The following is a 57671-nucleotide window of genomic DNA, read 5'->3' as shown; positions in this document are numbered from 1 at the left end:
AAGAACCTTAGCTGTAATGCAAGTAAGCGGAGGTTCTCAGTCTTTCAATGCCGTTAATACGCTGCGAATTCTGGGGCGCTGGATGCGGATGTTCACCATACCTAACCAGTCCTCTGTTGCTAAAGCTTACCAAGAGTTTAATGAAGATGGCACGATGAAGAATTCACCTTATCGAGATCGTCTCATTGATGTCATGGAGGAGCTTTACAAATTTACAATGTTGCTGCGTGATCAAGTTAATTACCTAACAGATCGCTACAGCGAACGTAAGGAGAAAGCAGCGCAGCAGACGCTTGCGATAGCCAATGGTGCCCTTGAAATTAACTCTGGTAAGAACACTTAGGGGTTAACCGGCAAGTGTTACTTGGATTGGCATTTATTGCAAGACGATTACTATTATTTTGGCAAAGCTACCCTGTGGTGACTTGTTGAAACTCTGAACTAAAGGGTAGAATGCCGGCGCTTGAGATTGAGAGGCAGAGTGGGAAAAAACATACACCAATTTTAAGGCGCTTGGATTAAATTTGGATTAAATAGCGAATAAGATGTGCCTTAGCTTCTCTTTTGCCGCAGAATTGGCTGATCAGAAGGATTTGTGAACAGTCTGTTAATGATCATTTAAAAAATTTATTGCCAAGATCAGCCAGGGTTAATATTTTATTGTATGAATGGGGTGGAACTAAAAACAACGCTCCCTAATTATGTTCTCTATAGACTCCATGAAAAGCCCATCGATGCCAGATATAGGGCAAACAGGCCGAGTTTTGGTTGTTGAAGATGAAGACTTGATCCGCGATATGGTGGTTTTAGCGTTAGAAGGAGAAGGCTACGCAGTCACCAGCGCGATAGATGGGCGGACGGCCATGTCTTTGCTTTACGAGCTTGAGCCAAGAGCAGGAGAATTGCCCTTTGACTTAATTGTTCTAGATTTAATGTTGCCCCAGGTCAATGGTCTCGATCTGTGCCGGTTGTTACGTCATCAAGGTTATGCCGTACCGATTTTAATATTGAGCGCCAAGGGCAGCGAAACGGATCGCGTTTTAGGGCTAGAAGTGGGAGCGGATGATTACCTAACCAAACCCTTTAGTATGCGCGAACTCATTGCCCGGTGTCGGGCGTTGTTGCGCCGGCAGCGCTTAAACTACTTACCCCAGCCGTCGGTGTTGCAATTTGGGGACATCAGCCTTTATCCCCAAGAGTGCCGTGTCATCGTGCGGGGCGAAGAACTCACCCTCTCGCCCAAAGAATACCGGCTGCTGGAATTATTCATGAGTTATCCCCGCCGGGTTTGGTCCCGCGATCAGTTGCTCGACCAAGTTTGGGGGCAAGATTTTATTGGCGATAGCAAAACCGTAGACGTTCACATTCGCTGGTTACGCGAGAAAGTCGAACGAGATCCCAGCCAGCCAGAGTACATCATTACAGTCCGAGGCTTTGGCTATCGGTTAGGTTAGTTGTTAATTGTTAGTTGTTAGTTGTCTTTTGCGGAACTAACTCCTAACCGCTGATCACTCACCCCTAACCACCAAAATGGCTCTAGTCGCATTTTTCTTGGGTTTAGCTCTAGGGCTTGGAGTGTTCCTGTCTCAACGGCTGTTGCTTAACCGGCAACTTCAACGACTGCTTGCAATATTGCCAGATGATGACATCGGAGATTCCTTGCCAAGCCTGGTTCGCTTGCGGCGATCAATCGTCCAAGCAAACATGGAGCGGCAACAGCTAGAAGTGCAACTGCAATTATGGCGGCAACTTCTCCAAGTTGCACCGATAGGCTATCTACAAGTTGATGAAGAAAATCAACTGCTTTGGTGTAACGAGCAAACGCGACAGCTATTCAATATTCAAAATAGGGAGTCAGAACGGTCGCGTTTGCTCCTTAAAGTTGTGCGTTCCTTTGAACTAGACGAACTCATCGAGCAAACTCGCCACCAGCAGCAGCCGTGTCAGTGCGAGTGGGTGTTTCATCCCGCCATTTCCGATGCTGAAGGCATGAGCCGGCAGCGATCTACAACCCTGCGGGGGTACAGTTGGCCGCTGCCAGATGGCCAAGTGGGAGTGTTTTTAGAAAACCGGCAGGACTTGGTAACGCTCGCTCACAGTCGCAACCGCTGGGTGACAGACTTAACCCACGAACTCAGAACCCCCCTGACTTCTATTCGTTTAGTTGCAGAAGCCTTACAGCAACGCTTAGAACCGCCAATGCAGACTTGGGCGGAGCGGTTACTTTTGGAAACGAACCGGCTGATTAAGCTGGTACAAGACTGGCTAGATTTAATTCAGATTGAAGCAGATCCCAGTAAAAGCCTCACGTCTAGACCCTTAGAACTGCCGGTTTTAATTCAATCAGCATGGCTGACTCTAGAGCCGCTTGCTAAGCAGAAACAACTAGATTTTGTCTATTCTGGCCCTGACCGGCTGGCCCTCAGCGCAGACGAGTCCCGTCTCACCCAAGTCTTTCTCAACTTATTCGACAACAGTATTCGTTACAGTCCGCCCCAAAGTACCATTCAAGCGAAGATTGCCCTGCTGCCTTCCGAGAGCGCTCCAACCTCTCTGCAAATCGATATCTTTGATTCCGGCCAAGGTTTTCCAGAAGCAGATTTACCCCATGTTTTTGAGCGATTGTATCGCGGGGAGCCATCACGTTCACGCAGTGTTTCTGACTACCAAAAAGACACCGCAAATCCTGCCGGCACAGCATCAGATAGAAAGTTTCAACAGCCCTCATCCAGCAATACCCAAACAGCAGCAACCTCAGTGAGTGCCGGCAGTGGACTCGGTTTAGCGATTGTTCGGCAAATCGTCCTCGCTCATGGCGGCTCCATTACTGCCCACAACCATCCGGAAACCGGCGGCGCTTGGCTACAAATCCATTTACCCTATGAAGAAGTAACGGCTGGAAGGAGTTAAGACTACTTTGCAGTTTTTGTAGCGCAAACTACCATTTATTACAGGCCGGTAGCAGAAGATTAGGAGATTTCCGACTGTCTATGCGTTTAAGGAAAAACCCTCATAACCAAGTTCTTCCGTTGTCTAATTGCTTTTTCTATCTTTAGTTTAATTCTATCTTTGTGAATTTCAGTTATTATTATAGTTTGCAACGCATTGAGGCTATAAATTTGCTGAAAGTTATTCCCCTTTGCTTGCATCTGAGCTACTGAGCGGGTCAGGCTTTGAACCCTAATCAGGCGCTCGCTGTACTTGAAAATGCCCTCTCTAAAAGAGTGGAGTTACGCTGCATATAGTCGTTCTTTTTATAGTTTTTTAAAGTAACTGGCGTGAATTCAGCATCTTCTAATCAGAATTGTGAGAGAACCCATTTTGAGCGCCAGATTAAGCGTTTAGAACGGGATGTTTTGCGGATGGGTGCTTTGGTAGAAAATACATTTCGCCTCAGTCATGAAGCTCTGTTTAGTCGAGATTTGTGTGCAGCAAAGGAAATTCCTTTACTAGATAAGCAAATCGATCAATTTTACCGGCAGATAGAATCAGATTGCGTTCTGATGATGACCCTTCAAGCACCGGCAGCACAGGATTCCCGCTTGTTAGGCGCGTTTATGCAGCTTGTGCGAGATTTAGAACGCATCGGTGATTATGCAAAAGATTTGGCAGAAATCGCGATTAAACTGTTTCCTTATCCCACCCAACCCTGTATGCCGCAAGTGGCAGAAATGTCCCAACACGCACAAGCCATGCTGGCAATGAGCTTAGTAGCTTTAGCCGATTTAGATGCTGAGGCGGGAAGGCAGCTAAAAGAGCAAGATACTACCGTCGATGATGCGTACGAAAGCCTTTATGACACTTTAGCCCACCAGCGAGATATTAAAGGGGTGGTTGAACCGATTGTGTTACTGACGCTGGTCATCCGTCATTTGGAACGCATGGGCGATCATGCGACCAATATTGGTCAGCGAGTGGCTTATATTGTTACAGGACATCGTTAACCTCGGCATTACCAAAAGATTAATTCCGCCTACACAGGAAGTTTTAAAATAGAGGTTGTTTTTTGCGTTCATATCGCCTGAACGCTATTTTGTGTCGCGCCGCATTTGGGCAGCCGTCTCCCTCTGTTAAAACTCTATCAATTTTGCGGATAATTAATAGTGATGTAAAAATCTGCCGTCTCACTTCTAAAACTGCTTCAGATTAAAAACTGCACCAGCTATCTGCTCATCTAAAATTTCAAATCAATATGAGTGTTAATCGTCGGGATTTTTTATTGTTTCTGGGAAGTGCTGCCGGCGCAGTTGCCTTGAATTCCCTGCAATCGTGTGGGCCAAATTCAACCACACAGACTTCCTCTCAAAACGCTCTGAAACGGCTATTTCTGCCAGTTAAAGGGCCGATGCCGCTGCTCACAGATGGAGTTGAGCCGGCCCAGCAACCGCAAGCTTACAGCACCTATGAAGTGGCGGATGACCTTGTTTTGCCAGATGGTTTTACCTATCAAGTGATTGCCGCTTGGGGCGATAAAGTTGGGGATTCCCGTTTCGGTTACAACAATGACTATTTATCCTTTGTGCAAACCGGCCCCGATGAAGGTTATCTAACAATTAACTTTGAATATATTAGCGAACGCCCTTGGCTACAAAGCTTTCAACAAATCATTGGCAAAACCCTACCGTTTGAGGAAGTAGACGCCGCTGTTAAAAAAGCCGGTAAAGATGGGCTAAATGCCTTCGCACTGCCGGATAGTGACCCGATCAAAGTTAAAATTCGGGAAATTTGCAAAGAAGCCTTGATCGATCAGGGACTAGGGGTGATTTCACTACGCCGGCAACCAGACGGCAGTTGGGAAAGAACCAATTCCGCAGCAGATCGGCGAATCACCGGCATCTCAGGATTAGAAGATGGGCGTTATCTAAAAGCAACCGGCCCAGCAGTAGCGGTTTTTAAGAAACAGCAAGGACAAGGCTATATTGATAAATTAGGTGCTCAAATTATCGGCACTTTTGCCAACTGTGCCGGTGGGACAACGCCGTGGGGAACGGTTTTAAGTGGGGAAGAAAACTTTCAATCCCAAGTCCCCGAACCTGTCTATGCTGATGGCACCTCTTATCCGCCGGCAGAACTGCCTTTCAACACCGCAAGTCTCGACGCCCAAGGCAATGTATTTGGACTTACCGGCAATAAATATGGTTGGATCGTAGAAATCGACCCAGCCAACCCGAAAGACTACGGCACGAAACATACCTGGTTAGGACGCTACCGGCATGAAGCAGTTGGGGTTCGCGTAGAAGCCGGTAAACCCCTTGCCTTTTATTCCGGCTGCGATCGCCAAGGTGGACACGTCTATAAATTCGTTAGCAAGGATGCTGTTAGCAACCCCACCGACAAAGCTAACTCCAAATTACTAGGAACCGGCCAACTTTACGCCGCTAAATTCAACTCAGATGGCACCGGCAGTTGGATTCCCTTAAAAGCAGATACTTCAGTTAATCCCGATCTCCCTAACAATATCATCGGAAATAACCTCTTGCTACCTTATCGGGAACCGGGAAACGTGACAGTCGGTAAACAGAGAAACGAGAACGAATCCCAACCCCCAAAATCCGCTAATCCCGGCAAAAATCCCTATATTCAAGTTGAAAATAACGAACAAGTTACCCAATTTAAACAGCAATTTAAAACTTTGGGAGATTTGTACACCGGCAACCCGGAAGAGAAACAAGGGGCAATTTTAATTGATGCTCATTATGCCGGCAACGCTGCCGGTGCCACCTGCACAGCCCGTCCGGAAGACACTGAAATTGCCCCCGATGGGTCACTGTACATTACCTTTACTGCCGGCCTTTCCGGGAAAGAAGGCGGGCCAGATCAGCGCATTTTTAAAGGCCCGCAAGGCGAAACGCCCTATCCTTATGGTTGGATCATGCGCTTAGAGGAAGAAAACAATGATCCTGCCGCCTCAAATTTTCGGTGGAAAATGGCAGCAACCGGCGGTGAACCGGCTGGCGGCGGCATGGGATTTTCCAACCCAGATAATCTGTTAATTGATCCGAAAGGCAATATTTGGGTAGTGACAGATATTGGCACCGGCGCACATAATCAAGCCGTTCCCAATCGCGTAGAAGCCGGTAAACCTGTAGAAACTTCTAAAATGCTTGGTTTATTTGGGAACAACTCAATTTGGTATATGCCAACTTCTGGGGAAGATGCCGGTAAAGCATTTTTGTTCGGCTGTGGGCCAATGGATTGCGAAACCACAGGGCCATTCTTCACAAACGATCAACAGACATTATTTTTAGCTGTGCAGCATCCAGGGGAAGCAAAGGGCATTCGCCAAAACATGGCAGCGGAAACACGAGAATTTGCTCTGCTAACGACTGATGGCAACCCATTCATACAAAAGCGTCAAGTGCCGGTGGGTTCCAACTGGCCCGGTAAAGGTGCTAACGATCCACCTAAACCAGCCGTCGTGGCTATTCGTCGCACAAATTCTCAACCGATTATCTGAATTATCTCGAATTAGCTTATCCGTGAGGATGGGAGTTTTTAGTTTGCGCCGGTTATGCAGTTGTTAATATCGGTGATGGAAGCAGGATAGTGCTTTTTTAGTCACATTACTGTGGCAAGGGGACATGAGTCCTCTTCCCCTAACCGATCTTTTTCCTCTTGCCTAATCGGAAGGGTAATAATAAACTCTGAGCCTTTTCCCAATTGTGACTTAACATCTAGCTTCCCGCCATGCTTTTCGACGACAATTTGATTGGCAATTGATAATCCAAGCCCAGTTCCTTGACCTACGGCTTTTGTCGTAAACAGATGTTGAAATACTTGACTTTGAACTTCGTCCGACATTCCTATCCCATTGTCTTGAATCCGAATTAAGACCTGTTCACCATTATCTGAACACTCTGTCTGGATCATAATTCGATTAGGATGATCCTTAATTTCCGCAAAAGTGCGTCCCCAGTTGCTCTCTTCCAAAGCATCGATAGCATTTGCGATCAGATTCATAAAGACCTGATTGAGTTTTCCAGGGAAGCATTCAATTTTAGATAAATTTCCGTAGTTTTTTTCAATAACAATAGCAGGACGAGTGTTATTTTCTTTTAATCGATATTTCAAAATCATGAGTGTGCTATCAAGGCCCTCATGGATATTAAATGAAATCGGACGATCACTATCTGATCGGGAAAACGTGCGTAAACTGGTGCTGATATTACGAATCCGATCAATGCCTTCCTTCATTGATAAAATTAACTTTGGAAAATCTTCCTTTAAATAATCTAATTCAAGGCAGTCGAGTGCCTCTTGAATTTCAACAACTGGGTTGGGATAGTGTTGTTGATAAAGTTCAACTAAAGATAATAACTCTGTAACATATTGTTCAGCATAGTCAAGATTTCCGCTAACAAAGCCAACTGGATTATTGATTTCGTGAGCCACGCCGGCTACTAATTGTCCGAGTGTAGACAATTTTTCTTTTTGCACAAGCTGCAATTGAGATTTTTGTAAGTCTTCTAGTGCCAAGGAAAGTTCGGCGGTTCTTAAAGAGACTTTTTCTTCTAAGTTTTTGGTTAAAGAGTGAAGCTTGAGATGAAGTTTGACTCGCGCTAAAACTTCAATTTCTTGAAAGGGTTTTGTAATGTAATCAACTGCGCCGGCATTAAACCCTTTAACTTTATTTTCTATGTCAGAAAGCGCCGTCATAAAAATTATGGGAATCTCAAACGTTTCAGGATTTTCTTTTAACCGCTTGCAAGTTTCAAAGCCATCGATTCCTGGCATCATCACATCTAGCAAGATCAGATCGGGAAAACTATGTTGAATTTGTTTGAGCGCTCGTTCTCCATCAATCGCGATGGCAACTTCATAACCGGCATCGCTCAAGACTTCAGACATGACTTCTAAATTGGCAGGCGTATCATCGACGACTAAGATTAAGGCGGGTTCAGACATGGGTAGTATCTCACATCAGTTTATAAGAGTTAGGGAGTTAATATTTTCGCAGTCAATCATTAATTTGCAAAAATCTTTGAAGTTTTTTGCCGGCTCTCTCTTTTTCTTTTAGCTTCAAAATTTGAAAATTTCAAGGTTTTTAAGGAATAATTCTCAATTTTGTTGCATTTCTATACATCTTTTAATTAAAATTTCAATTTTCTCTCCTTGAAATTTTTGTGATAAAAGCAAAACTTCTTGAACAAACCGCGCATATTTTATATCCAGTTTTTCAATCTCTTTCGCTTCTTCTATTACTTTTTTCAGCCGCCCTTGCTGAACAAATACCAGCATCTTATTTAAAGAATCTAGAGGGGGAGCCGTAATTTCTATTTCTTTAGTTTTGAGTGCTGTTGTTGAAGATGTTAAACCAGAAAAAAGTTCTGTGGCTGATGTCTCATATTTCCACCTAATCGCCAAATGTTTTTCTAATACGTGAAACAGCTCATCTACCTGGAGGGGCTTAGCCAGAAACTCATCTCCTCCCGCTTCCAGACTTTTTTGCCGCTCAGTCTCTGAAACAGAGGCAGATAAGAAGATCACCCGTATAGCTTTGAGCAGCTCTGAATCCCGCAAATGCTGCAACATCTCATATCCACTCATAACCGGCATGAGAACATCCAAGATGATTAAATTAGGGAGCGATTCGAGGGCTTTTTCTAACCCTTCTTGCCCATTCTCTGCCTCTATGACTTCAAAGCCCAGCGGTTCCAACAAATTCACCAATACGGAACGATTTTCCCACTTATCGTCTACCACTAAAATGATTTGACGATCTCCATAATAGCCAGCAATTTTTTTTGCATCTATTGCTAGTGTATCTTGTCTCCACCCATAGGCTAGGGGCAGATCAACCTCAAAGGAAAAAGTGCTGCCGGCACCTACTTGGCTTTGCACCTGAATTTGGCTACCCATGAGGTTAACAATACTATGGCTAATTGCCAATCCTAATCCTGTTCCTTCGGCGCGGCGCTTTCGATCTCCCACCTGTTCAAAAGGCATAAAGATTTTGTCTACTTCTTCGGGACTGATGCCAACGCCGGTATCCTCAATTTGGAAGCGGATTTTATATAAATTTTGAATAAATTCAATTTCTTGACTCTCGAACGATTGAAGTGCCAACCTGCTCGCTTCTACTTTAAACTTAACGCTCCCCTTTTCCGTGAATTTAATCGCATTGCCCAAGAGATTAATCAACACTTGACGTAGCCGCTTTTCATCCGCATGGATAGCTTCTGGTAGGTTAGGTGCCGGCAAAAAATTGAAATCGATTCCTTTCTGTTGGGCTTTAATTGAGCAAATTTCTTCAACACATTGAAGGAAGGAAGGAAAATGAAAATCACTCGTTTCCAGTTCCATTCGCCGTGCTTCAATTTTCGACAAGTCTAAAATGTCATTAATTAAAGTCAGCAAGTGTGAACCACACTGGTAGATAATCTCCAAGCCATCCTGTTGCTTTGAGGTCAGGGTTTTACTGCGCTGGAGAATTTGAGCGTAACCCAAAATGCCGTTGAGAGGGGTACGCAGTTCATGACTCATATTAGCGAGGAATTCACTTTTGGCTTGGTTAGCAGCATCTGCTGCTTTTTTAGCCGCCTCCGCAGTGATCTTTGATTTTTTGAGTTGGGACTGCTCAAAAGATTGTATCTGCCACAAAACTACAATCATTGTGCCGGTTAGTCCTAGCACCACGACTGCGATTAAGTCGAGGGGACGAAGTTGCGCTTCAATATTTTGCCGAGGAATCACTAAAGCAACCGACCAATTGGCTTGGTAAAGCGGCATATAGGCGACATATTGCTGCTTACCATCAATCAAAATTAGCTCAATGCCCTTTTTCCGATCTACCATATTTTGGGCGATCATCGCCAAACTTGAATCGGGCAGCTTTAGGAAACTAGGGGCGGGTTTTTCTAAGGTAGACATCAATGCAGGATTGGGATGAACAATGGCTTCTCCATTGGAATTGAGCGCAAAGGCATAGCTGCTTTTTCCATAACGCAAATCATTCACCACCTCAACAACTTTGTTAATATTAATCACGCCATTGATGGCACCCATCACCTTTCCCAAAGGCTTTCCAGGCGCTGCAATGCCCGACCAAACAGGGACTGCATAGGCGACGATTTTCTCTCCTGCAGGGACGCGGGCAATTAATGGATTAGACAAACTACTCATGCCTGCCATTGCACCCTGAACGTGCTTACGATCTTTGAGGTTGATGCTTCCTTGAGGCTGATCCTTCAGGGTGGTGTACAGGAAACCTTCCGCATCAATCATCCCAAAATACATAAATTCAGGCAGACGCTGCTGTTCCGAAAGCAGATACGGCTCTATTTTTTCCCAATCCATCGTTCGGAATATTGGGTTGTTAGCACTGGACTCTAATGCAGCCTTGTATTTCTCAATCCAACTGTCAATTTCTTGCGTCCCTTCCTTGACGCCTAAAAATGCTTTTTCCTTTAAGTTCTCTAGCAGCAGGTTTCGCACAACCTGATAGCTATAATAAGCACATAAGCTTACAATTAAAGTCGTCCCGCCAATAATCAACCGCATCACCAAGTTTTGGGACATAGGCGCTGTCTCTTCACGAGGGTTTCTTTCTTGCCGATCTCGCGGTTGCCACCCGTGATTAAGCTTCTGCCTATTTGTCAGTTGCTGGAGTTGCCGTAGGACAGTCATAGCTAATTAATTCGCAGATGACAGTGAATGGTTCTATTCTTCCCCGTCACTCTGCTTAAATCCACAAGTGCGGTGGAGCAATCATTAGGAAAAGGTCTAAGGCATTTACAGGTACAACAGACTTAGCGTAAGTACAGCCTGCAAAACTGTGGATTTTAGAGCCTCTCTTCGAGTGGGCGATTAGGCCAGTGGGTTAAGAAATACAGAAGGCAGGAAAAAAGCAGCTTTAGTAAGTTTATATTATACAGAAGAACCCGTTTGTGTTTACAGAATAGAAAATGATTTTAAGCTTCAGCCTGGACTGAGTGCAGACATCTCGCCTTTCCCGCCTCAAATGATTACTTAAATTCTGTGACTGGAATCTTTGCTGTTGAAGCCTGAGCCATAAGAAAAAGTTGTTTTTAAAGAGGACTAAATCCTAAAAACGCCTTTCTCAAGCCAATTGCTATTCTGCCCTTCTCAAACTGGAAAGAATTCTTAACGTTAGCAGCTAGCAGTTTAGGGGCAAACTGATCGGTATCATGATTTGAACTCAAAAGGAGTTGATCAAATGAAAAGTATTAGCCGAGTTAAGCCAATTCTGCTAGTTCTCGGAATTGTGGCAACATTGCTGGCTTTCGTGTGGCGAGTCGATGCAGCGGAAATTGTACGTCACCGGCTTGACCCTAGCTCACCTTATGTCAATCAGTTTTTAGAATCTGTTGCGGTTCCTGGTAACAAAAGCTTACTATTTCTAAGCGGTATGGTGCCGCCGACGATTAATCAAGCTGCCAATCCGAATACGCCTCAAGCCTATGGAGACACGAAGACTCAAACCAGAAATATTCTCACCAACATTCAAGCAATTCTTCAGAAGCGCGGATACTCGATGGGTGACGTGATCAAGGTACATGGATACTTGGTGGGTGATCCAGCGCTCAACGGAAAAGCCGACTTTGGCGCGTTTCAGGAAGCTTACGCTGAGTTTTTCGGCAACAGTCAACAGCCTAAAATACCCGTACGAACGCGCACACAAGTGACCCAATTAGTGCAGCCTGGATGGTTGGTTGAAATCGAAGTGACAGCAGCTAAGTAATTGGCGAAGTTAAGATTTGAGCTTCACCGGCTTTATTTTATAGCTGTTCTCAACGCGTGGTGGTATTGCCAATACCGGCACCTCTCCAGCACGCTTAAAAAAATCAACAAATTGCCATTTAGGCAACCAGCCGGCACATAGATTTAGTTAAATTATTGAGCATCACCCACACACTGCCGGGATGGGGAATTTCTTGTCTCTTAATGCCCAAATCCCGGCAACCAAAATCCCCTTCTGGAAAGTTTCAACAATGGAAACGCTCTATCTGAAAGTCAAAGGCATGGGTTGTGCTGCTTGCGCCGGCAGAATCGAGCGAGTTATCCACTCGGTGAGTGGTGTTGCTGAATGCAATGTCAGCTTTGGTGCCGAACAAGCCACCGTCCAATACAATCCCACCCAAACAAATTTAGAGCAAATTCAGCAAGCCGTGACAGATGCGGGATATGGCGTGCAGCCGGTTCAGGAAATGAGCGGCGAAACCCTGGATGCCGAACGAGAAGAACGAGAAGCCGAACAAGCGGATCTGTTGCGCCAAGTGGTAATCGCCGGCTTGATCAGCTTCATGCTAACGGCAGCGACGGTGCAGTTACTCACAAAGTGGCCGCTGCCGGTGCCGGCATGGCTGCACAGCCCTTGGAGTGGCCTGATGCTGGCAACGCCGGTGATGGTCTTTTGCGGTCAAATTTTCTTTCAACGGGGCTGGAAAGCGGCTAGAAGTGGGGCTGCGGATATGAACACATTGATTGCCACCGGCACCGGCGCGGCGTTTTTATATTCAGTGTTTGCCACGTTTTTTCCGCAATTTTTTGCTAAGCCGATGAGCAATGGCACTGTGCCAGTATTGTCATGCGGCGATCTTTACTATGATTGCGTCACCGTCATTATTACCATGATTCTTTTAGGCCGGCTGCTAGAAAGTCGGGCGAAATCTCAAACTTCGCAAGCGATGCACAAACTCATGGGGTTGCAGGCGAAGACAGCGCGAGTGATTCGTGAGGGAAGGGAGATGGATATTCCCGTTGCCGCCGTTACCGTGGGCGAAGTGATTTTAGTGCGTCCCGGCGAGAAAATTCCCGTGGATGGCGAAGTCATCGAGGGAAACTCGATGGTAGATGAGGCAATGGTGACGGGGGAAAGTATGCCGGTGAAAAAGCAATCTTCCGATGAAGTTATTGGGGGAACGATTAACAAAACCGGCAGTTTTAAATTTCGAGCAACGCGAGTTGGACAGGATACATTTCTGGCTCAAATTGTGCAGATGGTGCAACAAGCGCAAGGATCAAAAGCGCCGGTGCAACACTTGGCAGATCGGGTAACGGGAGTGTTTGTGCCGGCAGTGATGGTTGTCGCGCTTTTAACGTTTGTGGTGTGGATTAGTGCCACTGCCGACTTAAAAATGACCGTCAGTGCAACGGTTGGTGTTTTAATTATCGCCTGCCCTTGTGCCCTAGGTTTGGCAACTCCCACATCTGTGATGGTGGGAACCGGCAAAGGTGCAGAAAATGGCATTTTGATCCAAGACGCTGAAAGTTTAGAACTTGCCCATAAAATTCAGACCATTGTGTTAGATAAAACCGGCACTTTGACTGAAGGAAAACCAACCGTTACGCATTATGTGACGGTTCAAGGGACAGCCGAGGGCAACGAAATTAAACTTTTGCGGTTAGCGGCAGCAGTTGAGCGAAATTCTGAGCATCCGCTAGCAGAGGCAATTGTTCAATATGCCAAGGTTCAAGGGGTCGAGTTTCCCTTACCGGCAGCAGAAAAATTTGAGGCAATTGCCGGTGCCGGTGTCCAGGGTTTTGTTGCAGGGCAATTTGTACAAATTGGCACTTCTCGCTGGATGAATGATTTAGGAATTGCAACGCAAAAGCTGCCAACTCATCAAGATAAATGGGAGGCTGCCGGTAAAACCACAGCTTGGATTGCAATTGACGGGGAAATTGAGGGATTAGTGGGAATTGCCGATGCACTTAAACCCTCTTCTGCTGCCGCTGTCAGGGCGTTAAAAAGTATGAATTTAGAAGTTGTAATGCTCACCGGCGACAACCGGCAGACAGCAGAAGCCATTGCCCAGGAAGTTGGCATCAGTCGCATTTTTTCAGAAGTCCGCCCGGATCGAAAAACCGAAATTATCAAATCGCTTCAGATGGAAAAGCAAGGAATTGAAAATCGAATTGTGGCGATGGTAGGAGATGGGATTAATGATGCGCCGGCTTTAGCGCAAGCTGATGTGGGAATCGCCATCGGAACGGGGACAGATGTGGCAATTGCAGCGAGTGATATTACTTTAATTTCTGGGGACTTAGCCGGCATTGTCACAGCAATTCAACTCAGTCGCGCCACAATGACGAATATTCGACAAAATTTGTTTTTTGCCTTTGTTTATAATACTGCGGGAATTCCCATTGCTGCCGGGGTGCTTTATCCATTCACAGGTTGGTTGCTAAATCCAATTCTTGCCGGTGCAGCAATGGCTTTTAGTTCGGTTTCTGTTGTAACAAATGCCCTGCGATTGCGGAATTTTAAGCCGCGAATTAGTTAAAACTGTTCCTATCAAAACTTGAGAAAAAAGTAGAATGTGACTCTCAAGACAAAGGTTGCCGGTTTAAAGCAATATCTACCTGTTTCAGCAGGTTTTCCAAAGAGGATGAGTTATCTAAAACGACATCAGCGCGAGCGCATTTTTCCTCAATGGGCATTTGACTATTAATTCGGGCTTGCGCTTGTTCTAAAGTTAAGTGATCGCGCTGCATCAGTCGCTCTAGCTGATGTGCCGGCGCACAGGAAACCACCCAAATTTCTGTAACCAAATCTGTCATATTCGATTCAAACAGTAAAGGCACAACCAAAACAATGGGAGATTTTGAATTTTCCCCTTGACAAATATCCATTTTAGATGAATGAATTAAGCGATCACGCACATAAGGATGAATTTGTGCCTCTAACCAGTGGCGATCATTAGGGTTATTAAAGATAATTTGTCCAAGTTTTTTGCGATCAAGATTACCATCAGATAGCAAAATATCGTCACCGTAACGCTCGCTAATTTGTCTCAAAATTGGAGAGCCTAAATTTACGGCTTCACGGGCGTAAATATCAGCATCAAATACCGGCAATTTGTGGGTATTGGCAAGATAGTTAGAAACAGTTGTTTTGCCCGTGCTAATGCTGCCGGTTAAACCGATGATGCGCCTACTGAGCGTTGAGTTTTGAGTGCTGAGTTTGGAGTGGCTCATAATTTGCTGGCATAAATTCGCTCGGATGATTACTGGATTGTTTTAATGGCATCTGCAACCTCTTGGTATTTTTCAGTATTGCCCAGTTTCTGATAAAGTTCTGCGGCTTTGCTTAAATCCTGGAGTGCCCTTTGCTTATCTTTCAAAGCAGATCGTGCCATTCCTCGGTTATAGTAAGCACCGGCATCATCAGAATTCATCTTGATTGCCTGATTGTAATCTTCAATCGCTGCCTGAAAATTGCCGAGTTTAGAGCGAGCATTTCCTCGATTGGTGTACACATCCGCGAGGCTAGTGTTTCCCCAATTACTATCGGCTTGAATCGCAAGATCATAGGAAGAAAGTGCGTTTTCATATCCTCCCAAATCCATAAAAGTATTGCCCCGATGGAACCAAGCCAAAGAGTAATTGCGATTTTGCTGCAATGCTTGATCATAATCGGCAATCGCGCCTTGCTTGTCTCCCAAGGCAAAACGAGAACGTCCCCGACTAATGTAAGCACCGGCATCACTGGGATTAATCTGAATCGCTTGGGTGTAATCTGTTAGCGCCGCCTGATGATCTCCTTGCAAAGCGCGAACAACTGCCCGGTTTTGGTAAGCAAGAGCGTTATTCGGCTGTAGCTGAATCGCTTTGCTATAATCTGCAATCGCCCCTTCATTGTTTCCCAGCCGGCGATGCGCCACACCCCGCCCGTAGAAAGCTTCCGCGAGTTCTGGATTGAGCTGCACTGCCCGATTATAATCCTCAATCGCGCCCTCATAGTCTCCCACCTGAGCACGGACATTTCCCCGGTTATAATAGGTGCCGGCAAAGTTCGGTTGAAGCTGAATCGCTTTCGTGTAATCCTCAATTGAGCCAGGGAAATCGCCCACTTGCCGGCGGGTGACTCCTCGGTTAACGTACACTTCCGCTAAATTGGGATTCATCTCAATTGCTTGGGTAAAGTCCTCAATGGCTGCTTGATAATTTCCCTGCTGATAACGACTTACACCGCGTTCGTTATAAATTCTCGCTTCACTGGAGTTGCCGATCTGAGCCAAAAAAACGCTATCTGACTGAGCCAAGCTGGGTGCCGGTGGCATGAGCGCCAAAACGAATCCTGCTGCAATACCGGCACCTAGGCAATACCATTTTCGATGAATTTTAGCGATATTTGGAAGCATTGCTAGAGTTCGCAACTGATAAAATATCATAAGAAATCAGTATATTTTTTGAAAGTTGAATAATCAGGTTTCAAACGCTTTCAGCGACTGGAAACAAAACATAAAGCCCACAAACAAATACCTGCTCTAGCGATTTGTAAGTTAGCAAAACACCCCTATACAGCAATCTTAAATCATTCGTAAGATTTTCCGGGAGTGCGTTCGCGTAGGCAACGCGTTGGTTCGCTCTCAAGATGCCCCCACTCCGAATTTTTACTCAAATAGGATTGCTATAGTATGAGCGGGTTTGATAGAGACTTTGTTCCTTTAAAAACAGCTCTCCTTCCCTCAACCCGCCCCTACAGTTTGCCTATCCCTTCGCTACCTGAAAACCGCTATACACTTCAGCACTGTCTCCTCTTTTTCACTCGCTACTATTGCAGCTTTTGAAGTTGAGCCTGTGCCCTTTGGTAAGCATCCCTATTGCCTTGTTGTTTGTAGATATCTACAGCTTTCCGCAGATCCTCAATCGCTGTCGGATTTTTCCCTAATTTGCTGTGCGCCATACCCCTGTAATAGTAAGCATCCGGATTATTCGCTTCTATCTGAATCGCTTTAGTACAATCTACAATCGTTCCTTCGTAGTCTGCAATCACAAAGCGGGCTACACTTCGCCCCATATAAGCACCGGCATCGTTGGAGTTATTCTGGATCGCTTTAGAAAAATCCCCTATTGCGCCTTGATAATCCTTGGTTGCGTAACGGGCGTGCCCTCGCTGGCGGTAAGCGGCGGCTTCTTTGGGATTGCGCCCAATCACCTCGGTATAATCAGCGAGTGCCGCTTTGTAGTCTTGTAGGGCGTAGTAGGCATTACCTCGCTGTTGGTAAGCACCCACTTCATCGGGATTTCTCTTAATAACCTCGCTGTAATCAAGAATGGCTGTTTTGTAGTCTTGTAGGGCGTAGTAGGCATTACCCCGGCGCTGGTAAGTTTCGGCTTTTTCCGGGTTACGCTCAATCGCTGTGGTGTAATCAGCAAGCGCCGCCTGATAATTTTTGAGGGCGTAGTAGGCGTTTCCTCTGCGCTGGTAAGTATCAGCTTCCTTGGGATCTGTTTTGATCGCCGCACTATAATCTGCAATTGCCGCCTGATAGTCTTTGAGGGCGTAGCGGGCGTTGCCGCGCCTTTGGTAGACATCTGCTTCGTTGAAATTTCTTTTAAGCGTTTCAGTATAATCAGCAATTGCAGCTTTGTAGTCTTTGAGGGCGTAGTAGCTATTTGCGCGTTGGTAATATGCGCCGGCATCATTAGGATTTGCCCGCAAGGCTTGGGTAAAGGCTTTAACTGCTGCCTTATAATTTCCTTGCTTCAGCAGTTCGATGCCGCGATCATAGTTAGGATTGGTGCTGGGAGTTGCGGGTGTTTCCGCTGGGTTCGGCACAGTTGGCGTCGCGGCTGGTGCCGGCTGAGTGATCGCTGCTGCCGGCTGCGTTAGGGCAAGTGTGCCGACAACGACAGCCATTCCTGCCAACCAGTAGAAAAATGTATTAAACCGGGAAAATTCCCCTTTCATGTGTTGCGGCATAGCATATTTGATAAGCGATTGTTGCTTTTATCGGGTAAGGGTGATTAATACGGGTTCTAGGATATTGTCTATCAAAGACATTGCCGCCGGCATCGTTTTTAGCGTCCTCTGAGACTGCGTGGGGGCGTTTTCCTCACTCGTCCATAACAGGGCTAAATCACCGGCTTGTAAAAAGAGGGTGTGTCGGCAGGGACTTTGTCTCTCTGATTTTTCTAGTTTTCCCTGATGGAATCGATTTATCTCAACGGTAAATGAAAAAATGAAACCGGGGTGATGGTTGGAAATACACATTCACATTTTGGGTTCTTAGGTTTTACATTTGAGCCGGCTGCTATTCAGGCAAAATTTAATGAAATTTTTAAGGTTTTTTTAACCACAAATTCCGCCGGTAGAACTTGAATGACGAACAAAACACATTTAAGTTCTACCGGCGTCCACAGATAAACACTGATAAGTTGAGGCTTGGTGGTTTAGTGCTTTGGTAAGGGGTTTAATGGGTTGGGCGCAGAAGTTTCTTCGACTTGTTTTTTCTGCCGGCATCATTCAAATAAATTTAGGTTTTTTGCGCTTCTATTATGGCTTGGCACAATCCTTCTAGTGTGTACTCCTGAGCTTCAATATCGACGCGTCCTAGAAGTTCTTTACAGGTTTTAGAAGTTTGCGGCCCGATTGACGCAATACAAACGTCTCCCAATAAATAAGTAATCCCGTGAGTTTCTACCCCGGCCTGTCCTAAAAGTTGGTAAAAATATTTTACCGTTTTGGAACTAGCAAAGGTAATGACATCCACTGAATGTTGCTGCAGCGCTTCCCAGGCATCGGAGGCAATTACGGCGGGACAGCGTGACTCGTAAGCGGCGACTTCGACTACATTTGCACCTTTGCCAGTGAATGCTTTGACAAGCACTTCTCGTCCGCCGCTTTCTACCCTGGGAAATAGAATTTTTTTGCCTTCAACGCTTTCCGGGAAATAATCAACTAGCGCATCTGCAACAAAATTGGGCGGAATAAAATCCGGCTGCAAATAGCGTTGTTTCAGGCTGGCTGCTGTTTTTTCTCCAACGACGGCAATTTTGAGTCCGGCTAAATCACGGATATCTTTTTTTAGAGCAATTAATCGCTCGAAAAAGTAGTCTACGCCGTTGGTGGAGGTAAGAATTAACCAGTCAAATTCCTTTAAGTTTGAGATGGCGTGATCTAAAGCTTCCCAACTGGAAGGGGGGCCAATTTCGATAGCTGGCATTTCGATAACTTGTGCGCCGACTTGTTGCAAGCTTTCACAAACTTCGCTTGACTGGCCGGCTGATCGGGTGACTAAAATGGTTTTACCGGCTAAAGGCTGTTGCGAATTAAGATGAGTTTTTTGCTGCCGGTTTTCCATATCAGGTAATTGCAAAAACTGCCGGAGGCGAACAACTTCTCCAATGACAATAACTGCCGGCGGTAAAGATTTACCGGCTGTTTGCTCAAGAATATCGGCTAAGGTGCCGGTCCAAATTTGTTGTTGAAGATGGCCGGCCCAGCGGATAATAGCAATGGGTGTTTGCTGAGGTTTCCCATGCCGCTGAAGTTGGTAAATAATTTCGTTAAGCTGGCGTCCTCCCATTAAAATTACTAGAGTTTCTATACCTGTGAGGGTTTGCCAGTCTAATTCAGCCGGTTCGTGGGCGCTTAAGACGGCAAAACATCGGCTTAAAACTGGATCTGTGAGGGGAATTCCTGCTAGTAAAGGTGCGGCTAGGGCGGAAGAAAGACCGGGGATGACTTCAAAGGAACAGTCGGTTTCTATTAGTGCTTGGATCTCTGAGGTGCAGCGGCCAAAAATAAACGGATCACCGCTTTTAAGCCGCACGACTTGTTTTCCTTGCCGGCATTGTTCCACGAGTAGCCAGTCAATTTCTGCTTGCGGGGTGCTGGGTTTTCCGCCGCGTTTGCCGACATCAAATAGGGTGGTACTTGCCGGCGCTAATTGCAGCAGTTGCTCATCTACAAGTGCGTCATAAATTAATACTTCTGCTTGAGCGAGCAATTGTTGCGCTCGCACGGTGAGGTAGGACGCACCTGCCGGTCCTGCACCTACTAGATAGACTTTGCCCCCTGATCGTGTCATAGCGCTTTCCCGCTGAGTTTTTAGTGCTTTTGCCAACATATCAGCCAATTGAATGGCCGGCAAGCTTTGAAGTACGGTTTTAAGCTGTCTGTGCTTATGTCTATTCTTCTGCGACTTCTTTTACTTCAGATGTCGGTAAGCTTAATGCTACTGCGATTCGTTCTACATTCAGCCCCAATTCTAATAACTGGGGGATTGTTTTCCGTTGTGCTTGTGCCTGTCTGTATAAGGGTATTCAATCTCGGTTGAGATTTGACTATTTGAAAGTGTCATGAGCAACTACCTCAAATTAACTGAACGTCGCTTAATTTATCATTTTAATTATTTCGTTCTAACCAGCTATCCTGAAAATATTTAAATAGATACTTTGAATTTTGTTACTTTTTATTTATTTAAAAATAACAAAAAATGAAGAATTTATTAGACTTAAATATCAACATTAAAAAAGCTCTGCATATCGCTTTAATTCTTTTGCCATGCGTTCCATGCCTTTTTTCTCATCATCACGAAGAAATGGTAAAAATACGCGAGTAAGAAACCCGGAAAAATTTTCTCGATGTATGTATTTAGTTCGGTTAACGCCAATCTCTTGTAGCTCAAAAATGTATTCGTGGCGAAACCCTGGAATCGCAGAAACCCATTTTAAACAAACTGCCGGCTGAACTAATGTCACCACCGGCTCAAATTCTGTCTCTTCCTCACCCCGCACGCGTTGCATACAAAGTACCACTTCTTTCCCCAGCTCAAATGGCAGAGCCGGCTCGCGATCAAACAAAAACGTGTTCCAGTGCAACCACTGGTCTTTTTGAATCAAAATCTGCCAAACTCGCTGCTTGGGTGCATTAATCTCAATTTCCACATAGAGACTTGGCATGAGGATACAAGTGTTTATTGGTGCAGATAAATACAGTTATGAGCCGGGTGTTCCCATAAGCTATGAACGATTGTCGTAGAGATATGCTATGTTATGTCGCTACACAAAAATTTACTTGCCAGATTTTGACCCCCCACAGGAGAACGCAAGCAGTCATGGTAGATCTGACACCAACCCCCAGTTTTAGTTTAACGATTCGTTTGCAGCTGCCCAATCGCGCGGGTATGCTGGCTAGCGTCACCCACGCTATTGCATCGGTCGGCGGCAACCTGGGTCAAATTGATTTAGTCGATCAAACGCGCCAGACATCAGTTCGCGATATTACCGTCGATGCCACTTGCACAGAACATATCGAAACCATTGTAGAAGCAGTCAAAGCGCTGCCAGATGTGCAACTGATCAACGTTTATGACCGAACTTTTCACCTGCACCGGGGCGGCAAAATCAGCATAGAGAGCAAAATGGTGATCAACAGCCATTCGGATCTGGCAATGGCCTACACCCCTGGAGTGGGCCGGATCTGTATGGCAATTGCACAAGACCCAGAACAAGTTTATAACCTCACTATTAAACAAAATACCGTCGCCATTGTCAGCGATGGCAGCGCTGTCCTGGGATTAGGCAACCTTGGCCCAGCCGCAGCCTTGCCGGTGATGGAAGGTAAAGCAATGCTGTTTAAAGAATTTGCCGGCTTGGATGCTTTTCCCATCTGTTTAGCCACCCAAGACACGGATGCCATTGTCGAAACTGTCAAAAATCTTGCCCCTGTATTTGGCGGCGTTAATTTAGAAGATATTGCCGCACCCCGGTGTTTTGAAATTGAAGCGCGGTTGCGGCAAGAGCTGGACATTCCTGTATTTCACGATGACCAACATGGAACCGCCATCGTCACCTTAGCCGCCTTGATCAACGCCCTGAAGCTGGTGAAAAAACCCCTGGATAGCGTGCGGATCGTAATTAATGGAGCCGGTGCTGCTGGGGTAGCGATTGCCCGCCTGCTGCATAAAGCCGGTGCTGAAAGCATCATGATGTGCGACTCCAAAGGCATTCTTTCTAAAGATCGGACAGATTTAAACTCGCAGAAGCAGGAGTTTGCGGTTGATCTAGCCGGCACTCTAGCGGATGCGATGGAAGGTTCGGATGTGTTTATCGGCGTCAGCGCTCCGGGAGTTGTCACCACCAAAATGGTACGCTCAATGGCCAAAGACCCGATTGTTTTCGCAATGGCCAATCCTATCCCCGAAATTCAGCCAGAATTAGTATCGATGGATGTTGCTGTCATGGCCACAGGGCGCAGTGACTACCCCAACCAAATTAATAACGTCCTAGCCTTTCCAGGCATCTTTCGCGGGGCGCTTGACTGTCGGGCGCAAGCACTCACGACAACCATGTATTTAGAAGCCGCGATGGCGATTGCATCCTTAGTCAATCCTGCCGATTTAGATCGAGAGCATATCATTCCTTCAGTCTTTGATAAGCGCGTTGCCACAACCGTTGCTGCTGCCGTGCAACACGCTGCCCGTCAGGAGGGGATTGCCCGGAATTGAGGGGCATTGGGCAAGGCTGCGCCAACCTAATCATGGGACGAGCCTGTAAAGCTTTGGTGTAATGACTTTTAACTTACCTGCTTGTCCCTTTTCTATCCCGAACTCACGTTACATACAAATCACACGGTTTACGCGAACCCCGAAATCGGCATCCGGATTTGTCGTAGCGTCACCAAGCCGCTCTTGCAGCACTGCAACTGCCAAGTCCCGGCGCTTTGGTGATCGTGATGCGTCGGCAGATGCCAGCGCTGCCGCCATCTGTTCGCGCCGAGTTTTCGCCGGGTCTCGATCCGAATTGGGACAGGCGGAGGCGCTTAGCATGCGCTGGTAAGGCGCTTCTGCGACCACTCCCACCTGCGAAAATCGCCGGCTTATTCCGTGGGAGTTTCGTCGGCGCGCTGATCAACCAGATCGAGCAGCTGCGCCTTGTTCGCCCTTGCCCAGTCGCGCACGCTGGTGGCGGGCCGCCCGAGCAGGAAAGGCACGTCGTCCTTGACGGTGCCCATATAGCCCATGCGCCCGTCGGCGAACTGCGTAAGAAGCTCGAATGAGCTGCGGGCATACCAGTCCTCAACTTCCAACGTGCCTTTCTTGAACAGCGCCTCCACCTCTGACGGATCGAGCGTGTTGCAGCGAATCGAACGGTCGAGCACTTCGCTGAGTGCGGTGGCCAGTTCCGGGCCGGTCATGGTTTCGGTGCTGAGATAATAGTCCTTCGAACCATAGCGTTCTGGACCGTCGCGCAAGACCTTGGCGGTTACTGCGGCCAGATCGTGAAGCGCGACGTAACCGACGCGGTTCACGCCCCAGAAAACTGAGAACGTGCCGCCAATGGGCTGCGATACGCTGAGCATGTTCTCAAGAAACACGTTGGGATGTAAGTGCGTCCAAGCGATGCCACTGGCCTCGATGTAGGCTTCGACCAGGGCGAACCAGCAATATTTCGAGTCGGTAGCGTCTTCCGCCGCGAAGACGCCCTGGTTGACGATGTGCTGCACGCCCGCCTTCTTCGCCGCGTCCACCACGGTCTTGGTTTGGTGGGTCATTGCGATGGTGTAGCCGGTGAGGATGTTCATGCGATCAACGCCACAAAGCGCCGGGCCGAAGGTTCGCGGATCGTCGAGGTCGAACAGGACGGCGTCGCGGCCTTCGCCGCGCAGACGCTCCAGATCCTTCTGCTTACGCACGCCGACGCGGATGCGGGCATTGCCGGGCGTGCGATCGAAATCCTCTAGGATTAGCCGGCCAGTCTGGCCGGTGACGCCCATGAGGAAGATGAGCGGGCTGTTGTCGGTCGCCATGATTGCTCTCCGGTTGTTTGTGTGGATGTCGAACGGGAAGAGGCGTGGCGCGGCTCAACGCATGATGCGATGATAATGTAACGAGCCATGTCACGTCTCACTGTTGTGGTCGGTCGGGACGATCGGCGTGACGGGCGGGGAAGTTGTTCTCCAGCCCATGACCGCCTTCACATGAACAGCGCGCGGGTCAGGCGCACGGCATAGTCAGAATCCGGGTTGGTAGCGCTATCACCCACCCGCTCCATGATCGCCTCGATCGCAAGCTCGCGGCGCCTGGGCAAGCGCTCACGTTCCGCCGAGGCGAGCGCGGCAGGCATTTCCTCGCGGTTGAGGTCTGTGCAGTAACAGGGCGAGCCGGGTTGCTGGCGCCACGAATCGGCGAGCGTGCCGGCGTCGAAAGCATCAAGCCCGGTGTCTTCGACGAGCGCCATCGCCACGGAGCGATCGTTCTCGCGGTCAGCAGCCACAGGGAGGGCGATACGGTCAGGACTTCCAGCAGACTTGCCCTTAGTGGCGAAGGAGCCAGACCCGATCGCGTTCCACGCCTTGGCAATTGGCCGGCCTAGCTGTTGGGCCACCCAAAGGCTCTCAACCTGCCCGGCCTCGATGGCATCGATCTTGTCGTCGCGGTGGGGATAGTAATTAGACGTGTCGATGACGACTGTCTCGGCTGGTAGGTTGGCGATTAGCGGCGCGATTGTGGGAATGCGGTTGAGAGGGATCGAGAGGATCACCGCGTCAACGTCCTCCACCGCTTCAGCGGTCGAGACCGCGCGTGCGCCGAAAGCCAGCACATCGGCCTCGATGGTCTCGGGGCCGCGAGAGTTGGCCACCTTCACGTCATGTCCGGCCGCACTGAGTTTGCGTGCCAAAGTCTTCCCGATATGGCCAGTGCCAAGAATGCCTATCTTCATAAAACGATTTCCTTGTACTGGGTAAGAGTCTCATTCCACTGCTGTACATCATTTGGGCCGGTCTTACCCCGAGTGATTCTCGAAGTAGGGGCGCGCGGCCTCGTCCGCCTCGGCGCGGTAGCCAGCAATCTGTCAGGCGTCAGCCTGCGCCAGCGCGGCTTTTACTTCTGGTCTGTGGGTTACATCTGTTAAATGACCAATCATCCCCATCCGAACATTTTTTAATGGTGAAAGGTCACGCTCTCTGAGACGGGAACGCGCCCCATCCGAACGCTGTTGACTGGTGCTGTGAAGTCTGGATAGCCAAACGCAATGGCAAACATCAGCTTGAGTTCATCGGAGATACCCAAATATTCGCGGATGGTCTGTGCAAAAAAGCCAATGGCGGTCTGCGGAATACCTCCTAAACCGCGCGCCGTCAGAGACAACAAAAACGTCTGGCCATACATTCCAATGTCACCGCCAACGCGCACATTATCTCCAAAGGAAGGCATGAAGAGCAGAGCGACATGAGGTGCACCGTAGAAGGTGTAATTTTTTGCAGCGGCTTTATGACGCGCGATCTTGTCGCCCCGCGCCACACCCATCGCCTCATAAAAGGTTTTGCCGTGTTCAATTCGGCGTTCACTATAGGCGCCATAAAAGCACTCCATATCGAAGCTAAAATCCGGCGTGAAATTCTCCGCTTCGTTTTGCTCGGTTAGAATGCGGCCCAATTCTTTGATCTTTTCGCCCGAAACGATGTGTGTGTTCCACGGCTGCGTGTTGCAATTCGATGGAGAATATTGTGCATCTTCCAAGACTTGCTTTATTTGAGCGTTAGGGACGGGTGTTGGTAAAAATGAGCGGAATGAGCGGCGCGCTCGAACTGTCTCTTCAAAAGAGAGTGTTTGTGATGGTTCATTTTCTAATTCAATGAGACCGTTTGAAAGGTGTGTTGCGTTTGACATCGTGAAACCTCAAAAGATGGTGTCAGTTGGAAGGTGGTTCGTGGTCGAGAGCCTTGGCTGAACGGGGTATTGCCAGCCCGTTCAAGGTGTCGCGAAGCTCGGCAAGGTCTTCATCGGAGAGACGGCAGGCCGTCTCGATCTTTTCAGGGATCGAGCACGCTGCCTCGCGGAGTGCCTCGCCCGCTTCTGTCAGCTCGATAAGAACGCGGCGTTCGTCCTGTTGGTCACGGGTGCGCGTCACCAACCCCGCGCTCTCAAGGCGCTTTAACAGGGGCGTCAAAGTCCCGTTATCCATACCGAGTTCTTGCCCTACTTCCCCAACAGTGCGCGGGGTGCCCTCGTAGAGAGCGAGCATGACCAGAAACTGAGGATAGGTCAGGCCCAAAGGCTCAAGAAAGGGCCGATGAAGCCGAATGACGCGGTTGGAAGCACTATAAAGGGCAAACGAAAGCTGCCTCCCCACCTGTCGCCGTTGGTTGATGTTCGAGTTGTTATCCATTTAAAAATCCAGTCAACTACAATTATATAGCGCACTACATAATAGTTCAATACCTATAATTCACTTTTTTCTGGGTTTTCTACGGTGAACCCTATAAGCGCGTGTTTCATAGCGCGTGAAATTGGCGTTTCGCCGGCTTTGGCTTGGTGAGCCGCTTGAGCATGAGGCGGATCGTGGACACGTATACGAAGGCTTCTCTGCTAGGCGGCAGCGCCTCATAATCTTTGCTCAGACGCCGGTTGCGACCCAGCCAGGCGAAAGTGCGCTCTATTGCCTTCATCCTAAGAAGCCTTCTCTCAAGATCAATGCCTTTTTTCTCCCTTCTGCTTAACCCGAACTCAGGTTACTCAGGACTCAGGAATCAGCACTACACCAAGGCTTGAGACTGCCGGCAACCTTCCAGGTCAAGCTGGGCTAACCGCCCGTAAGCGCGATCAATGACTCGTTGGCCGCGTAAGTAGCCGGTGTTAGCACCAGGGCAGATATAACTTAGGGTTGCCGGCGTGAAACGCTCGATAAGCGACTGAACGCTGCGGATCTGTCGTGGCCAGTGAAAGGTTTTTGAGGTTCGCAAAGGCATCGGCTCACCTTGTTGATTTGGCAGCAAATGACGCCCGGTGAACAGCACTCCTCCACTGCCGGCATAATACAGGCAAGATGAACCGGGAGAGTGTCCGGGTGTCCAAATGGCTTGGCAGCTAGGGCTGAAAGTAAACTCGTGAGAAAAGTTTTTTACGGCTAATTCCGGCAAAAGATAGGCTTCTTGCTCTTGAATGAGGATTTCACAGCCGGTTTCTTGCTGAATTTTCTCTGCCTTGCCTATAGCGCCCCGATGCGTAAGAAATAACCACCGCACGCCGCCTTGCTGTTGCAAAAATTCTAAGTTAAGCTCATCAATTGCCGGACAGTCGATGAGGATATTGGCGTGGTTTTCTACAATGAGATAGGCTGTTGCTCCCAAGGTATCTCGGTTGGGTGAAAACGCATAAACGGTATCGAGGGCAGCCTGTGGTTGCTTGGGCATAGCATGGTTCTCTGGTTGCTCCTGTTTCTTGGACTGTTTACATATCTCATTTTGCAGCGCTCTGTCGCTACTGTAACCCGCACGCCGGTGTGGATTTTGTGGCTGGTGATGATGACGCCGGCTTTGATTTGGTGCGTGTGGGCGTTAATTTATGGCCAAAACCAACCCATGCCTCTGGCAGTGGCAATTGGCCCGTTTTTGATTTGTCCGCCGATTTACTGGTGGCTCATTCATTTGGGCCGTCGCGAGGCAATGCCACCAAAGCAGCCGGCTGATACGGATTTAACGGATTTAGCGGAGGAATCGCCTCAGACAGACGATTCTAAGAAGGATCGCCCGTCGGTGCGTCCGATTACTCAAGCTGAAGAAACCCAGCTACGCGATTGTTTTCCTTGGTCTACTTATTATTTGCAAAACATTGAATACCGGCCTCAAGCGGTGATCTGCTGGGGCCGGCTACGGACAAATCCACAGGAGGCTTACCAGACTGTTGAGGAAAAAATAACCGCCTTATTTGGCGATCGGTTTTTACTGGTGTTTCGCGAAACTCTTAATCGCAAACCTTTCTTTGCACTGGTGCCCAACCCTTACCGAGAGGCGGCTGAAGGGCAGAAACCTGAGTTGATCACACGGCCTGCTTTTGCCTTAGCGCTGCTGGTGATCGCACTGTTCACGACGACGCGATTTGGGGTTCAACTGGTTGGGATGGCAGACAAGCTGCCGGCGAATCCAGCTTTACTGCTGAAAGGACTACCATACGCCTTGGCGCTGATGACGATTTTGGGCGTTCACGAGTTGGCCCATTACTTGACGGCACGGTTTTATCAAATTCGCACGACGCTGCCCTATTTTATTCCCTTGCCATTTTTCTTGGGTACGTTTGGTGCGTTTATACAGATGCGATCGCCGGTGCCGAATCGCAAAGCGCTGTTTGATATCAGTATTGCCGGCCCTTTAGCAGGCTTCGTCGTAACGGTGCCGCTGCTGGTTTGGGGGTTAGCTCACTCTCAAGTGGTTCCCTCGCTTCCCAGCGCTGGAATGTTAACGTTTGATGCGCTCAACCCCAACTTTTTTCTGTTGCTGAGTCTGTTGAGTAAGCTGGCGTTGGGCAGTGCGTTGAGTGCCGGTAAGGCAATCTCGCTGCATCCAGTTGCGGTTGCCGGCTATGTCGGGATGATCGTCACTGCGTTCAATTTGATGCCGGTTGGCGCTCTTGATGGCGGTCACATCGTTCATGCCATGTTCGGACAGCGCACGAGCTTGATCGTGGGTCAAATCGCCCGGTTCTTGATGTTAATTTTGTCTTTTATCCGGCCTGAATTGTTGCTGTGGGCGCTGCTGTTAATCGTGATGCCTATTCGTGATGAGCCGGCGCTTAATGATGTGAGCGAACTTGATAATCGACGCGATTTTTTAGGATTAATCGCATTGGCTTTGTTGGTGTTAATTCTTTTGCCGGCACCTCGAATTCTCTTTAATTAAAAGATCAGCTTTGTGATTCCAATGCTGCCACCATCGACTAGATTATTGCAAATCTAGTTGATTTTTCATTACTCATTGCGCTAGTGCCGGTTTTCCTTTCTGTCTAAACTGCGCTTTAATGGCTAATTTTACTGGCTCTGTTTTTTCACATAGAGTCCGGCATTAGGGTATGAGGGAATTGCTGAGTGCTATTGTGTGCCGGCTCAGGGAAAAGTTATACTACTAATGATTAAGTTTTTATGATAATTGCATCTATCTTGAGATAGATTAATAATTCTTAACTGCAAAAAACATTAAGATGATCACCCTTGCCGGCATTTCTGTTAAAGCTCAAATTTATGAAAGCGCCAACTCCCTGGTATATCAAGGGATTCGAGAGTCAGATGATCAACCCCTGATCCTCAAAGTTCTTAAACAAGATTATCCGACGCCGGCTGAACTCACTCGCTATCGCACAGAGTATCACCTCACGAAATCTCTAGATCTGGCAGGAGTGGTTAAGGTTTATGACTTACAGAAATATCAAAATACCCTTGTGATGTTTCTCGAAGATTTTGGCGGGAAATCTTTGAAGTCTTGGATGCAGCAGTGCCAATTTACGTTAGAAGAATTTCTTCAAATTGCGGTCGCTACAACAGACGCATTAGGGCATATTCATGCAGCGAATGTTATTCACAAAGATATTAATCCATCTAATGTTGTTTTCAATAAAGAAACCAACCAATTAAAAATTATTGACTTCGGGATCTCCACCAAGTTAACGCGGGAAACACCGGCTTTAAAAAATCCTAACGTTTTAGAAGGCACTTTGGCTTATATGTCGCCGGAACAAACCGGCAGGATGAACCGCACGTTAGATTATCGCACGGATTTTTACTCGCTCGGCATTACCTTTTACGAATTGCTGACGAATAAATTGCCTTTTGAAACGGATGATGCACTGGAATTAGTTCACTGTCACATTGCTAAAGTGCCGGTGTCTCTGTCTGAGTTAAATCCAGAAATTCCCCCCATCCTCTCAGAAATCGTCATGAAACTTTTAGCAAAAACTGCTGAGGAAAGATATCAAAGCGCCTGGGGACTTAAAGCAGATTTGGAAGAATGTTTAAACCAATTAAATTTGACGGGGAAATTAACAAATTTTGAACTAGCCGGTGAAGACATTTCTGATAAATTTCAACTCCCGCAAAAACTTTATGGCAGAGAACGAGAAATTGCCACCTTAGTAACCGCTTTTGAGCGTGTCAGTTCAAAGCAGAGCGAACTAATGCTAATTGCCGGCTATTCTGGAATCGGTAAATCAGCCTTAGTGCAGGAACTTTATAAACCGATTACCCAAAAACGCGGCTATTTTATTTCTGGAAAATTTGACCAATATCAGCGAAACATTCCCTATAGTGCCCTTGTCGGTGCTTTCCAAGAATTAATCAAGCACTTGTTAACTGAAAGTGAAACGCAACTAAATTTATGGAGAGAGAAGTTATTAAAAGCTTTAGAAATTAATGGGCAAGTCATTGTCGATATAATTCCTGAACTCGAATTAATTATTGGCAAGCAAACCTCTGTTCCAGAACTTGGCCCCAATGAGTCTCAGAATCGGTTTAATTTAGTCTTTAAAAATTTTATTAAAACCTTTACGAAACCCGAACATCCCCTAGCATTATTTATTGATGATTTGCAGTGGGCAGATGGCGGATCATTAAAATTAATGCAGCTTTTAATGAGTGCCGCCTCCCCTGGATTATTTTTAATGGGTGCCTATCGGGATAACGAAGTTTCCGCAGCACATCCGTTAATGTTGACTTTAGATCAAATAGCCAAAACCGGAGCAATTATCGAGTACATTTCACTATTACCCTTAGACTTACCTACTATCACACACTTGATTGGCGATACGCTCAACTGTGAAGCAGAAAGTGTTAAGCCTTTGGCTGAGTTGGTGCTATTTAAGACTGGCGGCAATCCGTTCTTTATGAATGAATTTTTGAAATCACTTAATACAGAAGAACTGTTAGAATTTGATATTCAGACGCGCAAATGGCAGTGGGATTTAGAGCAAATTCAATCGCGGGATTTCACGGATAACGTCGTCGAACTCATGGCCGACAAGATTCAAAAGCTGCCAGATAGTACGAACAGTTTATTAAAAAAAGCTGCCTGTATTGGCAATCAATTCAACTTAAAAACTCTCGCATTGATTAGCTCTCAACTTTTGCGAGAAACTATGAAGAATTTGCACGCAGCCGTCGCCGAGAATTTAGTCGTTCCGATTGGTACTATGGGGGATATAGAATTAGCGGTTGATGCAACTGAACTGACCACCCGCTCATTACCAACCGCCTCATCGCAATCACTCAAGTATAAATTTGTTCACGATAGGATTCAACAGGCGGCTTATTCCCTAATTGCCGAACAAGATAAGCCTCTCATCCATCAGCACATCGGAAAACTGCTGCTGAAAAATATTTCTGAGAGCAAACGAGAAGAAAAAATCTTTGACATTGTTAATCAACTCAATTTTGGTATTCAACTGATCTCTAACCAGCTAGAAAGAAATGAGCTGGCACAGTTAAACTTAGTTGCCGGCAAGAAAGCGAAACTATCATCTGCGTATCAGCCGGCTTTAAATTATTTGCAAATCGGCATCGAACTCTTAGCAATCAATAGCTGGCAGCAACAGTATGAACTCACTCTCTCACTCCACGAAGAAGCCGCTGAAATTGCCTATCTAAAAGTTGATTTTGTCTTAATGGAAAGATTTATTGATGCAGTCGTATCTCAAGCACAAACAGTTTTAGACAAAGTGAAAGTATATGAGGTGAAAATTCTAGCATATACTGCCCTCGGTCAATTTAACGAAGCTATCAATATCGGATTAGAAGTGCTGAAATTGTTGGGGATAAGGTTACCGAAGCAACCGAGTAAGCTTGATGTTTTAAGGGGACTGCTGCAAACCAACCTAAGGATCGGATTTCAACCGATTGCTAGTTTAGTTGACTTGCCAGTGATGAGCGCTCCTTACCCAAAAGCAGCGATGCGTATCCTAACAAGAATGGCTCCCTCTACCTACTTTGCTGCACCGCTTTTGTTCCCGATGATTGTGTTTCAACAAATCCACTTATCTATTAAGTGGGGAAACACAATAGACTCTGCTGTTGCTTATAGTTTCTATGGCATGATTCTCTGTGGAATCGTTGGAGATATTCAGAGCGGCTCTCAATTTGGTCAACTCGCGCTCAACGTAGTCTCCAAACTTGATACAAGAGTTTTTAAAAATATGACAGGTTTTACAGTATATACCTTTATTAGACACTGGATAGAGCCTCTCAAAGAGGCAGTCAATCCCCTACGGGAAGTTTACACGCTTGCACTGCAAACAGGAGATTTACAATTCGCTAGCTATTCAATTTATTCCTACTACCACTTGAGCTTTCTGAGCAGCTCGGAATTGGTTAAATTGGAATCTGAGATGGAGATATATGCTCAGAGTATCCGTCAAATGGGACAAGAAAAAACCTTTGAGATGCAACAGCTATTGCACCAAGCCGTTCTGAATTTACTCAGCAAAATAGAAAATCCTTCTGATTTGACTGGCACAGCTTTCGATGAGCAGGTGATGCTGCCAAAACTACAAAGCCGAAATGATCGCGCTACACTGGGTCATTTTTATTTTAACAAGTTAATGCTTTCTTTCCTGTTTAACGAAATAGAATTGGCCATTATGAATGCTGACTTATGTGAACAATACTTTGATGGCATCACAGCAACATCCACAGTTACTCACTTCTATTTTTATGATTCTCTAGCACGTCTATCGGTGGCAACAGATGGTCAGCAGTCAGAGCAAAATCGCCAGACGCAGAAAGTCGTTAGTAACCAAAAAAAGATGAAGAAGTGGGCACATCATGCCCCATCGAATAACTTGCATAAATATTACTTGATAGAGGCTGAACTGTGTCGATTCAGGGGAAAATATGCTTTGGCAACAGAATTGTATGATCGCGCGATTTCTCTCGCTAAAGAACACGACTATATCCATGAAGCCGCTCTCGCTTACGAACTTGCTGCCAAGTTTTATCTATCCCAGGGGAAAGAATTAACAGCAAAGGCTTATATGCAGGAAGCTCGTTACTGCTATCAACTTTGGGGGGCAACTGCCAAAGTCAAGCATTTAGAAATGCGATATGGCAACTTATTGGTTGCAAATCAAGGGAGTAGTCAAAATGCTAAAGCGACGACATTAGTAACCACCACTGGCTCGAAGTACAGCCTGGATATCGCCACAGTGTTGAAGGCTTCTCAGGCAATTTCTGGGGAAATTGTGCTGGATAAGTTACTATCTAGCTTGATGAAAATTTTGATTGAAAATGCAGGGGCGCAACAAGGTTATCTCATTTTAGAAGAACGGGGAAAACTGCTAATTGAAGCGGAAGGGGCAATCGATTCTGAGCAGATGAGCGTACTTCAATCAATGCCGATTGAAAACTTTCAAAGCGCTTCTCAAACAATTATCAATTATGTCTGCCGCACTCAAGAAAGTGTGGTTTTGAATGATGCGACTCGTGAGGGACAATTTACCAATGATCAGTATATCCAAGAAAATCAGCCTAAATCGGTTCTCTGCGTACCGCTGATCAATCAAGGTAAATTAGTTAGTATTGTTTATCTGGAAAATAATCTCACAGCCGGTGCGTTTACACCAGAAAGGCAGGAGCTATTAAATTTGCTTTCTGCTCAAGCTGCAATTGCTATTGAAAATGCCAGATTTTACAATAAAATGGCAGAACTTAATAAAGCTTACGAGCGGTTTGTGCCGCGCCAATTTCTCCAGTTTTTGGAAAAATCAAGCATCGTTGATGTGAAATTAGGCGATCAGGTGCAGTTAGAAATGTCGGTACTATTTTCCGATATTCGGGATTTTACAACGATTTCAGAAGGAATCAATCCAGAGGAGAATTTCAAGTTTATTAACTCTTATTTATCTCGCATGGAGCCGGCAATCGTTGAAAATAATGGGTTTATCGATAAATATATCGGGGATGCGATTATGGCATTATTTAGTGGCGAAGCAGATAATGCGGTGAAAGCCGGCATTTCTATGCTTCACCGGCTTGCTGAATACAACCAACATCGCGCCCATTCTGGCTATCATCCCATTCAAATTGGCATCGGCATCAATACCGGCACCTTAATGTTAGGAACTGTTGGCGGACAAAATCGCATGGATGGCACCGTAATCAGCGACGCGGTAAATTTAGCCTCTCGCGTAGAAGGTTTAACCAAAAATTATGGCTTGCCATTATTAATCACCCAACAAACTTATGAGCGATTGACGAAGTCGGCAGATTATGCAATTCGCACGATTGACACCGTAAACGTTAAAGGCAAATCTCAATCCGTCACAGTCTACGAAATCTTTGAGACTGATCCACCGGCACTCAAAAATGGGAAGTTAAATACGCTACAATCATTTACAGAAGCCTTATCGCTCTACAATCTAGAACAGTTCAACAAAGCGGCGCAACTGTTTGAAGAGTGCCTGCGCCTCAACCCAGGCGATCAAGTCGCTCAAATTTATCGGCAACGCTGCTATCAGAATCACCGCTAAAAATGACAGAAAAACAACCGATTCACGTAATTGGTGGGGGACTCGCCGGCACCGAAGCAGCTTGGCAAATCGCACAAGCAGGAGTGCCGGTAATTTTACACGAAATGCGCCCCAATCACCTCAGTCAGGCGCATCACACCGGCGAATTAGCAGAATTAGTTTGTAGTAACTCATTTGGCGCAAAAGCAACGGATCGCGCTGCCGGTTTACTTCACGAAGAATTGCGGCAACTCGGTTCAATTATTATCGGCAAAGCAGACGAACATAATGTGCCGGCAGGTGGCGCTTTGGCAGTAGATCGAGCGGTATTTAGTCGAAATTTAACAGAAACCCTCGACGCTCACCCCTTAATCGAATTGCGCCGCGACGAAGTTCACCAAATTCCCCCAGACGGGATTACTGTCCTCACAACCGGCCCGCTCACCACCTACAATTTGGCAGATGATTTGCAGCGGTTCACCGGCATGGAATACATGAGTTTTTTTGATGCCGCCAGCCCAATTGTTGTGGGAGAATCGATTAATTTTGATATCGCGTTTCGCGCCTCTCGCTACGACAAAGGCGACGCGGATTATATTAACTGCCCCATGACGAAAGAGCAGTATCTTAACTTTTGGCGCGAAATATGCGCGGCGGAGCAGGCAGAATTAAAGGATTTTGAACGGGAAACCGCGAAATTTTTTGAAGCGTGTTTGCCGATTGAAGAAATGGCCAAACGAGGCGAAGATACGATGCGCTATGGCCCATTAAAGCCGGTGGGGTTATTCGATCCCCGCAAAAAAGCCGAGTTGGGAGATGACCCCATCGAAGCGCGAAAGTTTAAAATCCAAAACTGCTACGCAGTCGTGCAATTGCGCCAAGAAGACAAAGCCGGCCAATTGTGGAATATGGTAGGCTTCCAAACGAATTTGAGATGGGGCGAACAAACACGTGTATTTCGGATGATTCCAGGCTTGGAAGACGCGGAATTTGTGCGGATGGGTGTAATGCACCGCAACACCTTTATCAATGCGCCGCAACTACTTTATCCAACCCTGCAATTTAAGCAGCGTCCAACCTTATTGGCGGCAGGACAATTAACCGGCACAGAAGGTTACACAGCAGCAGCGGCGGGTGGTTGGCTGGCGGGAACCAATGCGGCGCGGCTAGCGTTGGGGTTGGCAACTGTGAAGCTGCCGGTGACAACGATGATGGGTTCGCTGTTTGAGTTCATCAGTTCCGCTGAACCGAAGCATTTTCAACCGATGCCGCCGAATTTTGGGATTTTGCCAGAGTTGCCGGTGAAAATTCGCAGCAAGCAAGAAAGATATGGCAAGTATCGCGATCGCGCTTTGGCTGACTTAGCAGGCTGGCGGGACTCTCAGCTAACTGAGGCGATCTGTTCTTAACCAACGGCTGCCGGCTGTCTTCTTCTCCTCTTTCCGATCAGGTGACTGGTCAGCCGGCTCAATAAGTGCTATACTACTTAAATGTTAGGACACGTAGCTCAGTGGATAGAGCATTAGATTCCGGTTCTAAGGGTCGGGGGTTCAAATCCCTCCGTGTTCGTTAAATTTATAATGACTCATGAGTGGTCGGCAACAGTTTGGTGTCGGCATCTTCTAATTATCTATCGAACGCTTTGTTCGTAAGCTTTGCTGTAAAAACTCGGGACTTAATAATCGGTTGCAATCATTGTGCCGGCACCTGTCCTTTGTCAAAAGCTTGCAGACAAATGACAAAGGACAAAAAGCTAATAGCTATTAGAATTCAAGACTCAGCACTCAGCACTTAATCTTAGCTATCTAAATCCTCGTTTTTCTTGCCTTGGACACCTTTAACAATTCGGGACAGTTCGCTCTTTTCATCAATTGAAATTCGGCTGGGAGATCCACTAATAATTCGTTCGTAATTACGGAAAGAATCTTTAATTTCTGGGCCATTTTGACTGATTGTATATTCACGAATGCCTTTATCATGCCAGGAACCTCGCATTTTGAAGACATTGATTGCACGTGCCATGTCTCCGCGAATTTCCACATATTGCAACATGAGAATCGTATCGGTAATCGTGGAAATATGGGAGTCTGTAATCGAATGAGAACCCATAAATTGGTCAGTGGTATTGGTGAAGAAGCCGGTGATTTCTTCTTGCTTGGCATAGCCGGTGACGCCAATTACAAACTGACGAAAGGCATTGTTGCTGATTCCGCGTTCTAAAGCCGAGAGTGAGTCAATCGCAAGACGAGCCGGTTTAAAATCAGTCAGTTCTGATTTAATAATTTGCAAGTGGTCTTCTAAGCCGGCAGATTCCGGGTAAGCACAGCGGATTTTTAGCAACCCTTTCTGTTCCCATTCTTCAAAATCAATGCCCCAGGAGTAAGCATTTCGTAATAACTGGGCGCGGGATTCTTCGTAGGCAAATAGCAAAGCACGTTCGCCATTTTTGCAAGCATTTTCAACAAATTTGCTCACCAATAATGTCTTGCCGGTGCCGGTTGCTCCAGTTGCCAAAATAATCGAATCTTTAAAGAACCCACCGCCGCACATTTCGTCCAGAGTTTTGACCCCAGAAGACACCCGAACGTTGGAAGATCGCTGAGTCAACCGCATCGCACCGAGTGGGAAAATATTGATGCCTTCATCAGTCATTGTGAAAGGATATTCCCCTTTCATGTGCGTTGTGCCGCGCAGCTTCAAAATTTCCATCGTGCGACGCCGGCGTTCGCCTTCTAGTACGTTTCGGACAATCACGACATTATCTGAAACAAATTCTTCCACGCCAAAGCGGGCAACCTGCCCATATTCTTCCACTCGTTCTGTTGTCATAATCGTTGTGACGCCAACTTGTTTGAGGCGGGCAACTAAGCGAAAGATTTCCCGTCGCACCACAGCGGCTGCATCATACTGTTGAAATACCGCTGTAACGGAGTCGATGGAAACTCGTTTTGCCTTATATTTACGAATGGCATACTGAATCCGCTCGATCAGGGCAGATAAGTCAAAACTGCCCACCACATCTTGCCCTTCTGGATCGGGAGAGGCATCCAGAATAAATAATTTCCCTTCATCAATTAAACCCTGTAAATCCCAACCAAAACTTGAGGCATTTTTAATAATATCGGCTGGAGATTCTTCAAAGGTTACAAAGACGCCGGCTTCCTCAAATATTGTGATCCCGTTATAAAGAAACTGAACAGCTAGCATCGTCTTGCCTGTCCCAGAAGTGCCGCTGACTAAGGTGGTTCTTCCCACCGGCAGACCTCCATGACTGATGTCATCAAAGCCTTCTATCATCGTGCGAATTTTCTGGACTCCCCTAGCTGGCAATTGATTGGGTTGCCCTATTTGCTGAAGTTTATTCATCTCTTTAGTTGTTCAAAACTGAATGTAAATTTACAAATTGAATATTTTCCCTAATTTTTTATACCGCAAAACCCGCACGCTAGGGAAAAGCGTGCTTTCAACCCTTTATTTAACTAAGGTTTTGTTCTTCTTCATACAGTTCTTCATAAAGAAGGTCTAACCCAATTAGAACTTTCTCCCGATCCGATAGATCGCCAATAATTTTGCGAACCGGCGGGGGCAAGATTTTTGACAATGTTGGAGTTGCCAAAATTTTATCTTCTTCAGCCAGTTGCGGATTTTTAAGAACGTCAATCACTTTCAGGGCATATACACCCTGAAACTCCTCTTCTAGGATATTTTTGAGAGTTTTTAAAGCTCGGACAGAGTTAGGAGTATTTCCTGCCACGTAGAGCTTGAGAATATAAGTTTTTTTTAGAGAAGACATAAGTGCAAAAAGGGTGAAGGGTGAAGTAGGGACGTGGCTGTGCCATGTTCGTACAAGGGTGAAGGGTGATAGCGCAGCGTGCGCTTAGCAAATAGAGTCAAGAGTAAGCTATTTCTTCCTCATCAAAACGTTTCGCGGAACGCTGCTCTTCACCCCTCACACGTTCTCAAGATTCTTGGGGGAGAGAGCGGCGATACATCTCGCACAGATGAGCGATGGTATCAATCAAGGTTAAGCGGTAGTCAAGCAGGATTTCTTCATTCCGGCCTTCTAATTTTAGCTGTTTGGCAAAATCATCCATTAATTCCATATGTATCTCAACTATATTTGTTACCGGCACATCGGCAAAAAAGGCGCTGTTTACAAAATTATCAATTTGTTGATTTAAATTATTATCATCAGAAAAATAACTTAAAACGATCTCTCGGTAATCTACTTTTAGATTTTCTAAGAATTCGCGTCTTTCTGCAGGGGACAGATGCCGTAAAAATCCTTGGGGATTCCTTTTATAATACACACCTAGGTATCCTAATCGTTCTCTCAACTTCTCGGCCAGCCGGCGCTGCTGTTGCAGGAGTAAATGCTGAGTGAGGGAGGTGCCCGCAGAATGGCCCCCAGTCGTCGGTCGGGTCAAGTCTCCACAGGCAGATAGACTAAGAAATTCAGTCAGGGCTTGGTGAATAAAATCTGTAATGTGGTTAAACTGGGCTGTGGATACTCTAACCTCTGCACTGTGGTAAAAACAGCTCAAAACAGCCTCCTCCACCACGGCAGACCTTTGAGACATTGCTACCTCAACCGCACTTAGGGTAGGACTCGCCGGCAGTTCGTCGTTGTTGATCTCTGTCTCACTCAAATTCACAATCACCGCCGGCAACAAGATAACTTCTTGGCGCAGATGACTGGTCATCGGCTCCCAAGCCGGATCGTCTTCTAAAATCAAACAATCAATTTGTTGTTTTTTGCTCTCGACAAACTGCAAAAATTCTGCTTCAGAGGTGAAGGAACTGACAGAATAGCGCTCATTAACCAAAAGTCGTGTCAGAGACTCGGCGATCTGGTTGGAATGCAGGAAGATACAAATAGAGAGTTGAGGGCGCAAAGACGTAGCCAATAAATGAACAGAGTTGCTGTTTGTGTTGCAGCATTTGTGATAACAACAGCCGCCTAAACCAGAAGCTTAATATTTGCTTCAATATTCAACTTTTAATTGTAACCAATTGTAAGGGCAAAGCGTTCAATCTCCTCGCCAACAAGTAATAATTGAGCTGTCCCCCTTGCAAGTTTCTAAGCCCTTTGTCCCTCACAATTGAGAGCTTTGAGCCAAGGCTCGAAGTGTGGCCACCGGCTTGACTGCGCCGAACCCTTGCCACCGCACGATATGTAGGGGCTGTAACTTATCTGTAGATGCAACTTTTGTGATGTCAATCCCTACTTCCTATCTGCAAACATTTATAGCCTCTGTGCCCACTGTAACTCAGACATCCCGGCTGGCAACAGTGCTTGAGATATTCCGTCAAGGGCAGTGCGATCAAATCGTGATCGTCAGTGAGCGTCAATGTCCCTTGGGCATCGTATCCTTACGGAACTGCCTGCCCTATCTGATAACCGGCCAGTTACCCCCCCAGCAAGCATCTCAGGCCGGGAAACACCAGAGAACCCCGGTTTCTGGCGATTTAGACCCGCAACAGCCCCTGTGGGCCACAGGGCCACCCATGATCCAGCCTTTAACTGCACTGAGCGCGAGTCTTAACCTGAATCAATTGTGGCAACACCTGCAGGCACAGTCAAACCCGGATTTAGCTTTGGTTGATGCCACCGGCAAGTTTTTGGGACTCCTGGATCGGGGGCGGTTATTAAAATTTTTGGCAGAGCATTTAACCTCTAACTTAGAAACCGGCATTGGCAGTGAAAATATTGCTGAATATAAGCCGGCATTCACCATTGAAACGTCCCACTTCAAAACCCTCAATTCCCTGATCCAACTTCTAGAACGTTTGCCATTGCCCCTCTGCGTGCAAAGCAATACAGGTGAAATCGTTACTTGCAACTTAGCCTGGAGCCGGCAGTTTTCAGAATTTCCCGGTTGGGAAACCACTGCTCACTGGGAGGGAAACAAAGGGAAACCCAGACAAAAATCCCCAGGAAAAAGTGAAAGTACCGAGCAAGAAACTGCCAGCGTAGAAACCTTCAAACACACTCTCTGGCAGCGTCAAGAAAGTACAAATGAAATAGGAAGTGAAAACGCCGCAACCAACTGGAGCCAGCTCGATTTAGAATTGGCTGCTAGCTTAGGTGTTTGCTCCCTGCCAACTGGGCAGGAGAAAGTTTGGCAATTTGTGAAAATGCCACTGGGCATTGCTGTCCCCACACAAGAACCTTCAGAAAGTGCCGGCCAAGAGGAACGGATAGGCCAAATGTCTGCCGCCTACCAGCCCTCGGCGAAGCAATCATCTGCCGACGAAGCGCATTCAATGGGCAGTAGCGCGGCATCCGGTGAGGAGCCTTTCTCATTCTTTGCCGGCTCGAAAGACCCAATTAAAAATGAAGGCGAAGCATCAAATACCCACGCTTCAAGCTTCACTCCCCCATCAGAAGAAAGGCTGTGGTTGGTACTCGCAGAAGATGTCACAGAACACCAGCAAGTCGCCAAAGAACTGGCGGGTAAAAATGCAGATTTAGTGCAGCTAAATCGATTAAAAGATGAATTTTTAGCCTGTATTAGTCACGAACTTAAAACTCCGCTCACGGCTGTTTTAGGATTATCTAGCTTACTCAAAGACCGCTCAATTGGAGAACTGAACGACCGCCAAGCCCGTTATGCACGGCTGATCTATCAAAGTGGGCGTCATTTGATGACCGTGGTGAATGACATTTTGGATCTCACCCGCATCGAAACAGGTCAAATGGAACTGATTGTAGAGCCTGTGAACATCACTAGCGTCTGTGATCGCGCCTTCAAACAAGCTTGGCAGCAATCGGCCTCAGAACGTCAGGATACAGAGAGCGACCGAGATAGGGACGACGAACCCGTTTTAGAAACGCAGTTTTCCATCGAAATAGAACCGGGACTGGAAACACTGGTTGCTGATGAGTTGCGCCTGCGACAGATGCTCGTCCACCTGCTATCAAACGCCTTCAAATTCACAGAACCGACGGGGGCCACCGGCTTAAAAGTTAGCCGTTGGGAAGGCTGGATTGCTTTTACCGTTTGGGATACCGGCATTGGCATTGCCAATGACAAACAGCATTTAATCTTTCAAAAATTCCAGCAATTAGAAAATCCCCTGACGCGCCGGTTTGAGGGTGCAGGCTTGGGACTGGTATTAACCCAGCGTCTTGCCCGTCAGCACGGTGGAGATGTCACCTTTGTTTCTAAAGAAGCCGAAGGCAGTCAATTTACCTTGCTGCTACCACCGTGTCCACCGCAACCGGCAGCTTCGCGGGAAGAACCGGCAGCCAATCGGCATCGTCTGGTACTGATTGTAGAAACCGTTCCCCGGTTTATCGAAGAATTGACAGAACAGCTCAGCAGTTTAGGCTATCGCGTAGTGGTGGCTCGTGCCGGCACAGAAGCACTGGAAAAAGCCCGCCGGTTTAGTCCGGAGGTGATTTTCCTCAATCCCGTGCTGCCGTTGCTGTCGGGGTGGGATGTGCTGACTTTGCTCAAATCCGATGCAGGCACTTGCCATGTCCCGGTGATCGTCACCGCAACCCAAGCAGAAAAAGAACTCGCCACCCAAAACAGTGCGGATGGCTTTTTGACGCTGCCGGTGCAACCTGAAGCATTGCGACACAAGTTAACTCAGCTAACCCAGCCGAAGGAAAATCCCCCCGCCAAGCTGACAGTTCTGCGTCTGTGTGCCAATTCGGTTTCACTCGCCCTCGACCCTGATCCCTCCCATGTGAGTGCTGAAATTCCTCAGCTGATGGCAGATCTCAACAGTGTATTGCACCGGCATCATTACCGCGTCCTAGAAGCGGATGATCTTGAACAAGCAGAATTGCTGGCCCGTGTTTGGCACCCGGATGTTGTCTTGCTCGATACCACCGCCGGACTCGACGATCCACTGGAGTACCTACAAGAATTGATCGGCCACAATAAATTGGCCTCTTTGCCCCTCGTCACCCTGGATCGCAAAACCACTCAAGCCGCCAATGAAGTGACCTTAGCACCTGGATGCCGGCCTCTCCAAATTTATCCCTGGTTGGGGAGTGCAGATGACAACTCAGCACACTCCGATTCCTCTTGGCCGGCACTGTCTACCTTATTGCAGGTGATTCAAATCGCCGATGGCCGGAACTGGAAGCCGAGTATTTTAGTGGTCGATGTCTCGACTTTGCCAGATTTGCAGGTTTCTGCGCCTTTGGGATCTGGAAACTTAGACCTCAAAAGTGACTGGCAGCAAGCGCTGATCCAGTATATTCAAACCGCTGGATTTCGCGGGTTGACAAGTCGATCTTGGGCTGAGGTTTTACAACAGTTGCAAAACCAAAGTATCGATTTACTCTTAATTTACTGGCGAGAACCCAAACCCGCATCAGGCTTCTTACAAGCACTGGCTAATTTGAATCAGCTTGAAGCTAAACCTCCAATTTTGGTACTGACCCAGCAAAGTGATTTGGAAACAAAAACTGGGGAGAGTCCGTTTAGCCAGCCTTATGAAAGGAAATCAGAAGTTGCCCTACAATCTGCACAGAGCAATTTGAACGGGCATGAAATTAATTCTTCCTCTCAAAGTGCTTTTTATTCGGGTCATTCTTCAACACGTCAGCCAGCCGATGAGACTCAATCTCATTCTGGGAATGTCTCCGAAAAATTTGGGCCGGCAGACGTTCAGATTAATCAAACTCTGAAGGAGATTGGGACTCAAATTTTGCCCTCGAATCTATCGATGGCTGCCTTATTAGAACAAATTAACCAGACTTTAAGAATTCCGCATTAAGGAGAAATTATGGCTGAAAACCATAGAATCACGCAAATCAATGATCTGCGTGATTCTATAAAGCCGGTTTTCACTTCTTATGCAGCGAAAAAAAGTCAATTTTTAATTCTTGTCAATGGATAGATCGGATTGATTAATCCTGGCAACAACTTGTTTGGATATTCGGACAAGTTGATACGCGCCGGCTTTGTCCAAAACTGTATATTGATTGGGTCGTAACCCGCCTTCTTCAAATTTTGAAGGGTATCCCACCATCAACACAGAGGTTGACTCTGCTTGAGTTTCAGGAAGGTTTTTAATATACTTCACACCTGATGTCGCTCTACGAAAAAACTGCACCGGCTGCTGCGTGTAAAATACCAAGCTTGGTTTTTCAAAACCGATCATCACCAGTTCTTCATCGGGTTGCTTGATTTGAATGACAGTTTCTGCGAGTTGCCGCAGCGGCATCTGGCGGTAGCGATCCATCAGGAAAAAAGCCGGCATCATCGCAAAGATTAAAAAAGCCAGAAACCCCACGAAATTAACCGTCCAAAGCCAGCGTTTTTTTCGCTTCAGCAAGACAAACGCGCCGGCACCGGCAACAATCGCCCAAATCACCCCGCCGGCTATTAGTAAACCCGACTGCTGGATCACTTCAGCTACATTGGGAATCGCTGGATCTTTGACCTTTTTTAGCCAGAGAACATGGGAGAAAAACGCTCCAGCACCTAACGCCCAAAAAGCTACATTTAGCCAAAAAGTCAAGTTTAAGAAATTAGAATAAAATTTTGTTTTATTCGGGGGACGTTCTCCACTGCTTTCATTGGGGGTAATTTCTGCAAATTTGCTTTCTTGGTTCTTAGCAAGATTAGTGGAGATGGAGAGGATGATATCGCCCCAAAGCAAAGCGACTAAAATAGCAGCAGCCGGCATTAACGGCAGGACGTAGCTGGGTAATTTAGTAACCGCAATCGTGAAAAAGCCAAAAATGACAGCAAACCAAAATAAGGCAAATAAACCTAACTGATTAGAACGCGGTTGCCGACGCCAAATCGAACGTTTCCAAAAACGCAGTCGCGCAATAGCTACCGGCAAATAAACAGACCACGGTGCAAACCCAACCAGCACCACCACAAAATAAAAATACCAAGGTGCCCAATGGTGATTGACGACACGGGTAAATCGTTCTAAATTGTGATAACCAAAAAACGAATTAATATAGTCTTCCCCATTGGCTAAAATCACCAAAATATACCAAGGTAGCGCGATAGCAAGCATCAAAATAGCGCCGCAAATGGGTCGCATTTCCCGCAAAACTTCTCGAAAATTACCCAAGTAAAGTAAAAAGGCAGCAATAATTAATGCCGGCAGCACAATTCCTACCGGCCCTTTGGCAAGAATTGCCAAGGCAGCGAGTATATAAAATGTCAGATACCACGGGGAAGTAAACAGAATAAAATTCCAAGGAAAAGGCTTTTTTTTATGGGTTTCTGACAACTGATTGTTTTCAGCTTTGGCATAACCAATAAAAAAGGCTAACAATGCCGAACCCATACAGCCGGTGAGCAGCATATCAGAGACACCGACTCTCGCCCAAGCAATAGTTTCGGGATTCAAGGCGATCAAAGATGAACCGATGAGGGCAATTAACCAAGGTTTTGCCGGCTCAACGGAAGAAGATTTTTGCGCGTCTAAATTTTCAGAAATCGTTTCTGCCGGTTCAGTTTCTAACTTAGAATTGGAAAATGGATTCTGCGGTGTAAAATATCGTAGGGTATAAAAACCTAAGCCGGCTAGGGCAATTGCAGATAGGGCCGAAGGCAGGCGTACCGCCCACTCATTAACGCCGATAATTTTATAAAAAATCGCCATCAGCCAGTAAATTAATGGGGGCTTATCGAAGCGCGTCTCCTCATTAAAATACGGAGTAATCCAATCGCCGGTAACGGTCATCTGGCGGGCGGCTTCAGCAAATAGCGGTTCAGTTTCATCAATTAAGCCGAATTTACCTAAATTCCAAAGAAAAGCCAGCCAGCAAATTAAAAATAACCACAGCACAGACAGCGTCCAAGCCATCGCTGGATGCTTCTGGCAAGATTTCAAGAAATTGATAATTGTGTGATTCACCTTAAATTTCATCAACTCTATAACAGGCGGTGATTTGATAGCTAAATGGAGCAGAACGGTCAAAAAATTGCGCCGGCAGCACAATACACCCTCAGACTTACTTTATCAGGCGTCAGTTTCGTAGTCGTGCGGGAGAGGGGGAAAAGGAAATAAAGCGAGAAACGATCGGGCGCTGCCGGCGGGCAAAAAAAAACCGGCCCTTGAAAGGGGGAGAGGGGAAAGCTAACAAGGGTAGGTTTAAAGACTTAGCGGGTGTTGGGCATCAACAAGCTCAAAGATGCCGGCTAAGGCTAAGGATCACAAACGACCGATTGATTTAAGGGTGACATAGGTTCCGTTCACCTAGGATTTAGTGGCAGACAGCAAGCCAAATCGAACTAACCCTCGTTCATAGCCGCGACTCATAAGATGGAGAGAAAGCGCGGCTTCAATGGTTGACCAACCGGACGTGAGCAACCCGAAAATCGCAGCGGGGTTGAAGGCTGAATCAATCACAACATCCCAGAAAGGTGCCACGGCGGCTGACCAATCGGCGGTGCGGATTTTTTGAAATTTCTGCTGTTGAGCGATTTCTTCATAGTCTGGCAGCGAAATCACATAGGGCAAACGATAAACGCGGTAAATTTCCTCTAAGTGTTTTCGCTCATCGGCTGTCAGCGGGCCGGCAGGTTCATCAGTAGGCCGGTGACACCAGGTAACAAAGATTAAGGTTCCTCCCGGCTTCAGGACTCGATAGCATTCTTGTAAAAATTTCTGCTTATCTGCCATGTGTTCGCCACTTTCCAGGGACCAGACTAAGTCGAATGAATTGTCTGGAAAAGGCATATTCAGCGCGTCTGCCACTTGAAATTGTGTTGTTTCACCTAATCCGGCAGCTTGGGCGCGTTCAGTTGCCCGACCGGCTTGCACAGGACTTAGGGTGATGCCGGTGGCGGAGGCGTTGAACTTTTGCGCCAAATAAAGGGTGCTGCCCCCAATTCCGCAGCCCACATCGAGGATTTTCTGGGCTGAATTAACTTGCGCCCATTTCAGCAATTCCTCAATCAGGTCAATTTGAGCCTGCCGGCGATCTTTTTTCCAGGTGCCATTTGGCCCATAGTAACCGTGGTGCATATGCTCTCCCCAAATTTGCTCCCACAAACCGGAAGAGGCGTCGTAAAATTGTTGAATTTGCTGATTCAGAGTTGAGGTCATCGGCGATTTTAAGTTTTAGATTGTAAATTTTAGATTAATCTAAAATCCCTAATCCCAAATTAGTCATGACGCTTTCTAGTGAACTGTGGCAAACCAATGAAGATTTAGCGGTTGCCTGTCTGGAACATCCGTTTGTACAGGGAATTGCCACCGGCACCTTGCCCAAAAGCCGATTTGCCTATTACGTCGGACAAGATGCCTTTTTCTTAGAAGCCTTTGCCCGCGCCTATAGTATTGCCGGTGCAAAAGCACCTGACTGGGAGGCATTTGAAGTATTCCACGCCCTTGCCGGCGGCGTTTTAGAAGAACTCAAGCTGCATCAAGGCTATGCAGCCGAGTGGGGCGTAGATTTGCGGGAAACGGAACCGGCACCCGCGACGCGTCGCTATACCGATTTTTTGATGGCCACCGCTTGGAGTCATGAAGCCGGCCTGATTGCAACGGCGATGGCCCCGTGTATGCGACTCTATGCCTTTTTAGGCCGGCAAATAGCCAAAGATGGCATTCCCGATCATCCCTATGCCGGCTGGATTCGCACCTACAGCAGCCCGGACTTTGAGCCGCTGGCTGAACAGCTAGAACGCTTGCTAGACCGCTATGCTGAACCGCTGCCAGCGACGCACTCGACTTATCGCTACGCCATGCTGTGCGAGCGAGATTTCTTTCAGGCTGCGTGGGAAAGTGCCGATCATTAAAAGGAGATCACTCAGGAGTAAGCTTTATAAATATTCATTGAGTACCTGCAACTCAGACTCTCAACTAAACCCGCTTCATGACAATCTCTAGAACGATTTGCTTGGGATTTTTGGCTCTTCTGGCCATTGGTACCATCCTGCTGACCCTGCCTTTCTCAACGAGTGATGGGACATGGAGCGATCCAGTCACAGCATTATTTACCACCACATCTTGCGTCTGTGTGACGGGTTTATCTGTGGTTGATGTTGGGAAGTTTTATTCGTTTTGGGGCCAGCTGATTATGGTTTGCCTCGTTCAGGTGGGCGGTTTAGGCTACATGACGGCCACAACCGTTCTGATCTTACTGGTGGGCCGCCGGTTGGGGTTGCGAGATAAACTGGCAGTTCAACAATCTCTCGATCAGCCAGGGTTAGCCGGCGCTGGCGATTTAGTTCGCTCGATTATTGCCATGATCGTCATTATTGAAATCACTGGCATTTTCTTGCTGCTTCCTGCTTTCGTACCAGACTTCGGCTTCAGCCGGGGACTGTGGCTTTCAATCTTTCACAGTATCAATGCTTTTAACAATGCTGGATTCAGTCTCTTTTCCAATAATTTGATCAATTATGTCAATTCTCCCTTAGTCAATTTCGTGATTAGCAGCCTGATTATTCTGGGAGGTATTGGCTATCAAGTTATTATGGAAGTATTTTTGTGGGTGCGAGATCGCCTATCCAAAAATCAAACCTGCATTGTCTTTTCTCTTAACTTTAAGGTCGTTACAAGCACAACTGTTTTTCTGTTAATAGTAGGAACCATCGGCTTTTTTCTCACAGAATTCAACAATCCAGGAACCTTTGCGCCTTTAAGCTTCGGCAATAAGCTCATGGCAGCTTGGTTTCAATCCGTCGTGCCGCGCACAGCAGGGTTTAATACCGTTGACTATGGGAAAATGACCAACGCCGGCCTGTGGCTTACGATTGCCCTGATGTTTATGGGTGCGAGTCCCGGCAGTACCGGCGGCGGAATAAAAACAACCACCGTCAGGATTTTATTCAACTGCACCAAAGCGGTGCTCCAAGGGAAAGAAGAAGTGCTGGCTTATCAGCGCCAGATCCCACCCGCACTGATTTTGAAAGCGGTTGCTGTACAGGTCGGTTCAATGCTGGTGGTGATTATTGCAACCGTTTTAATTGCCCTGTTTGACAAAAATATCGGATTTATCGATATTCTGCTTGAGGTTGTGTCGGCGTTTGCCACGGTTGGCCTGTCCACCGGCATCACCGCTAAGCTTTCACTGTTCCCTGAACTGGTTATAATCACCACAATGTACATCGGTCGGGTGGGGATATTGCTCTTAATGAGTGCAATTCTGGGAGACCCCAAACCCAGCGCTATCCGCTATCCAGAAGAGAATTTGTTGGTGGGGTAGGGAGAACGCTATCAGGCTTTTGATACAATTTTTAACAGAGACTCCCACCTTCTGCCGGCATAGACAACGAGAACATGAAACGCTTTCTCCTCCCCTATCCCGCTCCCCCTCTGCCGTTTCTCCACTGTTTGCAAGATTAGTTTTTCAAGATTAGTTTCAGGTGCTTGGCGTGAATTTATCGTCTTTAGGTTTCTTCCGCAGTCTTCGCTCAGAGAACAAACAATTTGCCGTGGTAGGCTTAGGCCGGTTTGGTCGAGCTGTTTCTGCAACACTGCACGGCTTGGGATATGAAGTGTTAGGTGTGGATTCTGATGAAAAGCGAGTGGCGCAAGCCATGAGCGATCAAATCGCTGCTCATGCCCTGCAATTAGACAGCACAGACCCCAGTGCCCTTAAGCAGGCAGGCGTCTTGGAGTTTGATACAGTTATTGTGGCGATTGGCAATTATGTTGAGGAAAGCGTAATTACCGCCCTTAACCTCAAGGAAGGCGGTGTTCCCCATGTGGTAGCAAAGGCATCTTCGGAAATTCATGAAAAACTTCTGAAGAAAGTCGGGGCAGATCATGTAGTGTTTCCAGAACATGAGATGGGCTGTACTTTGGCAAGAACGCTTACCAAACCGAGCATTCTCGACCGTTTTGAGTTAGACCCGGATAACAGTATTGTGGAACTCATTGTTCCGGAGGAATTTCACGGCAAAACGATTGCAGAACTCCAACTTCGTAGCCGGTATGGTCTGAATTTGCTAGCAGTAAGTCACGATAACAAGTTTGAGATTAACCCGTCACCTAACACGCGCCTGAAAAGGGGAACAGCGGCGGTGGTGATCGGCTGTAACAAAGATATCAATCGCTTACCGATTTGAATTTAACCCTTGCTGCTTTCCCAAAATAAAATGGCTGCCTGACAGCAGCAAGGCATTCCTTAAATTTAGGTAAGCTTCGGCAAAGTTTGGATCGAGGCAAACAGCTTCTTTCCATGCGGAGATCGCTTTTTCTTACTAGCCGGTTTGAGAGAAAGCGATTCCTAAATTCTTATAAAGTTGGGTGGTTGGAAAATTCAGGCGAAGGGCTTCTCGGTAGCCAATAATCGCTTGCGGATACTGGTGCTGTGGCATAAACGCATCTCCCAGGTTTTTCCGCACTGTGCCTGAGTTTGGGTTAAGCGTTGCCGGTTCTTGCCATTCGGTTATTTCAATGGTAAATTTGGTGAACTTGTTATATTCTTTAATAAAAAGTAGATCTAACTTTTATCCGCTATTTATAAAATTCCCAACTTTTAATTAAAAAGTATTCTCTAAAATATCTAGTTTAAATTATATATTTTAAATTCTAAAAGTAGTAACTTCCTAAACAGCAAATCTGGCTTTTCCGACAGTAACAACTAGCTGGCAACCTCTCAGAGAAAGAAGTTTGGCCGGCTATCGCGCGTTATACTGGACTTTAAGTAAGTAGTTAAGAACCATTTAACAATGCTGGGTAAATTTTTCAAAAAGCCAGACGCAGAACAAAGTGATCGCGTTCCTCCTGGCCAATATTTAACCAAAGGATTTCCGGTATTGACTTATGGGGATACCCCCCATGTCACTATTGAAGGCTGGGAATTTAAAGTCTGGGGTTTAGCTAAACCGGCAACCTTTAGCTGGGATGACTTTATGGCGATGCCTCAAAGCAACTTCACAGCAGATTTTCACTGTGTTACCCGCTGGTCAAAATTGGATGTGCAGTGGACAGGCGTTAAGGTGACAGACTTCATGAAACATATCGAAGTCGATCCGAAAGCTGTTCACCTCATGGAACACTGCTATGGCGGCTACACGACTAACATTCCCCTAGAAGACTTTATACGAGAGGAGAATTTTTTCGCCCACACTGTATTTGGCGAACCGCTGCCGGCAGATCACGGTGGTCCTCTACGGCTTGTTGTGCCTCACCTCTATGCTTGGAAAAGTGCCAAATGGATCAATGGTTTGGAATTTCTAAATAAGGAACAATCGGGCTTTTGGGAACGCAATGGCTACCATCGGCGCGGTGAACCTTGGGCTGAGGAACGTTATAGTGGTTTGTTCGGTTCTTAGGAAAGATTAGGTAATTTTTAACCACAGATAAACGAAAGAAAATTTATGTTTATCTGTGGTTATTTTTTTAACCGATAATCTTTTTGAGCATATCTAATTTTCCCTGATAAGGTGCGTATCGCCAGTCAAGATCGAGGAGAAAGGATCTTTTCAACACGCTTTTGTGATGGGAAAAGGTATCAAAGCTGGCTTTGCCGTGATAGCTACCAATGCCGCTATTACCAACGCCGCCAAAGGGTAATTCTGAGACACCAACCTGCATGACGGTGTCGTTTATACAAACACCCCCGGATGAGGTTTCTTGCACGACTCGCTGTTGTTTTTCTTTGTTTTTAGAGAAAAGATAAAGGGCTAAAGGTTTAGGTCGCTCGTTTATTTTGGTAATGGCATCCGTTAAATCTGTGTATTCAAGCACCGGCAGAATAGGGCCAAAGATTTCGTCTTCCATAATGGGTGCGTCCCAGGAAACTTTATCAATGACTGTGGGGGCGATGTAGCGATCTTCAGAATTGGTTTTGCCGCCGGTGATAATTTCACCATTTTTTAGCAAGCCGGCTAGCCGATCAAATTGTTTTGGGTTAATAATCCTGCCATAGTCTGGGCTTTTGGCAGGATCTTCGCCATAAAATTCTTTAATGCAGTTTTCGATTCCCGCGAGTAAATCTTTTTTGATGCTTCGATCTACTAAGAGATAATCAGGGGCAATGCAAGTTTGGCCAGTATTGATAAATTTCCCCCAAACGATGCGTTTTGCGGTGTGTTCGAGGTTCACGTCGGCATCAACAATACACGGGGTTTTGCCCCCTAATTCTAGTGTCACCGGCGTTAAGTTTTTCGCGGCGGCTTCCATGACGATTTGCCCAATTTTCGTGCCGCCGGTGAAAAAGATGTGATCAAACTTTTCGGCGAGTAACTGTTGACTGGTTTCGACGCCACCTTCAACGACGGCAATATAAGCCGGCTCAAAAGTTTTCTCAATGATTTCACGAACCACACGCGAGGTATTGGCAGCAAGTTCCGAGGGTTTGATCGTTGCACAGTTGCCGGCTGATATCGCACCCACTAAGGGAGAAATCATTAACTGAAATGGATAATTCCAAGGCCCGATAATCAGTACAACTCCCAGCGGTTCTGGGTAAATTTGGGCGGATGAGGGAAATAAATCAATGGATGTTGATACTTTTTTAGGTTTGACCCAAGATTTAATATTTTTCAGCGCGTAGTCAATTTCTCGAACCACGCCAATTTCAAGAGCATACGCCTCAAATGTCGGTTTGTTCAGGTCAGCTTTGAGGGCGTCCATAATCGCAGTTTTATTATCTACAACTGCTTGTTTGAGCCGCTTGAGTTGTTCAATGCGAAAAGCAACGTCTTTGGTTTTGCCGGCAGCAAAGAACTGACGTTGCTGACGAATAATTTCAGTGACAGGTGATTGGGTTAGCATCCTGGTTCCTCAATAGAATCTGAGCTAAATTTATGTGATTAAAGCGCATTGAATAAATCGATTATTCCCATTGGAGAGATCGATTTAAAATTGAGTGAGAGGGTACGGGCAAATTAGCAAGGCCATCGTATGTAGCCGATGATGGCAATGGAATAAAGAAAATTGCTTTATAAGTTCTTAATATTACCACACAAAAGTTTACCTGTCTAGCAGAATCGGGCTTGGCAAATGCTTTCAAAAGCCTGCAATTGCTGCTATACGGCAATTGCCATGCCGGAAATGGGTGCTGCCAGCAAGCAGGTGTATTAGGAGGCAACAGGAGCGTTTAAATTGCACATCCTGAAGTTAGTGCATCTGTAAAGCAATCAGATACCTCACGGTGGTTGATACTGCCAGCATTTCCGCCTTTACGTTAAATTTAAATTTTTAATTTATAATAATGATTAATCAAGCGTAATTATTCAGATAAAAATTGCGGCTGGATGCGCTCATTAAGGCACTTTTAATGCCTAAATAGCCGATTTTGGCAGAATGGCATTTTTAGATATTAGTTTTTGGCTAGAATTTTCGATAAAATAATCCCTTGTTACTCATGACACCCCTTGGGGTGGAAGGTTAGACTCTACTGTGGAGGAGGTCGCCTCTAACGGAGCTTGTCGTCTAAAAACGATAGCCAGAGTGCGATGTTATATTATCTCTGCTTTGCCTAGCCAATTCTGTATCAGTGCATCTATGACAACAAAAAACAGTTTAGCCTGCGACTACCAAGTCGGAGGGAGTTTAGCAGCCAATGCACCAACCTATGTGCAGCGGCAGGCGGACTGGGATCTCTATGAGGGGTTGAAAGCCGGCGAGTTTTGTTATGTGTTCAATTCTCGGCAAATGGGTAAATCGAGTTTGCGGGTGCGAACGCTGCGCCGGCTGCAAGCGGAAGGCGTTGCCTGTGCTGCCATTGATTTGACGAAGATCGGCTGCCAAAATCTTACCCCACTACAGTGGTATGCCGGCATTATTCGCTCCTTAGCAATCGGTTTCAATCTTGCCGGTAAAATTAATTTACGGGAGTGGTGGCGCGAACGTGATTTGCTCTCTCCCGCGCAACGGTTTAGCGAGTTTATCGAACAAGTCGTCTTAACGCAATTTTCTCAAAATATCGTTATTTTTGTCGATGGAGTTGACAGCATCCTCAGCTTAGATTTCCGAGTAGATGATTTTTTTGCTGCCATTCGCGTTTGTTATAATTATCGCGCCGATCATCCCGCCTACAACCGCCTTACGTTTGCTTTCCTGGGGGTTGCAACACCCTCGGAGTTAATCCAAGATAAAAATCGCACTCCGTTTAATATTGGTCGTGCTATTCAACTCACAGGCTTTCAAATGCCGGAAAGTTTGCCTTTAGTCCAAGGATTAACACCGAAAGCAAACAATCCCCAGGCAGTGTTTCAAGAAATATTGAATTGGACGGGAGGCCAACCTTTTCTCACTCAAAAACTTTGCCAATTGGTGACGACGTTACCTTTTTATATTCCAGCCGGCTGTGAAGCTGAATGGGTAGAAAATTTAGTGCGAACGCGCATTATCGAAACCTGGGAAGCGCACGATGAACCCGAACATTTGAAGACAATCCGGGATCGCCTTCTGGAAAGTCGCAATAGCAGCAGCCGGCTTCTATTGCTCTACCAGCAAATTTTGCTCAATGGCGAAATTACGGCTGAGGAAACACCAGAACAGGTAGAATTGCGACTCTCGGGATTAGTAGTAAAGAAAAATAGCAAGTTAATTGTCTATAATCGTATTTATGAATCCATTTTTAATGGAAGTTGGGTAGAAAAAGAAGTAGAAAATTTGCGAAATGAAGGAGCCGGCAATAAAAGATTAAGCGCTGAGAGTTATCCGGTTTTGAGTGCCGATCAAAAACAAGCTTTAACGACCAAAAGATTGGCTCCTCCGAGATCCCATCAATTTGCAAATGCTAAAATTGCTGAAAACCGGCGCACGAGTAGTGATGAGCAAGCGTTATACGATCACCTGCTCTACACGGTACAAATAGAATCACCTAGCCAATCGATAGAACGCTTTCGCAAGTTGTTTATCGACGGCACAGAATATTCGGATACAGAGATTGCAGAAGCGCTTGACAGGATTATTAATAGCTTACGCAATGATCAAGACTTTAAGTATATTCTCAACCGCTGTTGCCACATCCTAATTAACCGCTGGCAAATGCACTCCCAACAGCAATCTGTTGTTGCTGATGTGGTTGCTTTATTTAAGGATTCTCCCGCATTTTATAGAGCGCAAAATACTCGTTCTAAATCTATTAAACGCTTGCGAGAACAGGTATCTCTATTTACCAAGAGCGAAGAATACCAGACATTACAACGCTTGATTCAAGTGGTGTCAGCCAGTCCGGAAAGTGAGACTAAACCCGTTAATCTTTCTTTAGGCCGAATGATTTCTCGCTATCCTTACTTATACACCCATTCTCTGTTAAGTCAAGATAGCTCTTACGAACATCAGCAAACAATTCGCCACATTCAATCAGAAAAGCAGTGGCAGTTTGAAGTCAATCTTTCTCATTATGTAACTTATTTGGTAAGGCGAGTGCAAGTTGCGGCTAAGGCTTCTTCAACCAAAGCAGCGCGAATTATACAGCCGGTGCCAAACCCCACCCTGTTGACAGATCGGGAACTCTATTTGGCTTTAAGACAATTTGTCGGAAAAGTTGAAGGCTCTTATACTTACCGGGACTTGGCTCAAGTGTTCTTGACGCACACAAGCCAAACTCAAACTTACCGGGATTTCAAAGCAGATTTATACGAATACTTGATCGGTTCCATTGAACCCGACTACGGAAAGCGCCAGTTTAACAGCCGGCTGTCTAAACAACTGAAAAACACTTGCCCAGAAAGTGATTCTCACAAATTAAACGACTTTTTACTGATGCGAACTTGCACTCAGTTGTTTAATTTCCTGGTAGTGGAAAGTTCACAATCACCCAACCACTATGTTTTTATCGATCTGATTTCTAATATTGGCCCTTTGGGAACCACAAGTTTGCTCCTCAAGATTGTGCTACTTTCTCGTCATGTCAAACCTTATCTGGAAAAACGATTGTCTATTCTGTTTAACCACTATGAATCTCACAAAGTTAATGAAATTTTGTGGTTTGTGAAATCTTTGGAAAATTTAAATGTTGCTTTGGTGATCAATTTCGGCTCGGTAGATCTTTCGTTTATCAAGCAGCATATGTTATAAGGTTTGTCAATAATAAAAATTGGGTGGCCATCTTTACTCGCTGGGATGAGCAGATGAACTCAGCTAGGGAAAAGGCACTAAGGATTTTTACTCACTTGCCGGCCTAAGTCAATGAGATGGGCGTTCGTTTAGCAGCATAATCAGCATTTCTCAATTCCCCATTCCAATTAAAATATGTAAAGAAATTCAACAGGACAGGCAGAATGCGAGTAGCGATCGTCGGCGCGGGACTGGCAGGGATGGCCACGGCAGTTGATTTAGTCGATGCCGGCCACGAAGTCGAAATCTTTGAGTCTCGGCCTTTTGTGGGTGGCAAAGTAGGCAGTTGGGTTGACCCCGAAGGCAACCACGTTGAAATGGGGTTGCACGTCTTTTTCGGCTGCTACTACCAGCTGTTTGATTTGATGAAGAAGGTGGGTGCACTGGACAACTTGCGCTTAAAAGAACACACCCACATTTTTATCAATCGGGGTGGCATCACCGGCGCTTTAGACTTCCGCTTCTTCACCGGCGCACCTTTTCACGGTCTCAAAGCCTTTTTCACTACCTCTCAACTATCCTTGCAAGATAAATTTCACAATTCCCTTGCACTCAGCACCAGCCCCATTGTCCGGGGTCTGATTGACTTTGAGGGGGCAATGAAAACCATCCGCGAACTGGATCGCATCAGTTTTGCCGATTGGTTCCGCAAGCAAGGGGGGAACGATGGCAGTCTCAAGCGGATGTGGAACCCCATCGCTTACGCATTGGGTTTTATTGATTGCGAAAATATTTCTGCCCGGTGTATGTTGACCATTTTCCAGTTTTTCGCAGCCAAAACTGAGGCATCGGTGTTGCGAATGCTGGAAGGTTCGCCGAATGAGTATTTACACAAACCGATTGTTAACTATATAGAGGCGCGGGGCGGTAAAATTCATACGCGGCGCAGGGTGCGGGATGTGTTCTTTGAGGATGCCGGCGGGGAAACGCGAGTCACCGGCATTGTGGTGGCAGCCGGCGAAACAGAAGAAACGATCACAGCCGATGCTTATGTGTTCGCCTGCGATGTGCCCGGTATTCAGAAGATTTTGCCGCAAGCATGGCGCAAATGGCCGGAGTTTGACAATATTTATAAGTTGGATACCGTGCCGGTGGCGACGGTGCAACTGCGGTTTGATGGCTGGGTGACAGAACTAGAAGATGCCGAAAAGCGCACACAACTCAAACAGGCAGTCGGAATCGATAATTTGCTTTATACAGCCGATGCCGACTTTTCCTGTTTTGCAGATTTGGCGTTAACCAGTCCGGGGGATTACTACCGGCAAGGGCAAGGTTCTCTGTTACAGTTAGTGCTGACGCCAGGAGATCCGTTTATTAAAGAAAGCAATGAGGCGATTGCTCAGCACGTTCTCAAGCAAGTTCACGACCTTTTCCCATCTTCACGAGAGCTGAACATGACCTGGTACAGTGTGGTGAAGCTGGCACAATCGCTGTATCGGGAAGCACCAGGGATGGACCCCTACCGTCCGCCGCAAAAGACGCCGGTTGCTAATTTCTTTTTAGCCGGCAGCTACACGCAGCAAGATTATATCGATAGTATGGAAGGTGCGACAATTTCCGGACGGCAAGCGGCCAGGGCAATTTTGGATAATGCACAAAATATTGTGGCGAAACCGCTGGTAAGTGCCGGTTTCAATTAACAAAGTCAGATAAATGGGGATAGGAAATTTTTTATCCCCAGTCCCCATTCCCTATTTAAAATCTAAAATCGAATGTCTAATTGGTTAGAGCATAGTGTACAGGTAGAAGTAGCGGTTCCAATTGAACTGTCGTGGAAACTCTGGTCTGACTTAGAGCAAATGCCGCGCTGGATGAAGTGGATTGATTCTGTCAAAGTTTTGGAAGATGACCCAGATTTATCTCGCTGGAAACTCGCCACCGGCAGTTTAGAATTTAGCTGGCTTTCCAAGATTACAAAGATCGTTCCCCATCAAATTATTCAGTGGGAATCTGTAGATGGTTTACCCAATCGAGGTGCGGTTCGTTTTTATGATCGGCACGGCAGCAGTATTGTTAAATTAACCATTTCCTACGCGATTCCAGGAATTATCGGCCAGTTAATGGATAATTTATTTTTAGGTCGTGCCGTTGAATCGACGATTCAAGCCGATTTAGAGCGATTTCGAGAATATGCCTTGCAGGCGAATGCCGGCTCATCTATTTAAAGTTAAAATTTCGATTTCACACGCAAATTTGTCAAATTTGCTTCTTGCGAAATCTCGACACAAGAGAATCAGAAACCGCTGATCAACTATCTCACTGTATCCTCTACTTCAAATTTGCCGGTAGGAACCATTTCCGGTTTTTGTTGATGACAAGGTAGCTTGACTGTAAAAGTGGTTCCCATGCCAACTTCACTCTCAACCGTCATCTCACCGCCTTGCAAATCTACACATTTTTTCACAATGGTAAGTCCTAAGCCGGTGCCTGGGATATTGCCAACATTACTCGCTCGATGAAAGGATTCAAACAATCTTTCCTGAGCTTCTAAGGGAATGCCAATTCCCCAGTCGCGGATTTGAAAAATTGCCTTGCCATTTTGGCGAGACAGAGAAAAATAAACCCGGCTATCTTCCGGAGAATACTTGCAAGCATTCCCCAACAAATTACTCAAAATATGTCTCAGCAGTTTCGCATCCATGCAAACATCAGAAAACGATTCTTGACATTTAAAGATAATCGTTGGCTGAGGCTTATTTCCCATCTGCTGTTCTTTGACCAAAGCTTGGCATAACTCGACCAAAT

Annotated in this window: 41 protein-coding genes and 1 tRNA gene (2 of these 42 only partly in view); 20 read left to right on the top strand and 22 right to left on the bottom strand. The window is 46.4% G+C overall.

The genetic code is table 11. The annotated features are described in order from the left end of the window. The 5 genes from arsH to H6F56_RS10975 form a co-directional block, all read left to right on the top strand. Positions 1-343, top strand: the 3' portion of a protein-coding gene (arsH, locus tag H6F56_RS10995) for an arsenical resistance protein ArsH (RefSeq protein ID WP_190667750.1). Its footprint begins 326 nt before the window's first position; only the last 343 of its 669 coding nucleotides appear in the window; its start codon lies beyond the left edge, outside the window; it ends in the stop codon at positions 341-343. Between the two features lie 358 nt (positions 344-701). Then, positions 702-1454, top strand: coding sequence for a winged helix-turn-helix domain-containing protein (locus H6F56_RS10990; protein ID WP_190667748.1), 753 nt, complete (start codon positions 702-704; stop codon positions 1452-1454). A 76-nt stretch (positions 1455-1530) separates the two neighbouring features. Beyond that, complete coding sequence (locus H6F56_RS10985; RefSeq protein ID WP_190667746.1) at positions 1531-2910, top strand: sensor histidine kinase; 1380 nt, start codon at positions 1531-1533, stop codon at positions 2908-2910. A 368-nt stretch (positions 2911-3278) separates the two neighbouring features. Beyond that, on the top strand, positions 3279-3944 hold the full coding sequence (phoU, locus tag H6F56_RS10980) for a phosphate signaling complex protein PhoU (RefSeq protein WP_190667744.1): 666 nt from the start codon (positions 3279-3281) through the stop codon (positions 3942-3944). A gap of 248 nt (positions 3945-4192) precedes the next feature. Continuing rightward, a complete protein-coding gene (locus tag H6F56_RS10975) occupies positions 4193-6457 on the top strand; it encodes a PhoX family protein (protein ID WP_190667742.1) in 2265 nt (754 codons plus the stop codon). Positions 6458-6558: 101 nt separating this feature from the next. Here H6F56_RS10975 and H6F56_RS10970 read toward each other — a convergent pair whose 3' ends face one another. Continuing rightward, complete coding sequence (locus H6F56_RS10970) at positions 6559-7905, bottom strand: response regulator (protein ID WP_190667740.1); 1347 nt, start codon at positions 7903-7905, stop codon at positions 6559-6561. Between the two features lie 153 nt (positions 7906-8058). Next, positions 8059-10626 carry a hybrid sensor histidine kinase/response regulator gene (locus H6F56_RS10965; protein WP_242031952.1) on the bottom strand — a complete coding sequence of 856 codons (2568 nt, stop codon included), beginning with the start codon at positions 10624-10626 and terminating at the stop codon, positions 8059-8061. 550 nt (positions 10627-11176) lie between these two features. Here H6F56_RS10965 and H6F56_RS10960 point away from each other — a divergent pair. Together H6F56_RS10960 and H6F56_RS10955 are read left to right on the top strand one after the other, a co-directional pair. Further along, a complete protein-coding gene (locus tag H6F56_RS10960) occupies positions 11177-11701 on the top strand; it encodes a RidA family protein (protein WP_190667738.1) in 525 nt (174 codons plus the stop codon). A gap of 250 nt (positions 11702-11951) precedes the next feature. Next, the gene (locus H6F56_RS10955; protein ID WP_190667737.1) at positions 11952-14246 is read left to right on the top strand and encodes a heavy metal translocating P-type ATPase; all 2295 of its coding nucleotides are present in this window, start codon (positions 11952-11954) and stop codon (positions 14244-14246) included. Between the two features lie 43 nt (positions 14247-14289). Here the strand turns inward: H6F56_RS10955 and coaE are convergent, their stop codons facing one another. The 6 genes from coaE to H6F56_RS10925 all read right to left on the bottom strand — a co-directional run bounded on the left by coaE (position 14290) and on the right by H6F56_RS10925 (position 20655). Next, positions 14290-14940, bottom strand: a complete 651-nt coding sequence (coaE, locus tag H6F56_RS10950; RefSeq protein WP_190667735.1) for a dephospho-CoA kinase — start codon at positions 14938-14940, stop codon at positions 14290-14292. A 29-nt stretch (positions 14941-14969) separates the two neighbouring features. Further along, positions 14970-16106 carry a tetratricopeptide repeat protein gene (locus tag H6F56_RS10945; RefSeq protein WP_190667732.1) on the bottom strand — a complete coding sequence of 379 codons (1137 nt, stop codon included), beginning with the start codon at positions 16104-16106 and terminating at the stop codon, positions 14970-14972. Between the two features lie 413 nt (positions 16107-16519). Next, positions 16520-17671: a tetratricopeptide repeat protein gene (locus tag H6F56_RS10940; protein ID WP_190667731.1), complete on the bottom strand. Its 1152-nt coding sequence runs from the start codon at positions 17669-17671 to the stop codon at positions 16520-16522. A gap of 27 nt (positions 17672-17698) precedes the next feature. Then, on the bottom strand, positions 17699-17962 hold the full coding sequence (locus H6F56_RS10935; RefSeq protein WP_190667729.1) for a hypothetical protein: 264 nt from the start codon (positions 17960-17962) through the stop codon (positions 17699-17701). A 262-nt stretch (positions 17963-18224) separates the two neighbouring features. Beyond that, complete coding sequence (gene cobA, locus H6F56_RS10930) at positions 18225-19781, bottom strand: uroporphyrinogen-III C-methyltransferase (protein WP_190667727.1); 1557 nt, start codon at positions 19779-19781, stop codon at positions 18225-18227. A gap of 439 nt (positions 19782-20220) precedes the next feature. Next, positions 20221-20655 carry an SRPBCC domain-containing protein gene (locus H6F56_RS10925; protein ID WP_190667725.1) on the bottom strand — a complete coding sequence of 145 codons (435 nt, stop codon included), beginning with the start codon at positions 20653-20655 and terminating at the stop codon, positions 20221-20223. A gap of 155 nt (positions 20656-20810) precedes the next feature. Between H6F56_RS10925 and H6F56_RS10920 the strand changes: the two genes are divergently transcribed. Continuing rightward, on the top strand, positions 20811-22202 hold the full coding sequence (locus H6F56_RS10920; protein ID WP_190667724.1) for a malic enzyme-like NAD(P)-binding protein: 1392 nt from the start codon (positions 20811-20813) through the stop codon (positions 22200-22202). A 108-nt stretch (positions 22203-22310) separates the two neighbouring features. On the opposite strand, the gene H6F56_RS10915 is transcribed toward H6F56_RS10920, so the two are convergent. The 6 genes from H6F56_RS10915 to H6F56_RS10885 all read right to left on the bottom strand — a co-directional run bounded on the left by H6F56_RS10915 (position 22311) and on the right by H6F56_RS10885 (position 26890). Next, complete coding sequence (locus H6F56_RS10915; RefSeq protein ID WP_190667722.1) at positions 22311-22556, bottom strand: hypothetical protein; 246 nt, start codon at positions 22554-22556, stop codon at positions 22311-22313. 17 nt (positions 22557-22573) lie between these two features. Beyond that, entirely contained in the window at positions 22574-23503 is a 930-nt protein-coding gene (locus tag H6F56_RS10910; RefSeq protein ID WP_190667720.1) for an NmrA family NAD(P)-binding protein, read from the bottom strand. Positions 23504-23670: 167 nt separating this feature from the next. Then, positions 23671-24417 (bottom strand): NADPH-dependent F420 reductase, encoded by a 747-nt coding sequence (locus H6F56_RS10905; protein WP_190667718.1) that lies wholly within the window; start codon positions 24415-24417, stop codon positions 23671-23673. Between the two features lie 221 nt (positions 24418-24638). After that, positions 24639-25367, bottom strand: a complete 729-nt coding sequence (locus H6F56_RS10900) for a nitroreductase (RefSeq protein ID WP_190663286.1) — start codon at positions 25365-25367, stop codon at positions 24639-24641. A 22-nt stretch (positions 25368-25389) separates the two neighbouring features. After that, entirely contained in the window at positions 25390-25866 is a 477-nt protein-coding gene (locus H6F56_RS10895; RefSeq protein WP_190667716.1) for a MarR family winged helix-turn-helix transcriptional regulator, read from the bottom strand. Between the two features lie 367 nt (positions 25867-26233). Then, positions 26234-26890 (bottom strand): MBL fold metallo-hydrolase, encoded by a 657-nt coding sequence (locus tag H6F56_RS10885; RefSeq protein WP_190667712.1) that lies wholly within the window; start codon positions 26888-26890, stop codon positions 26234-26236. Positions 26891-26893: 3 nt separating this feature from the next. Between H6F56_RS10885 and H6F56_RS10880 the strand changes: the two genes are divergently transcribed. The 4 genes from H6F56_RS10880 (at position 26894) to H6F56_RS10865 (ending at position 35528) form a co-directional block, all read left to right on the top strand. Beyond that, entirely contained in the window at positions 26894-28372 is a 1479-nt protein-coding gene (locus H6F56_RS10880; RefSeq protein ID WP_190667710.1) for a site-2 protease family protein, read from the top strand. A gap of 298 nt (positions 28373-28670) precedes the next feature. Beyond that, positions 28671-33980, top strand: a complete 5310-nt coding sequence (locus H6F56_RS10875) for an AAA family ATPase (protein ID WP_190667708.1) — start codon at positions 28671-28673, stop codon at positions 33978-33980. Positions 33981-33982: 2 nt separating this feature from the next. Next, positions 33983-35368 (top strand): FADH(2)-oxidizing methylenetetrahydrofolate--tRNA-(uracil(54)-C(5))-methyltransferase TrmFO, encoded by a 1386-nt coding sequence (gene trmFO / locus H6F56_RS10870; protein WP_190667706.1) that lies wholly within the window; start codon positions 33983-33985, stop codon positions 35366-35368. An 87-nt stretch (positions 35369-35455) separates the two neighbouring features. Beyond that, a tRNA-Arg gene (locus tag H6F56_RS10865) sits at positions 35456-35528 on the top strand. 228 nt (positions 35529-35756) lie between these two features. Here the strand turns inward: H6F56_RS10865 and kaiC are convergent. The 3 genes from kaiC to H6F56_RS10850 all read right to left on the bottom strand — a co-directional run bounded on the left by kaiC (position 35757) and on the right by H6F56_RS10850 (position 38866). After that, positions 35757-37325 (bottom strand): circadian clock protein KaiC, encoded by a 1569-nt coding sequence (gene kaiC, locus H6F56_RS10860; RefSeq protein ID WP_190667705.1) that lies wholly within the window; start codon positions 37323-37325, stop codon positions 35757-35759. 109 nt (positions 37326-37434) lie between these two features. Next, positions 37435-37752, bottom strand: coding sequence for a circadian clock protein KaiB (gene kaiB, locus H6F56_RS10855; protein ID WP_190667703.1), 318 nt, complete (start codon positions 37750-37752; stop codon positions 37435-37437). 166 nt (positions 37753-37918) lie between these two features. Then, complete coding sequence (locus H6F56_RS10850) at positions 37919-38866, bottom strand: circadian clock protein KaiA (RefSeq protein ID WP_242031951.1); 948 nt, start codon at positions 38864-38866, stop codon at positions 37919-37921. Between the two features lie 307 nt (positions 38867-39173). Here H6F56_RS10850 and H6F56_RS10845 point away from each other — a divergent pair, with 307 nt between their 5' ends. Further along, positions 39174-42698: an ATP-binding protein gene (locus H6F56_RS10845; RefSeq protein WP_242031950.1), complete on the top strand. Its 3525-nt coding sequence runs from the start codon at positions 39174-39176 to the stop codon at positions 42696-42698. A 102-nt stretch (positions 42699-42800) separates the two neighbouring features. On the opposite strand, the gene H6F56_RS10840 is transcribed toward H6F56_RS10845, so the two are convergent. Together H6F56_RS10840 and H6F56_RS10835 are read right to left on the bottom strand one after the other, a co-directional pair. Continuing rightward, positions 42801-44819, bottom strand: a complete 2019-nt coding sequence (locus H6F56_RS10840) for a glycosyltransferase family 39 protein (RefSeq protein ID WP_190667701.1) — start codon at positions 44817-44819, stop codon at positions 42801-42803. Positions 44820-45149: 330 nt separating this feature from the next. Then, positions 45150-46001 (bottom strand): methyltransferase domain-containing protein, encoded by an 852-nt coding sequence (locus H6F56_RS10835; RefSeq protein ID WP_190667699.1) that lies wholly within the window; start codon positions 45999-46001, stop codon positions 45150-45152. A 65-nt stretch (positions 46002-46066) separates the two neighbouring features. Here H6F56_RS10835 and H6F56_RS10830 point away from each other — a divergent pair, with 65 nt between their 5' ends. The 3 genes from H6F56_RS10830 to H6F56_RS10820 all read left to right on the top strand — a co-directional run bounded on the left by H6F56_RS10830 (position 46067) and on the right by H6F56_RS10820 (position 48973). Then, a complete protein-coding gene (locus H6F56_RS10830) occupies positions 46067-46696 on the top strand; it encodes a TenA family protein (RefSeq protein ID WP_190667697.1) in 630 nt (209 codons plus the stop codon). A gap of 77 nt (positions 46697-46773) precedes the next feature. After that, positions 46774-48108 (top strand): TrkH family potassium uptake protein, encoded by a 1335-nt coding sequence (locus H6F56_RS10825; RefSeq protein WP_190667695.1) that lies wholly within the window; start codon positions 46774-46776, stop codon positions 48106-48108. Between the two features lie 169 nt (positions 48109-48277). Next, positions 48278-48973: a potassium channel family protein gene (locus H6F56_RS10820; RefSeq protein ID WP_190667693.1), complete on the top strand. Its 696-nt coding sequence runs from the start codon at positions 48278-48280 to the stop codon at positions 48971-48973. On the opposite strand, the gene H6F56_RS27310 is transcribed toward H6F56_RS10820, so the two are convergent. Further along, positions 48962-49096: a hypothetical protein gene (locus H6F56_RS27310; protein WP_416360991.1), complete on the bottom strand. Its 135-nt coding sequence runs from the start codon at positions 49094-49096 to the stop codon at positions 48962-48964. The two genes, H6F56_RS10820 and H6F56_RS27310, sit on opposite strands and share 12 nt — an antisense overlap. 483 nt (positions 49097-49579) lie before the next feature. Here H6F56_RS27310 and H6F56_RS10815 point away from each other — a divergent pair, with 483 nt between their 5' ends. Further along, positions 49580-50185, top strand: coding sequence for a sulfite oxidase-like oxidoreductase (locus H6F56_RS10815; protein WP_190667691.1), 606 nt, complete (start codon positions 49580-49582; stop codon positions 50183-50185). A 67-nt stretch (positions 50186-50252) separates the two neighbouring features. Here the strand turns inward: H6F56_RS10815 and H6F56_RS10810 are convergent, their stop codons facing one another. Then, positions 50253-51629 carry an aldehyde dehydrogenase gene (locus H6F56_RS10810; protein ID WP_190667689.1) on the bottom strand — a complete coding sequence of 459 codons (1377 nt, stop codon included), beginning with the start codon at positions 51627-51629 and terminating at the stop codon, positions 50253-50255. A gap of 732 nt (positions 51630-52361) precedes the next feature. On the opposite strand from H6F56_RS10810, the gene H6F56_RS10805 reads away from it, so the two are divergent. The 3 genes from H6F56_RS10805 to H6F56_RS10795 all read left to right on the top strand — a co-directional run bounded on the left by H6F56_RS10805 (position 52362) and on the right by H6F56_RS10795 (position 57091). Next, the gene (locus tag H6F56_RS10805; RefSeq protein WP_190667687.1) at positions 52362-54887 is read left to right on the top strand and encodes an AAA-like domain-containing protein; all 2526 of its coding nucleotides are present in this window, start codon (positions 52362-52364) and stop codon (positions 54885-54887) included. Between the two features lie 203 nt (positions 54888-55090). Continuing rightward, positions 55091-56566 carry a 9,9'-di-cis-zeta-carotene desaturase gene (gene zds, locus H6F56_RS10800; RefSeq protein ID WP_190667685.1) on the top strand — a complete coding sequence of 492 codons (1476 nt, stop codon included), beginning with the start codon at positions 55091-55093 and terminating at the stop codon, positions 56564-56566. 72 nt (positions 56567-56638) lie between these two features. Further along, positions 56639-57091 carry an SRPBCC family protein gene (locus tag H6F56_RS10795; protein ID WP_190667683.1) on the top strand — a complete coding sequence of 151 codons (453 nt, stop codon included), beginning with the start codon at positions 56639-56641 and terminating at the stop codon, positions 57089-57091. A gap of 86 nt (positions 57092-57177) precedes the next feature. Here the strand turns inward: H6F56_RS10795 and H6F56_RS10790 are convergent, their stop codons facing one another. Continuing rightward, a protein-coding gene (locus H6F56_RS10790) for a CBS domain-containing protein (RefSeq protein WP_190667682.1) crosses the window boundary here: on the bottom strand, positions 57178-57671 show its end. It continues 1270 nt past the right edge of the window; 494 of the gene's 1764 nt are visible here — the last part of the coding sequence; its start codon lies off the right edge, out of view; its stop codon occupies positions 57178-57180.

Origin of the sequence: Microcoleus sp. FACHB-672, assembly GCF_014695725.1 — a bacterium.
In the GTDB taxonomy this organism is placed as follows: Bacteria; Cyanobacteriota; Cyanobacteriia; order Cyanobacteriales; family Oscillatoriaceae; genus FACHB-68.
The sequence above is the reverse complement of the archived record's forward strand: the minus strand, read 5'-3'. Positions and strand labels throughout refer to the sequence as shown.

Excerpts from the sequence above, each read along its gene's own strand:
- H6F56_RS10990 (WP_190667748.1), top strand. The coding sequence starts at position 702 with ATGTTCTCTATAGACTCCATGAAAAGCCCATCGATGCCAGATATAGGG.
- H6F56_RS10985 (WP_190667746.1), top strand. The coding sequence starts at position 1,531 with ATGGCTCTAGTCGCATTTTTCTTGGGTTTAGCTCTAGGGCTTGGAGTG.
- H6F56_RS10975 (WP_190667742.1), top strand. The coding sequence starts at position 4,193 with ATGAGTGTTAATCGTCGGGATTTTTTATTGTTTCTGGGAAGTGCTGCC.
- H6F56_RS10970 (WP_190667740.1), bottom strand. The coding sequence starts at position 7,905 with ATGTCTGAACCCGCCTTAATCTTAGTCGTCGATGATACGCCTGCCAAT.
- H6F56_RS10965 (WP_242031952.1), bottom strand. The coding sequence starts at position 10,626 with ATGACTGTCCTACGGCAACTCCAGCAACTGACAAATAGGCAGAAGCTT.
- H6F56_RS10960 (WP_190667738.1), top strand. The coding sequence starts at position 11,177 with ATGAAAAGTATTAGCCGAGTTAAGCCAATTCTGCTAGTTCTCGGAATT.
- H6F56_RS10955 (WP_190667737.1), top strand. The coding sequence starts at position 11,952 with ATGGAAACGCTCTATCTGAAAGTCAAAGGCATGGGTTGTGCTGCTTGC.
- coaE (WP_190667735.1), bottom strand. The coding sequence starts at position 14,940 with ATGAGCCACTCCAAACTCAGCACTCAAAACTCAACGCTCAGTAGGCGC.
- H6F56_RS10945 (WP_190667732.1), bottom strand. The coding sequence starts at position 16,106 with ATGCTTCCAAATATCGCTAAAATTCATCGAAAATGGTATTGCCTAGGT.
- H6F56_RS10940 (WP_190667731.1), bottom strand. The coding sequence starts at position 17,671 with ATGCCGCAACACATGAAAGGGGAATTTTCCCGGTTTAATACATTTTTC.
- H6F56_RS10935 (WP_190667729.1), bottom strand. The coding sequence starts at position 17,962 with ATGTGTATTTCCAACCATCACCCCGGTTTCATTTTTTCATTTACCGTT.
- cobA (WP_190667727.1), bottom strand. The coding sequence starts at position 19,781 with ATGACACGATCAGGGGGCAAAGTCTATCTAGTAGGTGCAGGACCGGCA.
- H6F56_RS10925 (WP_190667725.1), bottom strand. The coding sequence starts at position 20,655 with ATGCCAAGTCTCTATGTGGAAATTGAGATTAATGCACCCAAGCAGCGA.
- H6F56_RS10920 (WP_190667724.1), top strand. The coding sequence starts at position 20,811 with ATGGTAGATCTGACACCAACCCCCAGTTTTAGTTTAACGATTCGTTTG.
- H6F56_RS10910 (WP_190667720.1), bottom strand. The coding sequence starts at position 23,503 with ATGGCGACCGACAACAGCCCGCTCATCTTCCTCATGGGCGTCACCGGC.
- H6F56_RS10905 (WP_190667718.1), bottom strand. The coding sequence starts at position 24,417 with ATGAAGATAGGCATTCTTGGCACTGGCCATATCGGGAAGACTTTGGCA.
- H6F56_RS10900 (WP_190663286.1), bottom strand. The coding sequence starts at position 25,367 with ATGTCAAACGCAACACACCTTTCAAACGGTCTCATTGAATTAGAAAAT.
- H6F56_RS10895 (WP_190667716.1), bottom strand. The coding sequence starts at position 25,866 with ATGGATAACAACTCGAACATCAACCAACGGCGACAGGTGGGGAGGCAG.
- H6F56_RS10885 (WP_190667712.1), bottom strand. The coding sequence starts at position 26,890 with ATGCCCAAGCAACCACAGGCTGCCCTCGATACCGTTTATGCGTTTTCA.
- H6F56_RS10880 (WP_190667710.1), top strand. The coding sequence starts at position 26,894 with ATGGTTCTCTGGTTGCTCCTGTTTCTTGGACTGTTTACATATCTCATT.
- H6F56_RS10875 (WP_190667708.1), top strand. The coding sequence starts at position 28,671 with ATGATCACCCTTGCCGGCATTTCTGTTAAAGCTCAAATTTATGAAAGC.
- trmFO (WP_190667706.1), top strand. The coding sequence starts at position 33,983 with ATGACAGAAAAACAACCGATTCACGTAATTGGTGGGGGACTCGCCGGC.
- kaiC (WP_190667705.1), bottom strand. The coding sequence starts at position 37,325 with ATGAATAAACTTCAGCAAATAGGGCAACCCAATCAATTGCCAGCTAGG.
- kaiB (WP_190667703.1), bottom strand. The coding sequence starts at position 37,752 with ATGTCTTCTCTAAAAAAAACTTATATTCTCAAGCTCTACGTGGCAGGA.
- H6F56_RS10845 (WP_242031950.1), top strand. The coding sequence starts at position 39,174 with ATGTCAATCCCTACTTCCTATCTGCAAACATTTATAGCCTCTGTGCCC.
- H6F56_RS10840 (WP_190667701.1), bottom strand. The coding sequence starts at position 44,819 with ATGAAATTTAAGGTGAATCACACAATTATCAATTTCTTGAAATCTTGC.
- H6F56_RS10835 (WP_190667699.1), bottom strand. The coding sequence starts at position 46,001 with ATGACCTCAACTCTGAATCAGCAAATTCAACAATTTTACGACGCCTCT.
- H6F56_RS10830 (WP_190667697.1), top strand. The coding sequence starts at position 46,067 with ATGACGCTTTCTAGTGAACTGTGGCAAACCAATGAAGATTTAGCGGTT.
- H6F56_RS10825 (WP_190667695.1), top strand. The coding sequence starts at position 46,774 with ATGACAATCTCTAGAACGATTTGCTTGGGATTTTTGGCTCTTCTGGCC.
- H6F56_RS10815 (WP_190667691.1), top strand. The coding sequence starts at position 49,580 with ATGCTGGGTAAATTTTTCAAAAAGCCAGACGCAGAACAAAGTGATCGC.
- H6F56_RS10810 (WP_190667689.1), bottom strand. The coding sequence starts at position 51,629 with ATGCTAACCCAATCACCTGTCACTGAAATTATTCGTCAGCAACGTCAG.
- H6F56_RS10805 (WP_190667687.1), top strand. The coding sequence starts at position 52,362 with ATGACAACAAAAAACAGTTTAGCCTGCGACTACCAAGTCGGAGGGAGT.
- zds (WP_190667685.1), top strand. The coding sequence starts at position 55,091 with ATGCGAGTAGCGATCGTCGGCGCGGGACTGGCAGGGATGGCCACGGCA.
- H6F56_RS10795 (WP_190667683.1), top strand. The coding sequence starts at position 56,639 with ATGTCTAATTGGTTAGAGCATAGTGTACAGGTAGAAGTAGCGGTTCCA.